Raw genomic sequence first — 57,671 nt, 5'->3', positions numbered from 1 at the left:
GAAGGACATTTTCAGCAGGGAAATTTGTGCTACGCGTACTATGCCAGAATAAACATCTTCATATTTCGCAACATTTGGTGATTAACATTTATGCAATTTATTCAAACTTTCTAAATTAATGCTGCATATCTGAGCGATTAATACCATGAACGTTAAAGCGCACAGCGGAAAATGCCAGCTTCAGCCATAAGTAGCGCAAAAAAAGTTTCAAGCAAATATAAAAAAAGGCAATGGAATATGTCACAGAATCGTTAACAGTCAGTGGGAAGTGGTGCACAATTTTTGCAGATAAAATGAAGGTCAAACGTGGGGTCGGAAAAACAAAAAATACGCCCTGCCAGCGCTTCGCCTGTAGGCCGGATAAGGCGCTTGCGCCGCATCCGGCAATGTCTGTTATAGCGTGATGTTTTGCCTGATGGCGCTTCGCCTGTAGGCCGGATAAGGCGCCTGCGCCGCATCCGGCAGTGTCTGTTATAGCGTGATGTTTTGCCTGATGGCGCTTCGCTTATCAGGCCTACAAAAGCCACAAATGCAAAAAACCCGCTCAGAGAGCGGGCTTTTCTAATTTGGTCGGTGATAGAGGATTCGAACCTCCGACCCCTTCGTCCCGAACGAAGTGCGCTACCAGGCTGCGCCAATCACCGAATGCGGGGCGCATCTTACTGCTCAGCTGCGCGCCCGTCAATCCCTTAGTATCAAAATGCCATTTGATCGGCGAGAAAGTCAGCAGCTCAGTTACTGGGCTGTCGCCTTATTCGCGTCCGGGATACGGCACCAGTTATTATTCTCGTTAATACCGCCATTTGGCGAGGTATAACCGAGGCAACCCAAAATGGTGTCGTACAGTTCCACATGACGACGCGGCACCTTCATATCAGCTTCTTGCTTAAGGTGTGCAAACGCCTTCGCATGGTCGGGGTCTTCCAGATATTTGTCAGACATCCACACCATCATAGGAACGCGGAACTGCTCAGGTGGCGCCATTTTACGCGGCGTACCGTGCAGATGCTCGCGCTCGTTAATCGACTCACCGTGATCGGCGGCGTAAAACACGATCGCTTTCTTATCGCGTAGCTGATCAAACACTTTGGTAATAAAGTGATCAACATAGGTTACCGAGTTATCGAATGAGTTGATCATCTCAGCTTTCGAGCAACCGCTATCAACATTGACACATTCCGGCTTCCACTGCGCATAATCACGGGTATAGCGCTGGGTGTAGTTAAAATGCGAGCCCTTGGTATGCAGAATAATCAGATGTTTGCCACCATCTTCATTATTTTGCAGAGACTGCTGCATCTCGGTAATCAACAGCATATCGTCAACGTTCTTGCCACGGTTGCGCGGCTCTGCGCCAATCTGCTCACGATAGGCGATGTTCTCCGCCATGGTGTTACTATAGAACCACATCTCGCTTTGCATCGCGTAAAGATCGGTCTTGAACCCTAACTGGCCGAGCACGGAGAAGACGTTTTGTTCTTTCAGAGTACGCTGCGGGTTTTCTTCTGCCCCACCCTCACGCACAAACATGCAACGCAGCGAAAGTTTGGTTGCCGTATCACAGGAATATCCACGGAAGGCGGCCAGATTTTTCTCCTGGGCGAGCCTTGGCGTGGTATTACGCTCATAGCCAAAAATCCCCATATGATCCCAGCGGGTCGTTTCGCCGATAATAAAGACCACATAGGTGTCGTCGAGGTTTTTGGGTGCAACATAGGTAAACTTCTTCGCCGGGTTCATCAACGATTTGTTGTCTGAGGATTCATCCACCTGTGCCCAGGCGTACAGACCCAGCGCGGAGAGCCAGTTTGACGGCAGATAGGAATTCGCCACTACCCCGCCATAGCTGGGTAAATCGATTCCCGTTGCTCGCTCAACGCTTCTCTGTTGCATGCTCAGCAGGCGAATCGGGACCCATACCATCAGACCAGCCAGTAAAACTACCGCCACGCTGCGCCATCTCATGCCAGGCGTACGGATCTGTTTCATCAGGGTATAGCGGCAGCGATTACTCCAAATCAGAACCAACGGTAAAATGCTGACCGAAACCAGCCACACGACAAAATGCCAGCCAACCACTTCTTTCGATAAATCAATATCCGTGGTCATTACGGAGGCAATAATACCGTAACCAATTACCACGTTCAGGAAGGTCATGTAATAGCTGGCACCGGCAGAACACAGCACCACTAACGTTGTCAGGACACGCCAGGCGCGCCGACCAAATAAAGAGAGAAGTCGTAGTAAAAAGAAGGTCACCAGCACAGTGCCGGCTAATTCAACAACCGCAGAGAGTCCTTTCCAGACGGTAAACTCGTGTGCATATCCGCTAAAGCGCCGGAAAAATACAGCACAGTTCATAAACAAACCGATATAGATTGCCAGCAGGAAACTGAGTTTCTGCTGCGTCATCGACTTAATATATCTCATGCAAACAAACCCTGGGAATCGGGATTAAAACACCCTGAGCAGTAGTCAAACAGACCAGGCAGGGGAAAATGCGACAACAGCAGAAGTGAAATGTCTACGGGCGCGGGTAAGTAGACCACAGGAGGGGGAAAAAGTGCTTATGGAGAATGCAAATGGCGCATATATTTTTGTAAATATATGCGCCAGGTATTAATCAGACTACTAATAGGTTTAGGCGTGCGCCTCGGTATATACGCTACGCTGTGGCTGGCGGATGGTGGTGGAGAGTGCCAGTGAGATGATTAACAGCGCAAAGATAACGCAGAAGGTCACATAGAAACCGCCGAACAGCGAGGCGATAATGGAACCACAAATGCTGCCGATACCGAAACCTAAGTAAATGACGCCGTAGTTTTTAGCAAGGTTATTCAAACCGAAGAACTCGCTCACCAGTGACGGGAACACGGTGATGGTACCGCCAAAGTTAAATGCTACACAGGCAATCGCCGCGAAGAAGGTCGCATCATTCAGCGGGGCGAACAGCAGTGCCGCCATACCGACCAGCGAAACGACCTGCCCAATGGTGATAACGCGAATACGAGAGATTTTGTCGGACAGAATCCCCAGAACCAGACGACCTGACAGGTTAGCGATAGAAATGACGGTAACCGCATTTGCCGCCGTTGCCACATCCATATGCGCCAGGCTTTGTGCAATATCTTTCGCCACGCCAATCACATATAGTCCACTCATACACGCCGTCAGGAACATCACTGCCAGCATCCAGTACTGCGGTTTACGCATGGACTGCGCCAGGGTGTAGTCATTCTCAACCACGCCATTTTTCGTTTTCACTTCCTGATTCGGCGCGTCTTTCATCAGCGTGGAGCCAAAGACGATCATCACCAGCACAATCGCGCCCCAAATCATGAAGGTTTTTTCCAGACCCACAGTGCTCAACAGTTGGCTGTCGATGAATTTAAAACCGAGGCTGCCAAGACCGTAAGAACCGATGGCAAAGGCGGAAATCAGCCCTTTACGCTCAGGGAACCATTTTACACAGTTGGAAAGTGTTAACAGGTAGCCTGCGCCATCCGCCAGACCGACCAATACACCGGCGCTCAGCCACAGCATAATCAGGCTGTCAGAGTGGGCGGTTAAGAAGAAGCCGACACCCAGTAAAATACCGGAGGCCATGGTGACGCGTTTCACGCCAAAACGTTCCTGCAGTTTCCCGGCGACGGAAGAAGAAATTGCCAGCCCGAGGCTCAGCAGGCCAAAGGAAAAGGCAACCTGACTCACCGGCGCATCAAGCTTAGAAGAGAGCGCACCGTTAAACAGGCTCCAGGTATAAACAGAACCTAAAGCAAATTGGGTAATGATGGTGCCGATCAGTGTCAGCCAGCGGGTACGCTGATAATCAGAAGTTTTCATGGCAGTCTTCCTGCATAAACAAAATGGGAAATTCTCTGCCAACAACCATACCGAAGCGCTTTTATGAGCAGGAGAAAACGGCATGAAATGCCGCCAGGACGGAATGAAATGCCTGGAATGCGGAATGAATGACGAGACAAAAAGTCGGGTTACTGAATTTTATCGCATGAGTTAGTACACGCTATCGCTGGAGTGCGTGTGATTGTTGATCTCAACATGTAATCAAGATGTTTATATGCTGATTACTTACGTTAAAATTTGGCGCTCACTCCCATGGTGTACATATAGTCGCTGTTGTTGGTACTGTTTTCCGCCTGCGAAAGCGCCGCGTAAGCCGCCATGTGCGGGTTCAACAGCATATCTGCACCGACGGTGACATCCACCCAGTTACCGTCCTGACCCGCTGCTGACATGCGGCTGAGACCCGACTGCGCCTTCCAGATATTCTCGCCAAACTGCTGGTTATAGCTGATTTGCGCCCACGGACGCACATCACCGAACTGCGAATTGACACGCCAACCCAACGAACTCACGCTGGCATGCCACAGCGGATCGTTCTGCGTTACCGACGTCGCGCTATCGCCAAATTCGTTGTAAGTAGATGTGGTTGAACCGTCATAATGCAGCGCGGCAACCGGACCAGTTGTCACCTGCCTTGAAAGCGGGAAGTTCCAGCCCATACTCATGCCGCTGGTCGCATCCATAGGCGTCTCATCCGCCAGATTCACCACGGGACCCGCCACGTTCTGAGTGGAACGAATACGTTCTTCCAGAATGTCGTTATAACGTGGTTGGTGATCGCTGTCCCATGTATAACGTTCAGCCGTATGCCCTGACATCGCATCAACGATATATTCTTGTTGCCAGCCATATGCTGTATTGATGGACAGCGCACAAACTACGACGCTCGCCAGAGTTAACCTTTGGCGACCACTACTGTTTCTTATAATCATCAACGCGACTCCAGAAAAGAGCCGAATTCGGCGATATTATTGTCATTGTGTGAAGGATATTGGGCCCATCAGGCCCTGTATTAAATATTGTCTTTTTAGCTGGCGCGTCAAGGCGGGCCGAATGAAATTTTTACGCCAGTAAAAACAGCGAGGAAGAATATGCAGCGTTGCGGATGGGTCAGCCAGGACCCACTTTACATTGCCTACCACGACAAGGAATGGGGCGTCCCCGAAACCGATGGTAAAAAGCTGTTCGAAATGATCTGCCTTGAGGGCCAGCAGGCCGGGTTATCGTGGATTACCGTGCTCAAGAAACGGGAAAACTATCGCCACGCCTTCCACCATTTTGACCCGGAAAAAGTGGCGGCCATGACCGAAGAGGATGTGGAAAGGCTGGTACTGGATGCCGGCATTATTCGTCATCGCGGAAAAATTCAGGCCATTATCGGCAACGCTCGCGCTTTTCTGACGATGGCGCAAAACGGAGAGTCGTTTAGCGAATTCGTCTGGTCATTTGTTGATAACCAACCGCAAGTGACTCACGCCGCCAATCTGAGCGATATTCCCACCTCCACGCCTGCGTCAGACGCGCTGTCTAAAGCGTTAAAAAAACGCGGATTTAAGTTTGTCGGCACCACCATTTGTTACTCCTTTATGCAGGCGTGCGGCCTGGTCAACGACCATGTCACCAGCTGCATCTGTTATCCGGGAGAACAACATGATTCGTGAATCCAAGGCTGAAGATCTGCCGTCAATTCTGGCGCTGTGGATGGAAAGCACAATCCATGCCCATCCATTTATCGAAGAGCGCTACTGGCGCGAAAGTGAATCCGTGGTGCGGGATGTTTATCTGCCAGCCGCGCAAACCTGGGTTTGGGAAGAAGAAGGCGAGCTCAAAGGCTTTGCCAGCGTGATTGACGACCGCTTTCTCGGCGCGCTGTTTGTCGCACCTGCCGCCATCAGAAGCGGGATCGGCAAAGCGCTGGTGCAGCATGTCCAGCAGCGCTTTTCGATACTCAGCCTTGAGGTATACCAGAAGAATCAATCAGCGGTGAACTTCTACCATGCGCTGGGTTTTCGTATTGAAGACGGCGCATGGCAGGAAGAGACTCACCACCCCACGTGGATTATGGGCTGGCAGGCGGATCAAACGCCGTAAGCGCCAACGTTGGTCCGCTATATTTTTCAAGCCACGCCAGCGCGGTGTTGCCCGCGCAGCCATTCCCCAGCTTCGAGCTGGGGAGATCTTTGGTCAGCACGTTGACGGCGCCATTTTTACAAATACCGTTCGCTGCGAGATCCAAATCAGGCCAGGCGCCTTCATGAATACAGATGACGCCGGGTTTAATACCCGCCGTCACCACCGCGCCCGCCAGAACTTGCCCGCGCTGGTTCCACACCCTGACCGTATCGCCATCCGCAATGCCGCGCGCGTGGGCGTCCTGCGGATGAATCGTTATCGGCTCACGATCCGCTACCGCGTACTGCTCACGTAGCGCACTGTAGTTAAGCTGACTATGCAAACGGTGCGCCGGGTGGGCGGAAAGCAGCTGTAGCTGGTCCGGTTCAGCGTTACCGAACCACTCATCCGGCTCCAGCCACATCGGGTGTCCCGCGCAGTCCGCGTAGCCGTAACCTGCAATCCTCGCGGAGTAGATTTCAATTTTGCCGCTGTCCGTTTTCAGCGGATGCGCCTGCGGGTCGCGGCGAAAATCCGCAAAACGGATAAACTGTGCGCTGGCGGCGTTTTCCGGCATTTCGATCAGGGCGTTGCGCTGCCAAAACTCGGCGAAAGGCGGCAATGTCACCTGCTGACTGGCCCCACGTTGCCCGGCAATATTGTAAAAAGTCTCCAGCCACGCCAGTTCGCTTTTACCTTCGGTGAACCGTTCATATCCGCCCTTTTCCCAGCGCTCACTCAGCTCGGCAAAGACATCAAAATCATTTCGCGCTTCGTCCTGCGGCGGTACGACCTGCTTCATCGGCACCAGGTGCTGGTTGCTGTAATCGCCAGTCATGGTCAAATCATTACGCTCAAAGGAGGTGGTTGCTGGCAGCACGATATCAGCATGCTTTGCTGCTGCGGTCCAGAAACACTCCGAGATGACCACCAGCTCCGGTTTTTGCCAGGCGCGAATTAAACGGTTAGTGTCCTGATGATGGGTGAAGTTAGCGCCACCCGCCCACCACAGCATACGGATGTCCGGGAAATGGCGGTCCATGCCGTTGTGCTGGTAAAAACCGCCGGGATTTTCCAGCGCTTCGACAATTCGCGCCACCGGGATTTTATCTACCGCGTCGGTGCCGCCTTTAACGCTGCCCTGCATTGAAGCCAGCACCGCAGCCCGGCGCGTTGGGTTGCCGCCGTTGGCAAAATGGTACGACAGCCCAAAACCGCCGCCTGGCGTCCCGATTTGTCCGAGCATGGCGGCCAGGGTGACAATCATCCAGTGTTTCTGCTCGCCATACTGTTGGCGCTGCATGCCCCATCCGGCCATCAGCATGGTGGTATTTTGGTGAAATATCGCTGCAAGTTCGCGTATCTTCGCTGCCGGAATACCACAAATCTCTGCCGCCCATTTTGCCGTTTTTGCAACATCGTCAGATTTACCCAGCAGATAGTCGGCAAAACGGTCATATCCGGTAGTACACCGGGAGAGAAAGTCCTCGTCATGCCAGCCGTTTTCCACCAGCGTATGCGCGATGCCCAGCATCAGCGCTACGTCGGTCCCCATATGCGGGGCAATCCATTCCATCTTATCGCCAAAGAAATCGACGCTTTCCGATCGCATCGGATCGATACAGATCAACCGTTTACCGCTGTCGCGCAATGCCTCAAAGTACGCGAGGCCCTGCTCATCGGACGCGTTCCAGGCAATCTTCAGGGTATTCAGCGGATTGGCGCTCCACAACACCACCACCTCGCTGTTCTCCAGCACCACCGGCCAGCTGGTTTGCTGCTGGTAAACTTCGTTCCCGCCCACCACGTACGGCATGATCGCTTGCGCAGCCCCCGTCGAGTAATCCCCCAGATGCCCGGTATAACCGCCCGCCAGCGCCATATAACGCTGTAACAGGGTCGCCGCTTTGTGTAACACGCCGTTGGAACGCCAGCCGTACGAACCGGCAAAAATTGAGGCCGGGCCGTAGCTGTCACGGATGCGTTTATGCTGCGTATGGATAAGATTCAGCGCGTCGTCCCAACTGACACGAACAAACTCATCCTGCCCACGTACGCCCTGTGGGTTTTCCGGCGAGGCGAGAAACCCTTTACGCACCATCGGAAAACGTACCCGCGTTTTACTGTGAACCTGGTCGCGCACCACGGTTTGCAAAGAGTTGGGATGAGCGGTGGGCAGCGCGCCACGCGAGGAGAAAACCGTCTCACCATCAGTGTCGACGAGGATTGGTCCCCAGTGGGCGGCGGTTAACACCGAGTAATGTGCGGGTGAATTAGCCAAGATGGCGCTCCTGAATGCGATGTGACGGATTATTTATTATGCCGTTCAATGTTACTTACAAATTTCAGAGTCTTCCCTGGAATTTTCTTCATGTTCACACGTCATAATCAACCGCCACGGTCGCTGTGGCAAAGAAGAAAAAGTCATTAAGGAATTAAGATGAAGAAACGTGTATTTGTTATTGCTGCCATCGTGAGCGGCGCCCTGGCGGTTTCTGGCTGCACAACAAACCCTTACACCGGCGAACGCGAAGCGGGTAAATCCGGCATTGGCGCAGGTATTGGCTCTCTGGTCGGCGCGGGCATTGGCGCACTCTCTTCTTCGAAGAAAGATCGCGGCAAAGGCGCACTGATTGGCGCAGCGGCTGGCGCGGCCGTTGGCGGTGGTATCGGCTATTACATGGACGTGCAGGAAGCGAAACTGCGCGAAAAAATGCAGGGAACGGGCGTCAGCGTGACGCGCAGTGGCGATAACATCATTCTGAACATGCCAAACAACGTCACCTTCGACAGCAGCAGTGCCAACCTGAAGCCTGCGGGTGCTAACACCCTGACCGGCGTGGCGATGGTACTGAAAGAGTACAATAAAACCGCCGTCAACGTGCTGGGCTTCACCGACAGCACCGGCAGCCAGGATCTGAATATGCGTCTGTCACAGCAGCGCGCAGACTCCGTAGCCAGCGCCTTGATCACTCAAGGGGTCGCAGCTAACCGCATCCGCACTCAGGGTATGGGCCCGGCAAATCCGATCGCCAGTAACAGCACAGCGGAAGGTAAAGCGCAAAACCGCCGCGTAGAAATTACCTTAAGCCCGATCCAGTAACGTTTTGTGCCGGATGGAAGCAGACCGTATCCATCCGGCATGAAGCACTTGCCATCGTTGATTTTCGCGTTAAGGTGTTGTCACCAAATTCAGGGAAATCAGCGATGAGCAAATCAACACGGGCAACCATCAGCGATGTGGCGAAAGCTGCAAAAACCGGCAAGACCAGCATTTCACGTTATCTCAACGGTGAAAAGCACCTGCTTTCCGACGCGCTGCTGGCCCGCATTGAACAAGCCATTGCCGATCTCGACTACCGTCCCAGCCTGATGGCAAGAGGCCTGAAACATGGTCGTACCCGCCTGATTGGCCTGATCATCGCCGATATTACTAATCCCTACTCCGTCAACGTGCTAAGTGGTATTGAAGCCGCCTGTCGCGATAAAGGCTTTACCCCGCTGGTGTGTAACACCAACAACGAAGTGGATCAGGAACTGCATTATCTCGACCTGCTGCGCAGCTACCAGGTCGAAGGGATTGTGGTCAACGCCGTCGGGATGCGCGAAGAGGGGCTGAACCGCCTGCAACAGTCTGCGCTGCCGATGGTGCTGATTGACCGTAAAATTCCCGATTTCGCCTGTGATATGGTCGGGCTGGATAACACCCAGGCGGCAACGGTTGCCACCGAGCATCTGGTAGAGCAAGGTTTTGAAGCCATCCTGTTCCTCAGCGAACCACTCGGCATGGTGAATACCCGCCGCGAACGCCTGAGCGCTTTTCGTGCCACGCTCACGCAATACCCCGGCGTGATCGCGCAAAATGCCGAAGTCCCGCTCACGGACAATACGCAACTGGACGACACCCTGCGCCAGTTTCACCAGCAGCATCGTGGAATGCGCAAAGCCGTTATCTCTGCCAACGGTGCCCTCACGCTACAAGTAGCCCGCGCCCTGAAACGCATTGGCCTCAACTGGGGGAGCGACATTGGCCTACTCGGTTTTGACGAGCTGGAATGGGCCGAGCTGGCGGGCGTTGGTATTACCACATTGAAACAACCCACCTGGCAGATTGGTTACACCGCCGTTGAGCAGGTTGTGCGCCGGATCGATGGCGGCTCTGCGGCCATTCAGGAGCAGGTCTTCTCCGGCGAGCTGATCGTGCGCGGCTCTACCTGCCGTTAAATTACCTTCGTGATGGTGATCATAAATTCGACATCATAGGCTTTTCTTTGGAACCGGTTCCATCTAGCGTTATAACAAGAACGCTAGTCTGGAGTTTCCATGAAAAGAAAAATTATGGTGGTCACCGCCGCTTATGGGCACGACCAGGTACGGGCCGCAGGCGGGCAAACGGCAATGCTGCCCATCATCGCTGAAGCCGGTGCTGACGGCGTCGAAATCCGCCGCGAGCTATTAACCGACGTTGAGCTGAAGACGCTGTCCACGATGGCCTCTGCGATCGAAATCTTCGGCCTGCTGGCCTGTTACTCTGCGCCTGAACCGTTGTTCCTTGAGGACGGTAGCCTCAACCCCCGTCTTCCAGAACTACTTGAGGAAGCGCAGGCCTTGCAGGCACTGTGGTTAAAAGTCTCCCTCGGCCATTTTTCCCATACCGAACAGTTCGACGTTCTACGCCAATGGCTGGACAACAGCGGAATGGAGCTGGTTGTCGAGAACGATCAGACCGACTGCGGACGCCTGCAGCCGATGCAGCGCTTTAACGAAGCCTGTCAGGCGCAAAACCTGCCGATATCTTTAACCTTCGATATGGGCAACTGGCTGTGGGTGGGCGACTCCCCGCAACTGGCGGCGCAGAACCTGGCGTCAACCGTTGGGTATATCCATGTCAAAGCCGCAGTTGCACATCGCGACAGCTACCGCGCCGTACCGCCAGATACCGCCGATCCGCGCTGGCTGGCGCTGCTAAAAACGCTGCCCAACGATGTCCCACGCGGCATTGAGTTCCCCCTGGAAGGGCAGGATTTGGCGGCGGTTACCCGCCGCTACGTCGAGCTGTTACGCGAGGAGTAACGCATGAAAAATTCACTGGATGTGGTCACTATTGGTGAAGCGATGGCGATGTTTGTCGCCACGCAAACCGGCGAACTGGCGGATGTGGAGCAGTTTATCAAGCGCGTTGCAGGCGCGGAGCTCAACGTGGCGACCGGTCTTGCCCGTCTGGGCCTGAAGGTCGGTTGGGTGAGCCGTGTAGGCAACGACAGTTTTGGACGTTTTATCGTTAAGTCGCTGGAAAAAGAAGGGATTGATGCGCAGGGAGTCACCCAGGACGGGCGTTACGCTACTGGCTTTCAGCTTAAATCTAAGGTCGAAAATGGAACCGATCCCATTGTGGAATATTTCCGTAAAGGTTCCGCTGCCAGCCACCTCAGCATTGAGGATTACCACGAGAACTATTTTGCCAGCGCACGTCACTTGCACCTGAGCGGCGTGGCAGCCGCGCTTTCTGCCAGTTCCTATGAACTTCTGGCGCATACCGCCCGCACGCTGAAAGCCCAAGGGAAAACCATCTCCTTTGACCCAAATTTGCGCCCGGTATTGTGGAAAAGCGAAGCCGAAATGGTGGAAAAACTGAACCGCCTGGCATTTCAGGCTGACTGGGTTTTACCTGGGTTAAAAGAGGGCATGATTTTAACCGGTCAGCAGACGCCTGAAGCCATCGCCGACTTTTATCTGCGCCATGGGGTGAAGGCTGTGATCGTCAAAACCGGGGCTGATGGCGCCTGGTACAAAACCGCCAGCGGCGAACAAGGCTGCGTGGCACCGGTAAAAGTCGACAACGTGGTCGATACGGTCGGCGCAGGCGATGGCTTTGCCGTGGGCGTTATTAGCGCCCTGCTGGAAGGCCACTCGGTGCATCAGGCGGTGACACGCGGCAATAAAATTGGCGCACTGGCCATTCAGGTTCAGGGCGACAGCGAAGGATTACCCACACGTGAACAATTAGGGGAATAAACTCCCGGCCAACTCTGTACCCTACATACAGAGGCGGCGTATCAGCATAACCAGAGGGCAGTCTATGAATAGCTCAACTAATGCAGCAAAACGCTGGTGGTACATCATGCCAATCGTGTTTATCACGTATAGCCTGGCGTACCTTGATCGCGCGAACTTCAGCTTCGCCTCCGCCGCCGGTATCAACGAAGACCTCGGCATTACCAAGGGGATCTCTTCCCTGCTGGGCGCGCTGTTTTTCCTCGGCTATTTCTTCTTTCAGATCCCGGGCGCAATTTACGCTGAACGACGCAGCGTACGAAAACTGATTTTTGTCTGTCTGATCCTCTGGGGCGCATGCGCGTCGTTAACCGGCATGGTCAGCAATATTCCAATGCTTGCCGCCATCCGCTTTATTCTTGGCGTCGTTGAAGCCGCCGTGATGCCGGCAATGCTGATTTATATCAGCAACTGGTTTACGAAATCTGAACGCTCGCGCGCAAACACTTTCCTGATCCTCGGTAATCCGGTCACCGTTCTGTGGATGTCCGTGGTTTCCGGTTACCTGATTCAGGCGCTGGGCTGGCGAGAAATGTTCATCATCGAGGGCTTCCCGGCCATCATCTGGGCGTTCTGCTGGTGGGTGCTGGTAAAAGACAAACCGTCTCAGGTCGGTTGGCTGTCAGAATCTGAAAAAGCCGCGCTTCAGGCACAACTGGAAAAAGAGCAGCAAGGCATCAAAGCCGTACGTAACTATAGCGAGGCTTTCCGCTCACGTAACGTCATCCTGCTGTGTATGCAGTATTTCGCCTGGAGTATTGGCGTCTATGGTTTTGTCCTGTGGCTGCCGTCGATTATCCGCAACGGCGGTGCAAATCTGGGGATGGTGGAAGTTGGTTGGCTGTCATCCGTACCGTATCTGGCGGCAACGGCGGCGATGATCCTCGTCTCCTGGGCGTCCGATAAGCTGCAAAACCGTAAGCTGTTTGTCTGGCCACTGTTATTAATAGCCGCTTTCGCGTTTATCGGCTCCTGGGCCGTAGGCGCAGACCACTTCTGGATTTCTTACACGCTGTTGGTTATTGCAGGCGCGGCAATGTATGCCCCCTATGGTCCCTTCTTCGCCATCATCCCGGAAATGCTGCCGCGCAACGTCGCCGGTGGGGCAATGGCGCTGATCAACAGTATGGGCGCGCTAGGTTCATTCTTTGGATCATGGTTTGTCGGCTACCTCAATGGCGCTACCGGCAGCCCGTCCGCCTCGTACATTTTTATGGGGGTAGCGCTTTTTGTCTCAGTGTGGCTAACTCTCATTGTTAAGCCTGCTAATAATCAACAGCTACCTATTGGCGCACGCCACGCTTAAATTTTAACTTACGGAGATTCGCATGAAGCCGTCCATTATTCTCTATAAAGCGTTACCTGACGATTTACTGCATCGCCTGGAAGAACATTTTACTGTGACTCAGGTGCCTAACCTGCGCCCGGAAACGGTCGCACAGCACGCCGACGCTTTTGCCAATGCAGAAGGTCTACTGGGCTCCAGTGAAGCCGTCAATACCGCTCTGCTGGAGAAAATGCCCAGGCTGCGTGCGACATCCACGATTTCCGTAGGCTATGACAACTTCGACGTCGATGCCCTCAACGCGCGTAAGGTGCTGTTGATGCACACGCCAACCGTGCTGACGGAAACCGTCGCCGATACGGTAATGGCGCTGGTGTTAAGCACCGCACGCCGCGTAGTGGAAGTTGCCGAACGGGTAAAGGTTGGCGAATGGACCAAAAGTATCGGACCGGACTGGTTTGGTACCGATGTACACCACAAAACGCTGGGGATTGTCGGTATGGGCCGCATTGGGCTGGCGCTGGCACAACGTGCGCATTTCGGCTTTAGCATGCCGATTCTCTATAATGCGCGCCGTCACCATCAGGAAGCAGAAGAACGCTTCAATGCACGTTACTGCGACCTCGATACGCTGTTGCAGGAGTCTGATTTTGTCTGCCTGATCCTGCCGTTAACCGACGAAACGCATCATCTGTTCAGCACCGAGCAGTTTGCAAAAATGAAGTCTTCCGCCATTTTTATTAACGCCGGACGTGGCCCGGTGGTCGATGAAAAAGCGTTGATTGCTGCCCTGCAAAAAGGCGAAATTCATGCCGCTGGCCTGGATGTATTTGAGCAAGAGCCATTATCGGTAGACTCACCGCTACTGTCACTGCCCAACGTGGTGGCCGTACCGCACATTGGTTCAGCCACACACGAAACGCGCTACAACATGGCGGCCTGTGCGGTGGATAACTTAATCGATGCGCTGCAAGGACGCGTTGAGAAGAACTGCGTAAACCCGCAGGTCGCATCATAAACAAAAGGCCGGGTAGCGCTTACGCTCACCCGGCCTTTCATGCATTACCGTATCTTAATTACTGAGCGGCATTCACCGCAGCAGTCCAGGCCTGATTAAATGCCTGATGCTGAGCAGCCAACGGGCCAATCAGCGTATTGTACTGACTTGCCTGCTGTGACGTTGGGAACTGGATACCGTTGGCGACAAAGCTCACCTGTGTATCCTGCTGCGCCACAAAATCACCAACCTGCACCAACTGCTGCGTGAAAATTTGCGCGGCAGGGATCAGCGGCTGTAAGGCCTCTGCTGGTGCAGTAACAACTTTGTTGTACACCTGATCAAAGACCGGCTTCAGATCTTCGCCCTGCTTCAGCGCGCCATGCGCAGCATCTGCCTGTAGTTTCGCATTCTGCAACTGTTGCCCTAATACACCTAGTGCACCATTTGCCTGACGCAGCGGCTCACGCTGAGTCACATAATCCTGAGGAACACGAATCGCATTTACGCTATCAACCACCGGGCGCAGACCGGAGTCCATCGCCTGATTAACCTGCTGCGAATAGCCATACAGAATCGCGTAATCGGACACAAACGGGCCAAACTGTTTTTTCTGATCGGCGGTCAGCGTTGGTAAACGCTCTCCGCTACGCATTGCAGTATTCTGCAGAAAATCGATAAACGCTTTGCGTTGATCGCCTTCTTTATCAAAACACCCACTCAGGCCAACTACCATTAAGAGCGCCAAAACAGGCGCAAACCAGCGAGAGCAGGACTTACCTGTCGCCATTTTAATACTCCTTTCACCCAAAAATGCGCACAACGACACCCGCGTGCCTGACGTTGACAAGGATAGTCCAGGTCAGCCCCGCAAGATACCCTTTCCGCGTAATCTTGTGGGGGAAAATAACCGTTCCCGCCACCGTTCGTTTTGCTAAACAATGCTGCATTTACCACTCGGCGTCATATTTTAGTCATCTTTACAATCGGAATCGATCGTTCGGAGATCCTGACCTTTATCAGTTCGTTAGCCAGCAATAGATTGTCACCTGCGATCCGCTGAAACGAATCCATCACGCAAACCTTAAATCCGGCTTCATTTTTTCCGACTACTCTTAATGAGCTTCGAAGAAATTCACGATCCCGCTGTGTGATTTGTAGGAGTTCTCAATGGAATACAAAGATCCTATGTTTGAACTGCTAAGCAGTCTGGAGCAGATTGTTTTTAAAGATGTATCGCAGACGGTCACTCTGCCGCAAAAAACCAACCCTTTCACCGAATTTGAACAGCTACGACGAGGGACAGGTTTAAAAACAGATGATTTTGCCCGAGTGATGGGCGTGACGGTCGCGATGGTTCATGAATGGGAGTCTAAACGCGTAAAGCCTTCCACTACCGAATTGAAGTTAATGCGCCTGATTCAGGCAGACCCTAGGTTAAGTAAGCAACTGATGGATTGAACTATTTTTCAATTTTGCTCAAGAACGGTCCTGTAACAGGGCCGTTCTCTTACGAAGGTTATCCACAAAAAAGAAAATAGTAGTTGCATCCACATGCGTAAAATGAGTTAATGCCCTCAACGGTTTGACGTACAGACCATTACAGCAGTTAGTAAGGCAAGTCCCTTCAAGAGTTATCGTTGATACCCTTCGTAGTGAGCATTTCCTTTACTGTTAAAAAATCTGTAAAGCACGCCATATCGCCGAAAGGCACACTTATTTTTTAAAAGGTAATACACTATGTCCGGTAAAATGACTGGTATCGTAAAATGGTTCAACGCTGACAAAGGTTTCGGCTTCATCACTCCTGACGATGGCTCTAAAGACGTGTTCGTACACTTCTCTGCTATCCAGAACGATGGCTACAAATCTCTGGACGAAGGTCAGAAAGTTTCCTTCACCATCGAAAGCGGCGCTAAAGGCCCGGCAGCTGGCAACGTAACCAGCCTGTAAGCTTAAAAAGCTCAAAATTCTGAATCCCTGCCAAACGGCGGGGATTTTTTTATCTGTATTTTGTAAGTCTCCCCTCCCCAACGCTTCTTTGCATTACTTTACCCGTCGTCCCTTTGACCTTTCCCTAAGGGCAAGCTTTATAGTGAGCCAGTCTATATTCCACAATTTTCACAAGGAATTGAAGCTATGTCGAAATCCTCACTGCTGCTGATTTTAGGTTTGCTCACCACTGGTACTGCTTTCGCGGCAACGCCGGAAGCTACTTTTCTGGCCGAACACGGGCTTAGCGGGAAATCCGTCGAACAAATCGTAGAGACGATTGATCAATCACCGCAGAGCCGCCCGCTGCCGTACTCAGCGTCCATCACCAGCACCGCGTTGAAGCTCTCTTCGGGCGATCAGGTTTATACCCTGCCGCTCGGTGACAAGTTCTATCTGTCGTTTGCCCCGTATGAATGGCAAACACATCCTTGTTTCAACCACAGCCTTTCTGGCTGCCAGGGCGAAATGCCGGAGAAGACATTCAATGTCAAAGTGACGGATAACAAGGGTGATGTGGTGGTACAAAAAGCGATGAAGAGCGGCCGAAATGGCTTTGTCGGGGTATGGCTACCGCGCAATATGGAAGGCACCATCGCAGTGAGCTACAACGGTAAAACGGCGGAGTATCCTATTAAGACGATGGAAGACAGCCAGACCTGTCTGACAAAATTGCAGTTGCGCTAACAACATAAAAAAATGCCGGATAAGGCGAAGCCACCATCCGGCATTTTCTAAGTCAGCGCAGGGCCATTACTGCAGCAGAGAAATATCAGCCACGCGCAGGAACAGCTCGCGCAGTTTTTCGAGCATAGACAGACGGTTAATACGCAGATCTTTATCTTCTACGTTGACCATCACTTTCTCGAAGAACGCATCAACCGGTTCACGCAGTTCCGCCAACTCAACCAGCGCTTCCTGGTAACGACCGGCAGCGAAGACAGGCTCCAGCTTATCGCGCAGCACAACCACCTGCATCGCCAGCGCAATTTCTTCCGGCTCTTTCAGCGTTGCCGCATTCACGCGGTCATTCAGCGTCTCTTCAGACTTCGCCAGGATGTTCGATACACGCTTGTTCGCGGCAGCCAACGCGGACGCGGCTTCCAGCGTACGGAAGTGCGAAACCGCCTTCATACGTGCGTCAAAATCAGCCGGACGAGTCGGACGACGTGCCAGTACGGCCTGAATGGTGTCGACGGTATAACCTTCGTCCTGATACCAGGCGCGGAAGCGACCGAGCATAAAGTCGATAACGTCATCCACCACGTTGGCGTTGGTCAGCTTGTCACCATACAGACGAACCGCTTCTTCGGTCAGCGTTTGCAGATCCAGATTCAGGTTCTTCTCAACGATAATACGCAGCACACCCAGCGCAGCACGACGCAGCGCAAACGGGTCTTTGTCGCCTTTCGGATGCTGACCGATACCGAAGATACCCGCCAGGGTGTCCATCTTGTCAGCAATCGCCACGGCACAAGCTACCGGGTTCGACGGCAGATCATCACCAGCAAAACGCGGCTGATACTGTTCGTTCAGCGCAACAGCTACATCTTCCGCTTCGCCATCGTGACGCGCATAGTGCATGCCCATCACACCCTGGGTGTCGGTGAATTCGAAGACCATGTTGGTCATCAGATCGCACTTGGACAGCAGGCCAGCACGCGTTGCGTGGTTAACATCAGCGCCAATCTGACCAGCAATCCAGCCCGCCAGCGCCTGAATACGATCAGTCTTGTCGCGCAGCGTACCCAGTTGCTGTTGGAACAGCACGGTTTGCAGACGCGGCAGATGGTCTTCCAGACGTTTTTTACGGTCGGTATTGAAGAAGAACTCGGCATCCGCCAGGCGCGGACGAACGACTTTCTCGTTACCGGAGATAATCTGGATCGGATCTTTCGATTCGATGTTGGCAACGAAGATAAAGTTCGGCAGCAGTTTGCCGTCGTTCGCGTATACCGGGAAGTACTTCTGGTCACCTTTCATGGTGTGTACCAGCGCTTCAGACGGAACAGCGAGGAATTTCTCTTCGAACTTCGCAGTCAGCACTACCGGCCATTCCACCAGCGAGGTAACTTCTTCCAGCAGGCTTTCGCTCAGGTCAGCGTTACCGCCAATCTTACGCGCCGCTTCTTCAGCATCGGCTTTGATTTTCGCTTTACGCTCAGCGTAATCCGCAATTACTTTGCCGCGCTCACGCAGGATTTCCGGGTACTGATCGGCAGAATCGATGGTGAATTCCGGCTCGCCCATAAAGCGGTGCCCGCGGATCACGCGATCGGACTGAATGCCCAGAATCGTTGCCGGAATCACTTTGTCGCCCAGCAGCAGGGTCACGGTGTGAACCGGACGCACGAAGTGGACATCAGACGCGCCCCAGCGCATCAGTTTCGGGATAGGCAGCTTCGCCAGTGACGTGGCGATCATGTTTGGCAGCAGCGTTTCTGCGCTTTCGCCTTTTACATGCGCACGGTACAGCAGCCATTCGCCTTTGTCGGTAGTCAGACGCTCAGCCTGATCAACCGTGATGCCGCAGCCACGTGCCCAACCTTCTGCCGCTTTGCTCGGTTTACCTTCAGCGTCAAACGCCTGGGCAATGGCCGGACCGCGTTTTTCAACTTCGCGATCGGGTTGAGATTCCGCCAGATTCGCGACTTTCAGCGCCAGACGACGCGGCGCGGCGAACCACTCAACGTTACCGTGCGCGATGCCAGCGTTATCCAGCTCCGCGGTAAAGTTTGCAGCAAAGGACTCAGCCAGGCTGCGCAGTGCTTTTGGTGGCAGCTCTTCAGTGCCGATTTCCACCAGAAAAGTTTTCTCAGACATGGCCGCCTCTTATTTGTCTTTGTTGCACATCGGGAAGCCAAGGGCTTCACGGGAAGCGTAGTAAGCTTCTGCCACTGCTTTGGTCAGGGTGCGAATGCGCAGGATATAGCGCTGACGCTCAGTGACGGAGATGGCTTTACGCGCATCCAGCAGGTTGAAGCTATGGGCGGCTTTCAGAATACGTTCATACGCAGGCAGCGGCAGCGGATTTTCCAGCGCCAGCAGCTGCTGCGCTTCTTTCTCGTACTGCTCGAAGCAGGTGAACAGGAAGTCCACGTCGGCGTATTCGAAGTTGTAGGTGGATTGCTCCACTTCGTTCTGATGGAACACGTCGCCGTAAGTGGTTTTACCCAGCGGGCCGTCGCTCCAGACCAGGTCGTAAACGCTGTCTACGCCCTGAATGTACATGGCCAGACGTTCCAGACCGTAAGTAATTTCCCCGGTTACTGGTTTACATTCCAGGCCACCAACCTGCTGGAAGTAGGTGAACTGCGTCACTTCCATGCCGTTCAGCCACACTTCCCAACCCAGACCCCAGGCACCCAGCGTCGGGTTTTCCCAGTTATCTTCCACGAAACGGATATCGTGAATGGTCGGGTCCATACCCAGTTCTTTCAGAGAACCCAGGTACAGCTCCTGAATGTTGTCCGGAGACGGCTTAATCACTACCTGGAACTGATAGTAGTGCTGTAAGCGGTTCGGGTTTTCGCCATAGCGGCCATCGGTCGGACGACGAGAAGGCTGCACATAAGCAGTCGCCATCGGCTCCGGCCCCAGCGCACGCAGGCAGGTCATTGGGTGAGATGTTCCCGCGCCGACTTCCATGTCCAATGGTTGAACGATGGTGCAGCCCTGGCGAGCCCAGTAATCCTGTAAGGTCAGGATCAAGCCCTGGAAGGTCCTGGTATCAAACTTTTGCATATTATTTCGTGCTGGATACGTGTGGATTTAAAGGAAGCGGTCAGTATACCCGCTGGCTGCAAGATATACAGTACGAAACGGGAAAAAGGGGGAACTTAGCGCATGGAAAGGTGCAAAAACTGCCCGTCTGCATCAAAAGAGCAGACAAAACTCTCTTTACGGAAGGTAGAACCACGCATCTCATAGCTGCCCTGGAATTGCTCCAGGCCGGAGATATCAATTTTCTGCGCGCCAGTGTTGTAGCGTTGCGCCGCCTCATTTTTGCACAATGACTCCATATCCAGCGAACGTGTGGCACTGACCTTAACCTTTTGCGCTTTCTGCGCAGGTGCAGACGATTGTGTGTCAGCGCACGCTACCAGCAAAAGGGCAGCGATCGCGGGAAAGAAATACTTCATCATCATTTTATTACCGCCTGGTTTGCTGGTCAGTCTTATTATTAGTGTCTGGAAACAGATCCTATTTTGAGAATCTCATCAGACCATCTCAAGCTTTAGCGTAAGAACTCGGATTATTCCAGTGAGCTACGTTCGCAAAATATCGGTCAGACTTTTTTTAATGGACACAGAGGAACTGATGCAGCCCAAAATTTTCTGGATTGATAACCTGCGCGGGATAGCCTGTTTAATGGTCGTGATGATCCACACCACAACCTGGTACATCACCAATGCGCAAAGCGTCAGCCCGTTGAATTGGGATCTGGCTAACGTGCTCAATTCAGCTTCTCGCGTCAGCGTTCCGCTGTTCTTTATGATTTCGGGCTATCTGTTTTTTGGTGAGCGTAGCGCCAAACCGCGCCATTTCCTGCGCATCGCGCTTTGCATTCTGTTTTACAGCAGCGTGGCGCTGGCCTATATCCTGCTGTTTACCTCGATCAACGCTGAGCTGTCGCTGAAGAACCTGCTGCAAAAGCCGGTGTTCTATCACCTGTGGTTTTTCTTCGCGATCGCCGTCATCTACCTGGTTTCTCCGCTGATACAGGTGAAAAATATCAGCGGCAAGATGCTACTGGCGCTCATGGTTGTCATTGGGGTGATTGCCAATCCCAACACCGTCTCGCAAAAAATCGGCGGCTTTGAGTGGCTCCCAGTCAACCTGTACATCAGTGGCGATACTTTCTATTACATCCTGTACGGCATGCTGGGCCGGGCGATTGGCATGATGGATACGCAAAAGCGTGCGCTCAGCTGGCTCTGTGCGGCATTATTCATTACCGCAGTATTTATTATTTCTCGTGGCACATTGCATGAACTGCGCTGGCGAGGCAATTTTGCCGACACCTGGTACCTCTACTGCGGCCCAGCGGTATTTATTTGCGCCGCCTCGCTCCTGACGCTGGTCAAAAATACGCTCAGCGCACGTACTCTGCCGCTACTGGGCCTTATTTCTCGCCATTCATTGGGCATTTATGGCTTTCATGCGCTGATCATTCACGCACTACGTACCAACGGAATTGAACTCAAAAACTGGCCACCGCTGGATATACTATGGATTTTCAGCGCCACGCTGGCGGGTAGCCTGCTGTTGTCCATACTCTTGCAGCGTATCGATACGCGCAGGTTGGTGAGTTAAGACTCACCCTTTTGTTCATTCGGCCCTGGACGCAGGAGTAAAACTTGTCCGGCCAAACACACGAAGAATGCTGCCGGGTATAACCCTATTTCGAAGGGCGCCAACGGGGCATTCCACACCCCCACCAGCAACAGCCCTGCCGTGATGAGCGCCACCATCTGACATACGGAAGCGAAGCGTTCATCGTTTTGATTGAGATTTACTGCGCGCTGATAGGCATACGTTACGAACATCCCCGTCATCAGCGCCCCCAAAAAATACCCCTTGCCGCTCAATAACGGGCATGCGCGCCATAAACCGATACTGTAAGTCAGTATGCCTGAGAGGAATAATATCCATGGCAACAGCCTGGTTGTCTTCATTGGGATCTCCTTATCCATCATGGATACAATATGAATAACCCGCTAAAGACAACACAGAAAAAAGCGACTACACAGGACTTTCAGAATACATCCATACGTGTAAATTATTATTTTCGTGGATATATATATGCGGCAAATTCCCCTCTGCTAGCCAGAGGGGAAAGTGGTCAGGACATCAGCGGTTGTAATTGCTGATAGATACGACGGAAAGTTTCTCGACGCTGTTGATAACGAGCATGACGCTCCGCGTCAGGATAATGCGCCTGCTCCAGCGTAAGCTGAGGCAGTAACTCTGATAACGACGTTTGCAGATTCATGGCAACTTGCGCCAGGCGCGCCGCGCCGAGTGCAGGACCAACGTCACCGCCGGTACGGTAATCCAGCTGCAATCCGCTGATGTCAGATAGCATCTGACGCCAGTATTCACTACGCGCCCCACCGCCGATCAGCGTAATGCTGGCGGGCTGAACGCCACAGGCATGTACCACGTCCATACCGTCAGCCAGCGCAAACCCCACACCTTCCAGCACCGCCTGTGCCAGTTCTGCCGGACCATGCTGATGCGTCAGACCGAAAAATACGCCCTTGGCCTGCGGATTGTTGTGCGGCGTACGCTCGCCGGACAAATAAGGTAAAAACCAGACCGGCTCCGCGTGTTCATCCGCCTGTTGCGCAGCGTCAATCAACGCAGGAACGCTCGCCAGTCCGGTTAATTTTGCCGCCCAGTCCAGACACGATGCCGCACTTAACATTACAGACATCAGATGCCATCGCTCAGGCAAAGCATGGCAAAAACTGTGAACCGCACTTTCCGGTTTGCTAAGGAAACCATCACTCACTGCAAAATAGACGCCGGATGTCCCCAGCGAAAGCATCGCCTGACCGGCATTCATCATGCCTACGCCAACCGCGCCCGCCGCGTTATCACCACCTCCGGCAACAACCGCAACCTCCTGCATTCCCCAGGCTTTAGCGACGTCTGGCAATAAGGTTCCGGTAATCTCGCTGCCTTCATAGAGCGCAGGCATATGTGCGCGAGTCAGTTTACAGGCAGCCAGCATGACATCGCTCCAGTCACGCTTCGCGACATCCAGCCACATTGTCCCTGCCGCATCAGACATATCGCTGGCAAAATCACCGGTCATGCGCAAACGCAGGTAATCTTTCGGCAGCAGGACTTTATCAATCTGGTTGAAAATCTCCGGCTCGTGGCGTTGCACCCACAGCAGTTTTGGCGCGGTAAAGCCAGGCATCATCAGGTTGCCGGTGATGGCACGAGACTGCGGAACCTGACTCTCCAGCATCTCGCACTCTTCAGCACAGCGACCGTCGTTCCATAAGATAGCCGGACGCAATACCTTCTGTTGTTCATCCAGTAGCGTCGCGCCGTGCATCTGCCCGGCAATCCCCAACGCTTTCACCTCGCGGAGTGAATGCTGCTGACCCAGTGCTTTTACCGCGCGATCCGTTGCCAGCCACCACTGCTCAGGGTCTTGTTCTGACCATAACGGGTGCGGGCGCGAGACGGTGAGTTTCTCCGTTTTTGAAGCCACCACATCGCCCTGCTCATTGAGCAGAATGGCCTTTACGCCTGATGTGCCAAGATCTATCCCGATATACATAAGGCATCGTTCCTTAAAGAAAGGCCCGGTAGCGCTAGCTGACCGGGCTTACGGACGTTCTCAGAGACCCGTTATTTGTCGAACAAATAATGGTTTACCAGATTTTCCAGCAATTCCTGATGACCGCTCTGGTGCACTGGCGCCAGATTGTGTTGTTCAGCGTACTGCGCAATTTCTGTCAGCGTCATCTGGCCTTTCAGAATTTGCTGGCCCAGCTCACCATTCCAACCGGCATAACGTTTAGCCACACGCTGATCCAGACCACCGTCTTCAATCATACGGGCCGCAATTTTCAGGGACAGCGCCATGGTATCCATCGCGCCAATATGACCATAGAACAGATCGTATTTATCGGTACTCTGACGACGTACTTTGGCATCAAAGTTCAGGCCGCCGGTAGTGAAGCCGCCCGCTTTCAGGATTTCGTACATCACCAGCGCATTCTCTTCTACGCTGTTCGGGAACTGGTCTGTATCCCAGCCCAGCTGTGCGTCGCCGCGGTTGGCATCGACAGAGCCAAACAGACCCAGCGCGATAGCAGTGGCGATTTCGTGATGGAACGAATGGCCTGCAAGCGTAGCGTGGTTGGCTTCGATATTCAGTTTGATCTCTTTTTCCAGACCGAACTGCTTGAGGAATCCGTACACGGTCGCCGCATCGTAGTCGTACTGGTGCTTGGTCGGTTCCTGCGGTTTCGGCTCGATAAGCAAAGTGCCCTGGAAACCGATTTTGTGTTTGTGTTCCACGACTAATTGCATGAAACGACCAATCTGCTCACGTTCCTGACGCAGATCGGTATTCAGCAGTGTTTCATAACCTTCACGGCCGCCCCACAGAACGTAGTTTTCACCACCTAACTTGTGCGTGGCATCCATGGCCGTAACCACCTGCGTGGCGGCCCAGCTGAACACTTCTGGATCTGGGTTTGTGGCCGCACCCGCACCGTAGCGTGGGTTAGTGAAGCAGTTTGCTGTACCCCACAGCAGCTTCACGCCGCTCTGTTCCTGTTTTGCCGCCAGCACATCAACCATCTGCGCAAAGTTGTTTTTGTACTCTTTCAAAGACGCGCCTTCCGGCGAAACATCCACGTCATGGAAGCAGTAGTAAGGCACGTTCAGCTTGTGGAAAAACTCAAATGCCACATCCGCTTTGCGTTTCGCCAGTGCCAGAGCTTCACCAGGCTGCTGCCATGGACGATCGAAAGCGCCCATACCGAACATATCCGCCCCGTTCCAGCAGAAGGTATGCCAGTAGCAGGCCGCAAAACGCAGATGATCTTCCATGCGCTTGCCCAATACGATTTCGTCAGGGTTGTAATGGCGAAATGCGAGCGGGTTGGTGGATTGAGTGCCTTCGAAACGAACACGATCGAGTTGGTCAAAATAAGCCGGCATAATAAGCTCCATAATCAGGTAATACGGCAAGTAAACTGCGATATGGCTATACTGGAATTTCCTGATTTATTGCTCAATTACGTTATTTCACACCGCCATTAAGAGAATACCCAAACGTGCGCTGGCTCCCAAAAAAACGCGCTAAATAAAGAAATAAAAAAGCGATCGCGATCGAAGGTTAGTCATTAAACAAAAAACCGTAATGCGCAGATAAAAAATGACAATTGTCATCCCGCGACCAGTATGTAAATTTTGCGTAGCCTCAGGCAATCAGGAATTTTGTCACGCTTCATCAAGCAGTCGTACCTGCGGTTTTGCTAGTATCGACAGGCCCACGTTAACCTTTCCAGGACAGGTTCTTATGTTTGATAAACGTCACCGCATCACTCTGCTATTTAATGCCAATAAAGCCTACGACCGCCAGGTGGTAGAAGGTGTGGGTGAATATTTACAGGCATCGCAATCCGAGTGGGATATATTCATTGAGGAAGATTTCCGCGCCCGTATCGATAATATTAAAGACTGGTTAGGCGACGGCGTTATTGCTGATTATGACGATGATGATATTGCGCAATTACTTGCCGATGTTGAAGTTCCCATCATCGGCGTTGGAGGCTCCTACCATCTGGAGCAAGATTATCCACCGGTACATTACATCGCCACCGACAACCATGCGTTGGTAGAAAGCGCTTTCCTGCACCTGAAGGAAAAAGGGGTTAACCGCTTTGCATTCTATGGTCTGCCATCGTCAAGCGGCAAACGCTGGGCCGCGGAACGTGAATATGCGTTTTGCCAGTTGGTTGCCAAAGAGAAGTACCGCGGCGTTGTCTATCAGGGGCTGGAAACCGCACCGGAAAACTGGCAGCACGCGCAAAATCGTCTGGCGGACTGGCTACAAACACTACCGCCGCAAACCGGTATTATCGCCGTTACCGATGCACGGGCACGACACGTCCTGCAAGTTTGCGAACACCTGCATATTCCGGTTCCGGAAAAGCTGTGTGTGATTGGGATCGACAACGAAGAACTGACCCGCTATCTGTCGCGGGTGGCGCTTTCATCCGTGGCTCAGGGAGCCAGGCAGATGGGGTATCAGGCCGCTAAGCTCTTACATCGTTTACTGGCAAATGAAGAGCTGCCGCTGCAACGTACACTGGTTCCTCCGGTGCGCGTCATTGAACGCCGCTCAACCGACTATCGTTCATTAACCGATCCGGCGGTGATTCAGGCGATGCACTTTATCCGCAACCATGCCTGTAAAGGTATTAAGGTTGAACAAGTGCTGGATTCAGTGGGGATTTCTCGTTCGAATCTGGAGAAGCGTTTTAAAGAAGAAGTTGGAGAGACTATCCACGCCGTGATTCATGCCGAAAAGCTGGAAAAAGCGCGCAGCCTGTTGATATCTACCACGCTTTCAATCAACGAAATCTCACAGATGTGCGGCTATCCGTCTCTGCAATACTTTTATTCGGTCTTTAAGAAAGAGTATGACACGACGCCCAAAGAGTATCGCGATGTGAACAGCGAAGTGTTGCTGTGAGGATTATTGCCGGATGCGGCGAAGCCGCCATCCGGCACACAGAATTACATATGCGCGGCGATTAAACGCTGGTTATCCTGATACATTGCGAACAGATAGTTGTTGTAGCTCTGTCCTTTAGTGGAATAACCCTTCAGCTTATGAATCATCGCGGTAGCGGTGACTTCCTGATCGGCTTTACGCAGCTGCGCACGTGACTTACGGAATGAAGAGTAAGCCGGATGCGTGTTCAGGTTGATGACGTAAGCATTCACCGACTCTTTCACAGATTCAAACTGTGAGTAGCCTTTCACCTTACCCGGGGCATTGTTACAACGACCTTTGCCACATTTCATGCCAAACAGGTTGTTGTTGCTACGCGCCAGCTTCGACGTACCCCAGCCACTTTCAGCCGCAGCCATGGTTGCCACCATACTGGTCGGGATAATGTCTACGCGCTCAAGCAGCGTATTCCATGGGATTTTACGCGTGTTGCCAGACCAGCTCACCTTGTAGCGCTTCGCGATGTCTTTCATACGCGTACGCTCAGTCGGTGACCAGCGGTTCTGGTACTGTTTTGAAATCAGCCAGTTACGATCCGCCGTAATGGCAGCATTTTGACTGGTAATATAAGGCATAACCGTCCGGAGAAACGCTTTTTTCCTTGGTGTTCCGGAAGGGTATTTTCGCAAATCAGGAAGTGAACTACTCTTTGCACTATTGCGAGAATACTCTTGTTTACTGCTTACCTGTGTATTACTTGTCTTGATTACCTGGGGCTTGTGACTCGTTGTCGCCGTGTGTGTCTTTGCCAGCACCTCACCCGAAAATGCAACGGTGAGTAACATAAGAATCATTGCCCCATATCGTCGAATGGGAGTCAATATCATTAGGTCTCCTGGTCGGATTTATACATTCCAACACCTTATATTTTTCACAAAAATGAGAGATGAATCTCAAATCATATCAAAAATAGCCGTCAAGAGCACCCAAAGGAATAGTCCAATTCTGAAACTATGTCACGCATTAACGGTTCAGGGTGCTATTAATTCGAAGAAAATGTGGAGGTTATCGCAAAATAAGTTCATTTTTTGCGCGCGATCGCTCACCCTCACTTCTCCTCCTGGCGGAATCGACTCAAAGGAGGAGTTTCCGGCCTGATTTCACTGGCAAACTGGCGAAAATCGCAGCACCAAGGACAGCATTATGAAACTTGCCGCCGTTGCGCTGGCGCTCATGCCCGGCATTGCCATCGCCTCATCATGGACTTCTCAGGGACTCCCCATCTTCGAAGCGGAAGGTACGGGTAAATTCGTCAGCCATGCAGCGTTGACGAAGGGTACGCGTCCTTTAATCCTAAATTTTGACCAACAGTGCTGGCAGCCTGCTGATGCGATAAAACTCAACCAGATGCTGTCGCTAAAACCGTGTGAAGGCGCCCCGCCGCAATGGCGCTTATTCAAAGACGGCGATTACACGCTGGAAGTGGATACCCGCTCCGGAACGCCAACGTTGATGCTCTCGGTAAAAAGCGCCGCAGACCCTGTCACGACCCAGATTCGCCAGTGCCCGAAATGGGATGGTTCGCCGTTAACACTGGATGTGAGCCAGACCTTTCCGGAAGGTGCCGTGGTGCGCGATTTCTACAGCCAGAAAACGGCAACGGTAAAAAATGGGACAATTACCCTACAGCCTGCCGCAGCCAGTAACGGACTGTTGCTGCTGGAACGGGCGGAAACCGATGCCCCGGCCGCTTTCGACTGGCATAACGCTACGGTGTATTTCGTCCTGACAGACCGCTTTGTAAATGGTGACCCAAGCAACGACCACAGCTACGGGCGTCGCAACGACGGCATGCAGGAAATTGGTACTTTCCACGGCGGCGATTTGCGCGGGCTCGCCAGCAAACTCGACTATCTACAACAGTTAGGCATCAACGCCCTGTGGATCAGCGCGCCGTTTGAGCAAATTCACGGCTGGGTCGGCGGTGGCACCAAAGGTGATTTCCCCCATTATGCTTACCACGGCTATTACACTCAGGACTGGACCACCCTCGACGCGAATATGGGTAATGAAGCTGACCTGCGTGCGCTGGTTGACGGCGCGCACCAGCGCGGCATTCGCATCCTGTTTGATGTCGTCATGAATCATACCGGCTACGCCACGCTGGCGGATATGCAGGAGTATCAGTTTGGGGCCCTGTACTTGTCGGGCGATGAACTGAAAAACACGCTCGGTGAACGCTGGACGGACTGGAAGCCAGCCGCCGGGCAAAGCTGGCACAGCTTTAATGATTACATCAACTTCAGCGATAAAGCAGGCTGGGAAAAATGGTGGGGGAAAAACTGGATCCGAACCGATATTGGCGATTACGACAATCCGGGTTTTGACGACCTGACCATGTCACTGGCTTTCCTGCCCGATCTGAAAACCGAATCCACCACGCCTTCCGGGCTGCCAAACTTTTATCTACACAAACCAGATACGCACGCTAAAGCTATTGCTGGTTACACGCCCCGAGATTATCTGACCCACTGGCTCAGCCAGTGGGTGCGTGATTACGGGATTGACGGGTTTCGGGTCGATACCGCCAAACACGTCGAACTTCCCGCCTGGCAGCAGTTAAAAACACAGGCCAGCGCGGCGCTGGTTGAATGGAAGAAAGCGAACCCGGATAAAGCGCTGGATGACAAACCTTTCTGGATGACCGGCGAGGCCTGGGGTCACGGCGTGATGCAAAGCGACTATTACCTTCACGGCTTTGATGCGATGATCAATTTCGACTATCAGGAGCAGGCGGCAAAGGCCGTCGATTGTCTGGCAAATATGGATGTCACCTGGCAACAAATGGCTGAAAAACTACAGGATTTCAACGTCCTGAGCTATCTTTCCTCGCACGATACGCGCCTGTTCCGCGAAGGTGGAGACAAAGCCGCCGAGCTATTGCTGCTGGCGCCAGGCGCGGTACAACTCTTTTACGGCGACGAGTCGGCCCGGCCCTTTGGACCAACAGGTTCAGACCCATTGCAGGGTACGCGCTCAGAAATGAACTGGCCGGATGTGGCCGGGAAATCTGCCGCCAGCGTCACTCATTGGCAGCGCATCAGTCAGTTCCGGGCCAGACATCCCGCCATCGGTGCTGGTAAACAGACCACGCTGACATTGAAGCAGGGATACGGATTTATCCGCGAGCATGGCGACGATAAGGTAATGGTGGTGTGGGCCGGTCAGCCCTGATCCCAACAGGCTTCTCGCTGTGCATACAGCGGGAAGCCCAACACAAAATAAAAAACCAGCCAGGCAAACATCTGTAGCACAAAACATCAATCCAGCCCGCTCCCCCTGATTTGCACCCTGCCATAGGTAGCGCTATGGTTAGCCACTTTACTACTCAGTTCGACAGACCCCCTGCTATGACATTCTCACTTTTTGGCGACAAATTTACCCGCCATTCAGGCATCACCCGCCTGATGGAGGACCTCAACGACGGTTTACGCACCCCAGGCGCCATCATGCTCGGCGGTGGTAATCCGGCGCAAATTCCAGAGATGCAAAATTACTTCCAGTCTCTGCTGACAGATATGCTGGCAAACGGCAAAGCCACTGATGCGCTTTGTAATTATGACGGTCCGCAAGGGAAAACCGAGCTACTGTCTGAACTGGCGAAACTGCTACGTGAGAAGCAGGGTTGGGATATCGAGCCACAAAATATTGCACTGACAAATGGCAGTCAGAGCGCGTTTTTCTACTTATTCAATTTGTTCGCCGGACGCCGCGCTGACGGAACAACGCAAAAAGTGTTATTCCCGTTAGCGCCGGAATACATTGGCTATGCAGATTCAGGGCTAGAAGAAGATCTCTTCGTCTCAGCACGTCCGAACATTGAGCTGCTACCGGAAGGCCAGTTTAAGTATCACGTTGATTTTGAACACCTGCACATCGGTGAAGAGACAGGGATGATCTGCGTATCGCGCCCCACTAACCCGACAGGCAACGTGATCACCGACGACGAGCTGATGAAGCTGGACCGGCTGGCCAACCAGCATGGGATCCCGCTGGTGATTGATAACGCCTATGGCGTACCATTCCCAGGCATTATCTTTAGCGAAGCACGCCCGTTGTGGAACCCCAACATTGTGTTGTGCATGAGCCTTTCCAAGCTGGGTCTGCCAGGTTCCCGCTGCGGTATCATTATCGCGAATGAAAAAATCATCACTGCGATTACCAATATGAACGGCATCATCAGCCTTGCACCTGGCGGGATGGGACCGGCGATGATGTGCGAGATGATTAAACGTAACGATCTGCTGCGTCTGTCCGAAACGGTTATCAAGCCGTTTTACTATCAGCGCGTTCAGGAGACGATTGCGATTATTCGCCGCTACTTGTCTGAAGATCGCTGCCTTATCCATAAACCTGAAGGCGCGATTTTCCTGTGGCTATGGTTCAAAGATTTACCGATCACCACAGAACTGTTGTATCAGCGCCTGAAAGCGCGCGGCGTACTGATGGTTCCTGGTGACTACTTCTTCCCGGGGCTGGATAAACCCTGGCCGCATACCCATCAGTGCATGCGGATGAACTACGTGCCAGAGCCGGAGAAAATCGAAGCTGGCGTGAAGATTCTGGCGGAAGAGATCGAACGCGCCTGGCTGGAAGGCTAACGCAAACCCGACCCAAGTGCGGGTCGGGCTCACTTCACAGCGGCTGTGAACGCAGGCGCTGTCGCTGAATGCTGACGGCATCAATACACTGCAACGCGCTGGTCGGGCAGGCCTCGACACACGCGGGCCCCGTCTCGCGATGCCAGCACAAATCGCATTTTATCGCCTGCACCCGCGACGAACGGGCAACGACATTCATTGCCCCAAACGGGCAGGCCAGCATACAGCTTTTACAACCAATACAACGTGCCTGTTCAACGAAGATATGCCCATGTTCACGACGAATGGCGTGAGTTGGACAAACATTCGCACAGGGAGCGTCTTCGCATTGATGGCAGGCGACCGCCGTGGTAAAGGCGTCGTCTTTGATGACCCGAATCCGCGGTATAAACGCAGAAGAAGAGACCGAAGCACAGTCCTGGTTTTGCTGATGCGCGACAACGCAGGCAACTTCGCAGGTACGACACCCAATACATTTTGCCGCATCCGCCATAATAAACGCGTTCATTGCCCCCTCCCTCTGCGTGAAAACCACAGAGTGCCAGAGAGACCGCCCCTGGCGCTTTGATCGGACAGGGGAAACGGTTAAATTTTGTCAGGTGACTGAATAACCTTAATCGCGAACGGTAAAACCCAGCTCATTTGAAATCGCCTGCGCGGTTTCCCGTAGCGGCTTGAGTAGATTTTTTTCCCCTATCTGCTTAAGTCGCGAGGTAGATAGTGAAATTGACACCGCGTACGGCACCCGACCATGAATATCAAACACCGGCACGGCAATACAGGAAACGCCCAATTCGTTCTCTTCCCGATCCATCGCCATACTGCTTTCGCGGATCTGCGCCAATTCGTCGTACATCGCTGGTAAACCGGTAATGGTATTGCGGGTCAGCGGCTGAATAAGATCCTGATGGCTCTCCCAGTAAGATTTCACATAATCCGCATGCCCAAACGCCATGTAAATTTTACCCATCGCGGAGCAATACAGTGGCATATGTTGACCGATATAAGCGCGAGTACGCAGCATGCCCGTCGTCGGTTCCAGCTTATAAATCAGAATCGCGTGGTCATCTTCACGGCTGGAGAAGTTGATTGTTTCACCAGTAGCAATATTCAACGCTTCGAGGTGCGGCGCGGCAACATGGATGATATTCAGTGACGACAGTGCCTTCTGCCCAACGGCGATAAATTTGGTGGTCAGCCTATAGCTACCCGCAGCAGGTGCAGGCGTGACATATCCGCAGGACTGCAGCCCTTGCAGGAGTCGATGCACAGTACTTTTGTTCAGCCCGGCCAGTTCAGACAGATGGGCCAGTGGGCACCCATTCGGATAGTTACTCAGAATCTCAATCAACATCAAACCACGGAACAGGCTCTGACTTCCGGCTGGCCTCTCTTTGTCTTGCGTCATTTCACTCTCTTTTGTGCCCATCGCTTCCGCTCCCCTTTTCGTCGCGCTCTGATGGTAGCGCAAAGTGTGTTTCAGTTCACGATCTGAACCGAAAAAACACAACTATTTGATTTTGATGATTTTAAAAAATAGACCACCCCGTTGATCTGTCAAAATTTGATCGCTATATTTGAAATCAGATTTCGCATAGTGAAATTTAGAGATAAAAAAGCGATCAAATTTAAACAAGGAAACAGGAATGAAAGTCACTTTTGAGCAGTTGAAAGATGCGTTCAATCGGGTACTGCTGGCACGCGGTATTGCCGTTGAAACCGCCGATGCCTGTGCCGAAATGTTTGCGCGCACTACCGAGTCCGGCGTTTATTCGCACGGTGTGAATCGTTTTCCTCGTTTTATTCAGCAATTGGATAACGGCGACATCATTCCTGAGGCCAAACCGCAACGCATTACCAGCCTGGGGGCGATTGAACAATGGGATGCTCAGCATTCGATCGGCAATCTGACGGCGAAAAAGATGATGGACAGAGCCATTGAGCTGGCCTCCGATCACGGTATTGGCCTGGTCGCACTGCGTAACGCCAACCACTGGATGCGCGGCGGCAGCTATGGCTGGCAGGCGGCGGAGAAAGGTTACATCGGTATCTGCTGGACTAACTCGATTGCCGTCATGCCGCCGTGGGGTTCGAAAGAGTGCCGCATTGGCACTAACCCGCTGATCGTCGCGATCCCCTCATCGCCAATCACCATGGTTGATATGTCTATGTCGATGTTCTCCTACGGCATGCTGGAAGTGAATCGCCTGGCCGGTCGCGAACTGCCGGTAGACGGTGGCTTTGATGATGAAGGCAATCTCACCAAAGAGCCGGGCGTTATCGAAAAAAACCGCCGCATATTGCCAATGGGTTACTGGAAAGGTTCGGGTCTGTCGATTGTGCTGGATATGATTGCCACCCTGCTTTCTGATGGCTCTTCCGTTGCGGAAGTCACCCAGGATAACAGCGATGAATATGGCGTTTCACAGATATTTATCGCCATTGAAGTGGATAAGCTGATCGATGGCGCCACCCGTGATGCCAAGCTACAGCGGATTATGGATTTCATCACCACCGCCGAACGCGCAGATGAAAACACGCCTGTCCGTCTGCCGGGCCACGAGTTTACGAAGCTACTGGAAGAAAATCGCCGGAACGGTATCACCGTTGACGACAGCGTCTGGGCAAAAATTCAGGCCCTGTAAGGAGCAACACCATGATCTTCGGACATATTGCTCAACCTAACCCATGCCATTTGCCTGCTGCGATTGAAAGGGCGCTCGACTTTCTGCGCACCACAGATTTTCGCAAACTGGAGCCGGGCGTGGTGGAGATCGACGGTAAAAATATCTTCGCGCAAATTATTGATTTAACCACGCGTGACGTTGCCGAAAATCGTCCTGAGGTGCATCGCCGCTATCTGGATATTCAGTTTCTGGCCTGGGGTGAAGAGAAAATCGGGATCGCCATTGATACCGGGAATAACCAAATCAGTGAATCGCTATTAGAACAGCGCGATATTATTTTTTATCACGCCAGCGAACATGAATCTTTTATTGAAATGATTCCGGGAAGTTACGCCATATTTTTCCCGCAGGATGTTCATCGTCCAGCATGTCATAAAACTGTCGCCACACCGATCCGCAAAATAGTCGTGAAGGTTGCTATTTCAGTTTTATAAAAGGAGCACAAAAAATGAAAGCTAACACTACCGGTTATATTATCGGTGCGTACCCCTGTGCACCCTCATTTCACCAAAAGAGTGAAGAGGAAGAGAAGGAATTCTGGCGACAACTCTCCGATACCCCGGATATTCGCGGACTGGAGCAGCCCTGTCTTGAACATCTGCACCCGTTAGGCGACGAATGGTTATTACGCCATACGCCGGGCGACTGGCAAATCGTGGTCACGGCCATTATGGAAACCATGCGCCGTCGCGGTATTAATGGTGGTTTCGGGCTAGCCTCCAGCGATGAAGAACAGCGTAAAGCCTGCGTGGCGTATTACCGTCATCTGCAGCAGAAAATCAACCATATCAATGCGGCCAACGGCGGAAAAGTGATTGCACTGGAGTTGCATGCTGCTCCGCTGGCGGGCAACCCGAACGTCGCTCAGGCCACCGACGCGTTTGCTCGTTCGCTGAAAGAAATTACCCGCTGGGACTGGTCCTGCGATCTGGTGTTGGAACATTGCGATGCCATGACAGGCCCCGCGCCACGCAAAGGATTTTTACCGTTAGACAACGTGCTGGACGCGATAGCCGGATATGACATCAGCGTGTGCATTAACTGGGCGCGCTCGGCCATTGAAGGGCGGAACCTCACCCTACCGCTGACCCACATGCAGCAGACCAAACGGGCTGGAAAACTGGGCGCACTGATGTTTTCCGGTACCACGCTTGCGGGGGAATACGGCGAGTGGCAGGACTTACACGCACCGTTTGCCCCTTTCTGTCCAGAAGGTCTAATGACCACAGAGCATGCCCACGAATTATTCGCCTGCGCAGGAGCAGACCCATTGCAATTTTCTGGCATTAAATTGCTGGAAATAAATGCCAGTGCAGATGTGAACCATCGTGTAGCGATATTGCGCGACGGTATCGCCGCATTAAATAAAGCAAAACTATAAAAATAAAATACTACTCTACGAGAATATTAATATGAACATGACCTCTCGCCCTACACTTCAAGACATACCCCGTCAGCGCTGGCTACGGATTATTCCACCTATTCTTATCGCCTGTATTATTTCTTATATGGACCGCGTCAATATCGCATTCGCGATGCCCGGCGGAATGGATGAAGAATTAGGTATTTCCGCCACCATGGCCGGTCTGGCCGGTGGTATTTTCTTTATCGGTTATCTGTTTTTACAGGTTCCCGGCGGAAAAATTGCCGTACACGGCAGCGGCAAGAAATTTATCGGCTGGTCGCTGGTTGCCTGGGCGGTTATTTCCGTTCTGACGGGATTAATCACGAATCAGTATCAACTGCTGGTTTTGCGTTTCTTACTCGGTGTTGCTGAAGGCGGCATGCTGCCGGTCGTGCTGACGATGATCAGCAACTGGTTCCCCGACGCCGAGCGCGGTCGCGCCAATGCGATTGTGATTATGTTTGTGCCGATTGCCGGGATCATTACCGCCCCGCTCTCGGGCTGGATCATCACCGTACTCGACTGGCGTTGGCTGTTTATCATTGAAGGTTTACTGTCTGTCGTCGTCCTGGTGCTGTGGGCCTATACCGTTTACGACCGTCCGCAGGAAGCACGCTGGATCTCTGAGGCGGAGAAAAATTACCTGGTAGAAACCCTGGCCGCCGAGCAAAAAGCTATTGCCGGAACAGAGGTCAAAAACGCCTCTCTGGGTGCAGTGCTTTCCGATAAAACCATGTGGCAGCTAATCGCGCTGAACTTCTTCTATCAGACCGGGATTTACGGTTACACCCTGTGGCTGCCGACCATCCTCAAAGAGTTGACTCACAGCAGCATGGGACAGGTCGGCATGCTCGCCATTCTGCCATACGTCGGCGCAATTGCCGGAATGTTCCTGTTCTCTTCACTCTCTGACCGCACCGGTAAACGCAAGTTGTTCGTCTGCCTACCGCTGATTGGCTTTGCCTTGTGCATGTTCCTCTCTGTGGCGCTGAAAAATAACGTCTGGCTGGCTTATGCCGCGCTGGTCGGCTGCGGATTCTTCCTGCAATCGGCTGCGGGCGTGTTCTGGACTATTCCAGCGCGTTTGTTCAGTGCGGAAATGGCCGGTGGCGCACGTGGGGTCATCAACGCTCTCGGCAACCTCGGTGGCTTCTGCGGCCCTTACGCGGTCGGCGTTCTCATCACCCTGTACAGCAAAGATGCGGGCGTTTATTGCCTGGCAATTTCACTGGCTCTGGCCGCGCTGATGGCCCTGTTGCTACCAGCAAAATGCGATGCAGGTGCCGCGCCGCTAAAGACGCTGAATCCACATAAACGTACAGCTTAAAACAATGCCCGGTGGCGCTTCGCTTACCGGGCAACCGTCGTAGGCTGGATAAGCGCAGCGCCATCCGGCAAAAATGAGATAACAAAGATGAGTAAGAAAGCGACCTTCTGGCTGGGTATTGATTGTGGCGGTACATATCTGAAAGCGGGTTTGTATGATGCCAAAGGTCATGAGCAGGGAATTAACCGGCAATCGCTGCAGACAATATCGCCATTTCCAGGTTACGCCGAACGCGATATGCACCAACTGTGGCAACAGTGCGTCGCGACCATCGCCGGGCTGTTAAAGCGCGCAGGCGTGTGCGGTGAGCAAATCAAAGGCGTCGGTATATCCGCTCAGGGCAAAGGTCTGTTCCTTCTCGATAAACAAGATAAGCCGCTAGGCAATGCCATTCTCTCTTCTGACCGACGCGCGATGGAAATCGTTCAGCGCTGGCAGCAGGATGGGATACCTGAGCAGCTCTACCCGATCACCCGCCAGACATTGTGGACCGGGCATCCGGCATCGCTCCTGCGCTGGGTGAAAGAGAACGCCCCCCAGCGCTACGCGCAAATTGGTAGCGTCATGATGGGTCATGACTACCTGCGCTGGTGCTTAACCGGCGCCAAAGGCTGTGAAGAGAGCAATATCTCCGAGTCGAACCTCTACAACATGACCACGGGTCAGTACGACCCGAGGCTGACTCAGTGGCTGGGCATCAGTGAAATCGACAATGCCCTGCCCCCCATCGTTGGTTCAGCAGAAATATGCGGGGAAATCACCGCTCAGACAGCCGCCATAACCGGTCTGGCGGCGGGTACCCCCGTCGTCGGCGGACTGTTTGATGTGGTTTCCACCGCACTCTGCGCCGGTATCGAAGATGAACGCACCCTCAACGCGGTGATGGGTACCTGGGCCGTCACCAGCGGGATCGCTCACGGCCTGCGCGACCACGAGCCCCATCCCTATGTCTATGGTCGCTATGTAAATGACGGGCAGTACATCGTTCATGAAGCCAGCCCGACTTCTTCAGGCAATCTGGAATGGTTTACCGCCCAGTGGGGCGAACTCTCTTTTGATGAGATTAATCAGGCCGTTGCCAGCTTACCGAAAGCCGGTAGCGAGCTTTTGTTTCTGCCCTTTTTGTACGGCAGCAACGCCGGACTGGAGATGACCAGCGGCTTTTATGGCATGCAGGCTATACACACTCGCTCCCACTTATTACAGGCCATCTACGAAGGCGTGGTTTTCAGCCATATGACCCACCTGAACCGCATGCGCGAACGTTTTACGCAGGCACATACCCTGCGCGTTACTGGAGGTCCGGCCCACTCCGACATCTGGATGCAAATGCTGGCGGACGTCAGCGGTTTACGTATCGAATTGCCACAGATTGAAGAGACCGGCTGCTTTGGCGCTGCGCTCGCCGCCCGCGTAGGCACCGGCGTTTATCACAATTTCAGTGACGCGCAGCGCAGCTTACAGCACCCGGTTCGCACACTGCTGCCAGACGCTACGGCGCATGCGAGCTACCAGCGTAAATACCGCCAATACCAGAATTTAATTACCGCACTACAGGGCTATCACGCCCGCATTAAGGAGCACGAATGATGAGTCGACCATTACTGCAACTGGCGCTCGACCACACCAACCTGCAGGCGGCCCAACACGATGTCGCACTGCTACAAGAAAGCGTTGATATCGTTGAGGCAGGGACGATTCTCTGCTTAACCGAAGGCCTGGCTGCCGTGAAAGCGCTGCGTACCCAGTGTCCAAATAAAATCATCGTTGCCGACTGGAAAGTAGCCGATGCGGGCGAAACCCTCGCACAGCAAGCGTTTGGCGCTGGCGCTAATTGGATGACTATCATCTGCGCTGCCCCACTGGCGACGGTAGAGAAAGGCCATGGCGTCGCGCAGTCCTGCGGCGGCGAAATTCAGATGGAACTGTTCGGCAACTGGACGCTGGATGATGCCCGTGACTGGTATCGCGTTGGGGTTCGCCAGGCAATTTACCATCGTGGCCGCGATGCTCAGGCCAGCGGACAACAATGGGGAGAAGCTGATCTGGCGCGCATGAAAGCGCTTTCCGATATCGGTCTGGAGTTGTCGATTACCGGCGGGATTACGCCCGCCGACCTGCCACTGTTTCGCGATATCAACGTCAAAGCCTTTATCGCCGGACGCGCGCTGGCTGGGGCGCAAAACCCAACGCAGGTTGCCGCTGAATTCCATACGCAAATCGATGCTATCTGGGGAGCACAGTATGCGTAATCATCCGTTAGGTATCTATGAAAAAGCGCTGGCGAAAGACCTCTCCTGGCCGGAGCGTCTGGTGCTGGCGAAAAGCTGTGGTTTTGATTTCGTCGAGATGTCAGTGGATGAAACCGATGAACGTCTGTCGCGTCTTGAGTGGAGTCCTGCTCAGCGTGCATCGCTGGTGAGCGCAATGTTAGAAACCGGCGTGGCAATCCCCTCAATGTGCCTGTCCGCCCACCGTCGGTTTCCCTTTGGCAGTCGCGATGAATCAGTCCGTGTTCGGGCACGCGACATCATGACCAAAGCCATTCGTCTGGCGCGCGATCTCGGTATTCGCACTATTCAACTGGCAGGTTACGACGTCTATTACGAGGAACATGACGAAGGTACGCAGCAGCGCTTTGCCGAAGGGCTGGCATGGGCAGTCGAACAAGCCGCCGCCGCGCAGGTCATGCTGGCGGTAGAAATCATGGATACCGCTTTTATGAACTCAATTAGCAAGTGGAAAAAGTGGGATGAAATGCTGTCATCGCCGTGGTTCACCGTCTATCCGGACGTGGGCAACCTCAGCGCATGGGGTAATGACGTCACTGCCGAATTGACGCTGGGCATCGACCGTATCGCCGCTATCCACCTGAAAGACACGCTGCCGGTAACCGAAACCCATCCGGGCCAGTTTCGCGATGTGCCCTTTGGCGAAGGGTGCGTGGACTTTGTTGGTATCTTCAAAACGCTGCATGAGCTGAACTATCGCGGGTCGTTTCTGATTGAAATGTGGACTGAAAAAGCAAAAGAGCCGGTACTGGAAATTATCCAGGCACGACGCTGGATAGAAGCACGTATGCAGGAAGGAGGATTTCCATGTTAGAACAACTGAAGGCCGAGGTGCTGGCGGCCAATCTGGCGCTTCCGGCTCATGGTTTAGTCACCTTTACCTGGGGTAACGTCAGCGCTGTGGATGAAACGCGTAAGCTGATGGTGATTAAGCCGTCCGGCGTGGAATATGACGTGATGACCGCCGACGATATGGTGGTGGTGGATATTGCCAGCGGCAACATGGTTGAAGGCAGTAAAAAACCCTCCTCAGACACGCCAACCCATCTGGCGCTGTACCGCCGCTACAATGAGATCGGTGGGATCGTCCATACTCACTCACGCCACGCGACGATCTGGTCGCAGGCGGGTCTTGATCTCCCGGCATGGGGCACCACGCATGCCGATTATTTCTATGGTTCTATTCCGTGTACCCGGCTGATGACCGTTGAGGAAATCAATGGCGAATATGAATATCAAACCGGTGAAGTGATCATTCAGACATTTGAGCAACGCGATCTCAATCCGCTGCAGGTTCCGGCAGTGTTAGTGCATTCACACGGTCCGTTTGCCTGGGGTAAAGATGCCGCAGATGCCGTACATAACGCAGTGGTACTCGAAGAATGCGCCTACATGGGGCTTTTCTCGCGCCAGTTAGCTCCGCAGTTGCCGGATATGCAGCCTGAGTTGCTGGATAAACACTATCTGCGTAAACACGGTGTGAATGCGTATTACGGGCAAAATTAACGTCCGGCGGCGCTGTGCTTGCACTGGTCTGTCATTTTGTAGGCCGGGTAAGCATAGCGCCACCCGGCGATCCTCATTTACGCCGAATTAATATGCTCTTTGCAGTAGCGCCGTTTCCACGCCGCAGGCGTCAGGCTGGTATGCTTACGAAAGATTTTGCGAAAGTAACCCACATCATTAAACCCACATTTAATCGCCACTTCGGTAAGTGACAGCGAGTCACTGATCAACAACTTTTCCGCTGCCCTTACCCGCTGGCGATGCAATGCTTCAGTTAGCGTCAGCCGGAAAGCGCTACGGAATACACGCCCCAGATAATCCGCATTGCAATGCAGCTCTTTCGCCAGAGTTGAAGCACTAATCGGCAGGTGGAACTGGGTGTGGATTATTTGTTGCGCTTTCCATGCCAGCGCATTACCGGGGCTATCTGCGGGTTGCTCGCTAGCCGCCGCGGAGATTTGCTGCAAAATCAGCAGTAGGATCAGTTCCAGCGCAACGCTGCGATGAATATTTTCCTGCTCGCGTAAGAACTGGCGAAACAGCGAAATAATATATTGTGGCTCGCTAACCCGCGCATGCTGAGGAATCGCAAGCAACGGTTCTGTAAGTGAAGCATCGTTTTCTGCTGTCACCTCAAAGTGTAGCCAGTAAAATTTCAAATCAGCCGGAAATTGCCCGACGCCAATATGCAAACGCTGCGGCCATAGCAGCAAACTTTCTCCAGCATTCACGCAAAAAACGGTCTGGCCTTCGCGAATCGTTAATGTCCCTTTTTCGACAAAGATGATTTCCCAGGATTGCAATTGCCGCGCCGGATGGCTTCCCACACCTCGGGAAATAAATAGCCCACCATTTTGCACTTTAATCGGAAGAGACATGGATAATTCGAGCATATATATTCAAATTCCCGCTTTTTACATTATTTAAACTGCTCTTTATTATTGATTATTCACGATAAACTTGCTTTTCGCTGGATCGAAATCACATTTTTATAATGAAGTCGGAATTGTCATCTTTTTATACTTTTCTCTTCCCTTGTTGACCCAAACATTTCGTGCAGAATAAATAACGTACTTTGCAAATTACAAACAAATAACCCGCAACGTAGCGGGATACTTTCTGAACATCCTCTCCGGGAGTTATTTATGACTTCGGCTCCGATTACGACATCTGATTTGGCACAGCGTGCCCAGGACGACAAATTATCCCTGCGTGAAAAAATAGGTTATGGGTTAGGCGATGCAGGCGGGACGGTAATTACCTGTCTGATCATGAACTTCCTGACATTTTTCTACACCGATGTCTTCGGGTTAACGCCCGCGCTGGTCGGCACATTGTTTATCGCCCTGCGCGTATTTGATGCCATTTCCGATCCGATAATGGGCATACTTGCCGACCGCACGCAAAGCCGCTGGGGGCGTTTTCGCCCATGGCAGCTGTGGGTGGCAATTCCCATTGGCATCATTGGCGTACTCACGTTTACCGTCCCTGACGCCAGCATGAGCGTAAAAATCGCCTGGGCATTCGGCACCTATCTACTGCTCTCTGTCGGCTATACCGCCATCAACGTACCGTATTGTGCGCTGATCAACACCATGACGACCCGCCATAACGAGGTGATCGCCTGTCAGTCCTGGCGCTTTGTGCTGTGCGGCGTGGCGGGATTCCTTGTCTCCGTTGGTCTGCCGTGGATGGTGGATATTCTGGGTCAGGGCAATGCCGCGCAGGGTTATCAGTTCGGCGTGGGCATCCTGTGCGCCATCGCTGTGGTGATGTTCCTGTGCTGCTTCTTCTGGGTTCGCGAGCGTGTGCCGCTGGCGATGATGGGGAAATTTACCCTGCGTGAACACATTGGTGGGTTACGCAAAAATGACCAGTTGCTGCTGATGCTGGTGATGTCTTTCCTGCTGATTAACGTCTTCAATATTCGTGGCGGCGGGTACATGTATTTCATTACCTACGTGCTGGAAGGCAGTACAGCTTACACGTCGCTGTTTTTCACCATGGTGACCTTTGCGTCCATCATCGGTTCAGTGGTTGTCAGCCCGCTGACCCGCCGTATAGATACCGTCAAACTCTATTACTACACCAACCTGGTGCTGGCAGCCCTGGCAGTGATGATGTGGTTCCTGCCGACCGGTCCGGCTTATCAAACATTATGGCTGGCGGTTATTCTCGGCAACGGCATTATTCTGGGCTTTACGCTGCCTCTGCACTTCTCGCTGATGGCCTTTGCCGACGATTACGGCGAGTGGAAAACCGGCGTGCGTTCTTCCGGCATGAATTTCGCCTTCAACCTGTTTTTCATCAAGCTGGCCTGGGCCTCAAGTGCGGGGATCATCAGCCTGTTATTTATTTTTGTCGCCTATCAGCCAGGCGCTGGTAACCAAACCGCCAGTTCGCTGCAAGGAATTACCGCGATGGAGACGCTGCTGCCCGCACTGTTCCACCTGCTGCTGGCGCTGTCTGTCCGCATCTGCAAACTCAATAATCCGATGATGTCGCGCATTGCCACCGATCTGCGTCAGCGTCATGTACAGCCTTAAGGAGCACGAAATGAACGTACTGGAAGTCGACCTGCATAAGCTCACCGTCAGCGATCCATTCCTCGGACAATACCAACAGTTGGTCCGTGATGTCGTGATCCCCTACCAATGGGATGCGCTCAATGACCGCATTGCAGAGGCGGAACCAAGTCATGCGATAGAGAACTTTCGTATCGCCGCAGGACTGCAGGATGGCGAATTTTACGGCATGGTTTTTCAGGATAGCGACGTAGCGAAATGGCTGGAGGCAGTCGCCTGGTCCCTGTGCCAGAAACCTGATGCGGAACTTGAGAAAACCGCAGATGAGGTCATCGAGTTGGTGGCCGCTGCGCAGTGTGAAGACGGCTATCTCAATACATACTTTACAGTGAAAGCCCCGGATGAACGCTGGACTAACCTCGCCGAGTGTCATGAGTTGTACTGTGCAGGTCATTTGATCGAAGCAGGCGTCGCGTTCTTTCAGGCGACGGGAAAACGTCGTCTTTTAGATGTCGTGTGCCGTCTGGCAGACCACATCGACAACATTTTCGGGCTCGGAGAGAATCAACTGCGCGGCTATCCGGGACACCCGGAAATTGAGCTGGCGTTAATGCGCTTATACGAAGTGACCCAGCAACCACGCTATATGGCGCTGGTAAATTACTTTGTGGAACAGCGCGGCGCGCAACCCCATTTCTATGACGAAGAGTACGAAAAGCGCGGCCAAACCTCTTACTGGCATACTTACGGCCCGGCATGGATGGTGAAGGATAAACCCTATAGCCAGGCTCATCAGCCCATTTCAGAACAGCAAACGGCGATCGGTCATGCAGTACGTTTTGTTTATCTGATGACCGGCGTGGCGCATCTGGCACGCTTGAGTCAGGACGAAGGCAAACGTCAGGATTGCCTGCGTCTGTGGAAAAACATGGCCCAGCGTCAGTTGTACATTACCGGCGGGATCGGTTCACAAAGCAGCGGCGAGGCGTTTAGCAGCGATTACGATCTGCCTAACGACTCCGTGTATGCGGAAAGCTGCGCCTCAATCGGTCTAATGATGTTCGCCCGCAGAATGCTGGAGATGGAGGCAGACAGCCAGTATGCCGACGTGATGGAGCGCGCCCTGTATAACACTGTATTGGGCGGGATGGCGCTCGATGGCAAGCACTTCTTCTATGTGAACCCGTTGGAAGTACATCCTAAATCATTAAAATTCAATCATATTTATGATCACGTGAAACCCGTTCGTCAGCGCTGGTTTGGCTGCGCCTGTTGCCCGCCGAATATCGCCCGCGTACTCACCTCTATTGGTCATTACATCTACACACCACGTCAGGACGCGCTATATATCAATATGTACGTGGGCAATAGCATGGAAGTCCCGGTGGCGGATGGCTCGCTCAAGCTGCGCATTAGCGGGGATTATCCATGGCATGAGCAGGTGAAAATCGCCATCGAATCACCGCAGTCGATATATCACACCCTGGCCCTGCGCCTGCCAGACTGGTGCACCGCGCCGCAGGTTTTACTGAATGGTCAGCCAGTTGAGCAGGATATTCGTAAAGGCTATTTGCACATCAGCCGAACCTGGCAGGAAGGCGATACGCTCAGTCTGACCCTGCCAATGCCGGTGCGTCGGGTATACGGAAATCCATTAGTGCGTCATGTTGCCGGTAAGGTCGCCATTCAGCGTGGACCGCTGGTGTATTGCCTGGAGCAGGCCGATAACGGTGAGGAATTGCATAACCTGCGGTTGCCAAAAGAGAGTGAGTTCAGAGTATTCGAGGGTAAGGGATTGTTCAGCCATAAAATGTTAATTCAGGCTGAAGGCGTGAAGCAAAGTAATGCCGATGCAGCACAACAATCGTTGTGGCACTACGATGTTTCCCCAGCTTCGCGCCAGGCGCATACATTGACGTTTATTCCGTGGTTTAGCTGGGCGAACCGTGGTGAAGGCGAAATGCGTATCTGGATAAACGAGCAGTAATAATAAGGCGGATGGCGGCGGTTAGCCCCCATCCGTCAATGTCTCATGAAAAGATTGCCCTCCTCCCTGAGGACAAACGGGTGAGAATCAGAAACGCCAGGTCAGACCGGACATAAAGGTGAAGCTGTCATCACGATCAACCATCGGACTATTTTTAATGTCATCCGGCAGTGCGCTATAGTTGGCGCTTGCCAGCAGCGTCAGGTTAGTGGTTAATGCGTATTTAGCGGACAGGCCAACATACGGTGTCCAGCTATCGCCTGGGGAATAGCTTGATAAACCACTACGACGGGACTCATTACCCGAAATGCCGTAGTAGTATTCATTGAATTTTTCGTCATAGTAGAGCACGCCAATTGATGGCGTCAGCGTCAGCTTGCCCATCGGCATTGGACGGAACAGTGAAACTTCCCCTACCCAGCCATTACTGTTGTCCAGCACATCCGCAGCGGCGGAGACTTTCACGCTACCCCATCTTTCATGGTGATACCACGCGGCACCCGCCATTGCAGTTGCGTCACGCTTATCCAGCGTTTTCATCGCGTGATCGTCATTGTCGCCGGGATCAAACTCCAGCGGCATATAAGAGGCAGTAATACTAAATTCATTACTTTCACTCTTAGACAAAATATAACCTAGCGTTGTTTGCCTAAAATAAAATGATTCACTTTCATAACTGACAAGCGGTACTGCATGAACATTATCATTATACTCGCGATAAGGTGATTCATTATATACAGCGCCAGCGCCAATAGAAAATTCTGCGGCAGTTGCACTCGCCATAAAAGAAAAGGCGAGCAGCGCCACAATATTGCGTTTAATTAACATGCCAACATTCCATTTTAAAATAAGCTACAAAGCGGGTGCATAATAATGCTTACAATTTCATCGGTGCAAGGTTCTTATTTATATAGTAATATATATAAAATTATATATATTGGGCTTGGCGATGAATAAATTACAACTTAAACACCGGGAACTGAAGATTATTTCGGTAATTGCTGCCAGTGAAAATATCAGCCATGCCGCTACTGTTCTCGGCATTGCTCAGGCCAACGTAAGTAAGTATCTTGCTGATTTTGAATCAAAAGTGGGGCTAAAGGTATTTGACCGCACCACCCGACAACTGACCCTCACGCCGTTTGGTATTGCGTTACTTCCTTACATCAATGACATGTTAGACAGAAATGAGCAGTTAAATAATTTCATTGCTGATTATAAGCACGAGAAACGTGGCAAAGTAACGGTATATGCACCAACCGGAATTATTGCTTACTTATCGCAACATGTTATTGCAAAAATAATGGATATTGGCGATATCAGTCTGGTGCTAAAAACCTATAACCTGGATCGCAAAGCATTTTATGAAGGCGTCGACTTTCCTGACGATTGTGATATTTTACTTTCCTATGCTCATCCTAAAGATGAATCACTGGTCGCCAGTTTTATCACTAAATATGCGGTTATTGCTTTTGCCAGTCGGGAATATCTCACCAAGAATCCTATTAGTAGTCCTGATGAATTAGTCAACCATTCTTGCATTCTAATTGATTCTATGATGATTGATGATGCCAACATTTGGCGATTCAATTCTGCTGAAGACAAAAAGATGCGTGACTATCGTGTGACGGGAAATTACATCTGCGACAATACACAATCCGCACTGGCGCTGGCACGTAATCATTTGGGGATTGTTTTTGCGCCAAATGAAAGTGTGCAAAGAGATTGTCGTTCCGAGATGCTGGTCCCGTGTTTCTCGGAGCAACATGAATGGTGGCTGGATTTAGTGGCGATTTTCCGCAAGCGTGAATACCAGCCCTGGCGAGTGCAGTATATTCTCGATGCAATGCTCGCGGAGATACGTCAGCAGCTTGCTCAGGCGATACGACAGCCTGAGTAAGCGAAATAGCCTGCGCTTAGTGGTCGAGATACAGGTAATGCACCCAACTGGTCATCCGCAGCAACACCTTGCGCATGACCGACACATGTTCGAAATGGTCAGAGTAAACGGCAACCTGGGCGTAAATCCCATCAGGTAATGCGTTCACATCCGCATTGTCATTCAGCTCAATCGTGGCGATTACCCCTTCCGAACCGGGCGTAGAGTTTAAAGATTGCAGTGCCCCGTTCGACTGGTATGTACCACCCGGTACTGCCGGACTAATGGCGGCCAGTTTACCGCTAAACACCTTACCCGGCAGGGCATTAAACACCACTTCCGCTTCATCGCCTGGTTCCAGTCGCAACAGCGAGTTTTGACGGAACTGGGCGATAATTTGTCGTTTCTGATCCGGGATGAATACCATGACCGGACGCATCGGCAGCGCGGCGGCATAGGTTCCTGGGCGCATCAGCACCTGAGTGACGTAACCATCGCTGGGCGCGCGAACCACGGTCTGGTCCAGGTTGAACTCTGCTTCCGCTAGCTGTGCTTTCAGGCTGGCAATTTGCGAATTCTCACCCAGTACCAGGCTGTCCAACTGGCTCTGAATTTGCTGTTGTTCTGCAACGGAGGATTTCACCGAGGCTTCCTGCGCCAGGTAGTTTTGGCGCGCCGCATCGATATCGCGTTCAGAAAAAGGATTCACCTTCGCCTGACTCCCCTGCGCATAGCGCTGGTAATCTTTTGCCAGTTTGTCACGCGTGGCCTTTGCCCGCTGCGTGTTGGCTTTCATTTCGTCTAACTGCGCAACCAGAGCCTGCTCTTTATGCTGTGCGGTGACAATATCAGCCTTCAGGCGATCGACCCGCGCCTGATAACGCCCTGGATTAAGCTTAAACAGAACCTCGCCTTTTTTGATTAGCGTATTCTTCTTATCCGTCACTTCTGTCACTACACCCGTTACCTGCGGCACCACGGGAATAGAAATTACCGCTTTTTGTGCCTTAAATGTATACGGATGGTTATAATTCATCAGTAATATAAGTCCGCAAACAATGAATATACCGCCTAATGCCGCGGTAGGAACTGTCCATTTATTTACAGGAATTTTAAAAATTTTAAATATTGACCATGCACACGCCACATAGGTCAGAACAATCAGTAAATCCATCGATATTACTCCGCCGGAGAGGTCTTGGCCTCACCCAGTTTCTTTTCCAGATCCGCAACCCTTGCCTGAAGCTGGATCAGGGAAGAATCCGCGCTCTGCATGCCCCACCCGCGTTCCGGGCGATAAAGCGTTGCCCAGATCCATAAAAAGGGCCAAATAACATGTAAGGTAAACAAACTAACCCAACCCGCAACATGTATTGCGTCGGCATGAGGATGGTTACGTTTCTTTGCAATTAGATAGGGAATATCATGCAGAATAATAATCCCGTAAAAAATGACCAGGAATACAAAAATAAGCACTCCTAATGCAAAATAATTAAGGAACATATTTGCCTCAGGGATTTAAATTAAGAAATTCGGATGCAATTTGATTTAAACAATAGAGTTGATAATAGTATTGGAATGACCAGATTGGATGCAATTATCTTATTTATATAACGATATATGGGTTTATATATACCCGTCGTCTTTTGAGCTGCTTCTTTGTTGGCTGCGTTCGTTCACCCCAGCCACTTACCTGAGGACATAACTTGATGCCCGGTACGCTAAACGCGACCGGGCAGTAGGTGACGTGAAATTAAAACAGCCCCAGTGGTTTATCAGAGTAGCTCACTAACAGGCATTTGGTTTGCTGATAATGCTCAAGCATCATCTTATGCGTCTCGCGCCCGATACCCGACTGCTTGTAGCCGCCGAACGCCGCATGTGCCGGGTAAGCATGGTAACAGTTGGTCCAAACTCGCCCCGCCTGAATCCCACGCCCCATTTTGTACGCCAGATTTCCGTTACGGCTCCAGACGCCAGCGCCAAGCCCATATTGGGTGTCATTAGCGATTTCCAGCGCTTCCTCCATGGTTTTAAACGTCGTGACAGCCAGCACCGGTCCGAAGATCTCCTCCTGGAAAACCCGCATGTTGTTCTTACCAAACAGAATGGTCGGTTCGAGGTAGTACCCCTCTTTTAACTCGCCATCCAGCTGCTTGCGCCGCCCGCCGGTGAGAACATCTGCCCCTTCTTTTTTACCAATGTCGATGTAATTCAGAATGGTTTCCAGTTGACCATGCGACACCTGCGCGCCCATTTGCGTCACGCTGTCTAACGGGTTGCCGCTACGGATACTTTCCACCCGACGAATAGCTCTTTCCATAAAACGTTCGTAAATGGATTCTTGTACCAGCGCCCGACTTGGGCAGGTACATACTTCGCCCTGGTTGAAGGCAAACAATGCAAAACCTTCCAGCGCTTTGTCAAAGAACGCATCTTCTTCATCCATCACGTCCGCGAAGAAGATATTGGGGGATTTCCCGCCCAGCTCCAGCGTAACAGGGATAATGTTCTGCGTGGCGTACTGCATGATCTGCTGCCCAACTTCCGTTGAGCCGGTAAACGCCACTTTTGCAATGCGTTTTGACGTCGCCAGATACTCACCGATTTCCCCACCCGCGCCGTTTACCACGTTCACCACGCCAGGCGGGAGCAGATCGCCGACAACTTCCATCAGCAACAACACGGACAGCGGCGTCAGGCGCGCAGGTTTAAGCACGACACAGTTACCGGCAGCCAGGGCAGGCGCCATCTTCCAGCTGGCCATCAACAGCGGGAAGTTCCACGGGATAATTTGCCCCACCACGCCAAGAGGTTCATGGAAGTGATACGCCACGGTATCGCTATCAACTTCGCTTATTCCCCCTTCCTGTGCACGAATACAGGACGCGAAATAGCGGAAATGGTCAATCGCCAGCGGCACATCTGCCGCGCTGGTTTCACGGATGGGTTTACCGTTATCCCAGGTTTCAGCCGTCGCCAGCAGCTCCAGATTTTGCTCCATACGATCGGCAATTTTGAACAAAATCGCCGCCCTGTCCTGCACGGAAGTCTGCGCCCATTTATCTTTTGCTTTGTGCGCGGCATCCAGTGCCAAATCGATGTCCTTTTTGCCGGAAGAGGCCACTTCGCACAGTAATTGCCCGGTTACCGGCGTCAGGTTTTGGTAATACTCACCGTCCACCGGTGCGACCCAGTCACCGCCGATAAAGTTATCGTATCGGGCTTTTAACTTCAGATGGTAACCATACTCGCCGGGATAAATACGTGTTGAAGGGGGGTTATTGGTCATGACCGTCTCCTTGCTGTAGGGGTACTACAAGGGTAGACGGGACTGGCGAATTATTCGCCAGCCTTTTACTGCTTTACGACAGGTATCACGAATTACATGGCAGCACGATAAATCGCCATGATTTCTTCATGTGTCGCCTGAATCGGGTTAGTGAAACCACAGGCATCTTTCAGAGCATTAGTCGCCAGAACGGCAAAATCTTCTTCTTTCACGTTCAGCTCACGCAGCCCAGCCGGAATATTCACTTTCTGCGCCAGTTCGCGGATCGCCGCGATGCAGGCTTCCGCCCCTTGCTCTTCGCTCAGTCCAGCCACGTTAGCGCCCATCGCAGCCGCGCAATCACGCAGACGAGAGGCAGCAACTTTGCTGTTGAAAACCTGCACATGCGGCAGCAGCACGGCGTTACATACACCGTGTGGCAGATCGTAGAAGCCACCCAACTGGTGCGCCATGGCGTGCACGTAACCCAAAGAGGCGTTGTTAAATGCCATACCTGCAAGGAACTGCGCATAAGCCATGGCTTCACGCGCCTGAGCATCGCCGCCCTCTTCAACGGCAACCGGCAGGTTTTCCGCAATCATGGTGACCGCTTTCAGCGCACACGCATCGGTAATGGGGGTCGCAGCAATAGAAACATAGGCTTCGATAGCGTGAGTCAGCGCATCCATACCGGTAGCCGCCGTCAGAGACTTCGGCATACCGACCATCAGCGAGGAGTCATTGACCGACAGCAGCGGAGTGACGTGCTTGTCGACAATCGCCATTTTAATGTGGCGTACTTCATCGGTAATGATGCAGAAACGGGTCATTTCAGATGCCGTACCCGCCGTGGTGTTGATGGCGATCATCGGCAGCTGCGGTTTTGCAGAGCGGTCTACACCTTCGTAGTCACGAATATCGCCACCATTAGCCGCCACCAGCGCAATGCCCTTCGCACAATCGTGAGGAGAGCCGCCGCCGAGAGAAATAACGCTATCACAGTCATTTTCTTTCAGCATTTTCAGGCCAGCAGCAACGTTACTGGTCGTGGGGTTAGGATGCGTACCATCGTAAATTACGCTGGAAATATCATGTTCCTGTAGCGCTTTTTGAATATCGCCAGCCATACCTAATTTCGTCAGCATGGCATCCGTAACAATCAGCGTACGGCGAAAACCATATTCCGCCATTGTATTCATTGCGTCTTTTAATGCGTCAGCGCCGATTACATTCACGGAAGGAATAAAAAATGTTGAAGCAGCCATTGTACGATCCTTAATTACTCTAAAGAGGTAGGAAGCATACGAGTGAAATTTCCAACAAAATATGATCGTGGTTGTTATTTTAATAACACTTACAATTAAAAAGCACATTAGGTTCATAATCTAATGTGCTTATTTCAATCAACATCTATTTTGTATTAATTCATTTAATCCATGAATTAATTGTTTCATTATTTTTCAGGGAACAGCAAGGCATCGCGTAATAAATGATCATTTCCCCGACGGCGAGTAAAACCAATGCGGTCAAAATATTCCAGAATTTGGATAGCCAATTTGCGCCCGACGTTAAGCCTGTCGCGAAAATCGGCGGCACATGTCGATCCCCTTTCCAGATCCAGTTCGCGGATCATATTGGCAAAGGCCACAATCCGATCGTTACGGTAATAACGATCTTTCACGATCGCGGTAATGATGCCTTGCTGTGCCGCTTGTCGTAACGCCACACGCATCATCTGTTCATCCGTTCCCGTCTGTTTTGCCAAATCGCGCACCCACCACGGCTCATCGCCAAAAAGTGGTTCTACTTTTTGCCAGATTGCCAACTGCTCATCGCTGAAACCCGCCTTATGTTCCGGCAAATGCAACCAGCCATGATGGCTATGGATCGCGCCACTCTCGCGCATCTTTTCAATTAGCAGCAATACCAGCGCTTCGTCTTCCATCGGCAAAGCCATACGGCGCAGGCGCTCGCGCCCGGGTCCTGGTTCATCACGGTGCTGCTCATGGTAGGTCGCCAGCGTATCGAGAACTTTTCGCTGCCAACGCGCGGCAACGGGGGCATTCAACAGACTGTATCCCGCCTGAATAAAACCATGTTGCTCAATCAACGGGCGCATCCCGTTGCCGTTGAGCTGACGCGCCCATGCGAAATCAGGAATATTCACCGCCCCACGCGTCAAATGCAGCTCCAGGGCGTCACCGTCAGTCTGCGCGTTTTCCAGCGCCGACAGCCACTGCAAATATTCCGGCTTACGCTTTCCGCGTCGCGGCGGATTAAGCGTCACAACACGTGCACCTGCCAGCGTTGTACGGGCAGAAATATCACGCAGCACCAGACGGTCGTTATCGGCAAGCCAGAGTGGTGTATCAAACACCAGCTCAGCTAGTGTCCCTTCAAGCAGAGAGATACGCCCGGTAACATGGCTAGCCGCGTGGTGAATATGCAACGGTTGCCACTGCATCAGCGGCGCGGCATGTTCTAAAGAAACAATCACGCGGGTAAAAGCCTCTGGCGGCGCATCGGAAAGCAGCCAATCGCCGCGGTTTAGTTCTTCTTTTTGCGCATCACCGGCAATATTCAGCGCAATACGTTGTCCCGCTTGCGCGCGGTCGGTGGCCTGATTTTGTGCATGCAGGCTACGTACGCGCATCGGTTTGTTGACGCCCGTGAGCCACAGCGTGTCACCGACATTCACTTCACCGCTGAGCGCCGTCCCGGTCACCACCAGCCCTGCGCCTTTGACCGTAAAGGCGCGGTCAATCGCCAGGCGGAAGCTGTGATCGCGGGCATGCTCGCGCGACGTTAATTGCAACAAATGGTCACGCAGTTCCTCTATGCCACGGCCTTCATTGGCCGCAGTGACGAAAAGCACCGACTCCGCGAAACCATAATTCCCCAGCGTGGCCTGAATCTCCGCACGTACCTCTTCAATTCTTGCTTCGTCTACGCGGTCGGCTTTCGTGAGTGCCACGGTGATCTGCGGATTGCCCGTCAGCTGCAGAATTTGCAAATGCTCACGGGTTTGCGCCATTACGCCATCATCACACGCCACCACCAGCAACGCGTGATCGATGCCGCCGACCCCCGCCAGCATGTTGGACAGAAACTTTTCGTGTCCAGGAACGTCGATAAACCCCAGCACCCGCCCATCCGGCTGCGGCCAGTAGGCATAGCCGAGATCGATGGTCATGCCGCGCTTTTTTTCTTCCGGCAGACGGTCGGCATTCACACCGGTAATCGCCTGTAATAACGTTGTTTTTCCGTGGTCAACGTGTCCGGCGGTTGCAATAATCATTTCAGCATCATCTCCATAAACCGGGTCTCGTCTTCAAGGCAGCGCAGATCCAGCCATAAGCGGCCATCATAAATTCGCCCAATAACCGGCACGGGCAGCGTACGCCAACGGGCTGCCAACGCTTCGAGGCGGCTCCCGCGCCCGTCATGTGGGGTAAAGGTTAGCGCCGCGCTGGGCAGCCTATCAACAGGTAGTGAGCCGCTGCCAATCTGCGACAAGCAAGGCATCACATTCAGGGCGAACTCATCACCGTAATGCTCTGCAAGCTGTGCCTGTAATAGCTGTGCCTGCGCGTGGATCGCTTCTTGTGAGCGGGTGAGCTGGCGCAACGTCGGCAACTTCTCCGCCAGCGCTTCCGGGTGCAGATAGAGCCGTAGCGTCGCTTCCAGCGCAGCCAGTGTCATTTTATCTGCCCGTAATGCGCGTTTCAGCGGATGGCTCTGCAAACGAGCGATCATCTCTTTTTTACCGACAATTATCCCAGCCTGCGGCCCGCCCAGCAGTTTATCGCCGGAGAAACTCACCAGACTGACGCCAGCGGCAATCAGTTGCTGCGGCATCGGCTCCTGCGGCAATCCATACTGGCTGAGATCGACCAGCGAACCACTGCCCAGATCCGCCACCACCGGTACATCCAGCTCCTGGCCAATTACGGCCAGCTCCGCCTCATCCACCGACTTTGTGAAGCCTTCAATGCTGTAATTACTGGTATGCACTTTCATCAGCAGACCGGTGTTTTCATTCACCGCCTGGCGGTAATCTTTCGCATGGGTCCGGTTGGTGGTCCCCACCTCGCGTAGAATGCATCCGGCCTGACACATGACGTCCGGAATACGAAACGCGCCGCCAATTTCCACCAGCTCGCCGCGAGACACAACCACCTCTTTGCCGTTCGCCGTGGCGGCCAGCATCAGCAGAACAGCTGCCGCATTGTTATTGACGATACAGGCGTCTTCCGCCCCCGTCAGACGGCAGAGTAAATCCGCCAGGGCCCGATCCCGATGTCCCCGCCCGGCATCATCCAGACTGTATTCCAGCGTCACCGGCGTGCGCATCGCCTGTACCACCGCTTCAATTGCTTCTTCGGCCTGCGACGCGCGCCCAAGGTTGGTATGCAGCACCGTTCCGGTCAGGTTAATCACCGGGCGTAGCGCGCTTTGCGATTCTCGTTCCAGCCGGGCGCTGGCTTCTTGTGCCCAGTCCTCACACCATGCCGGGAGCGCGTGCGTGTCGCGAATAGCTTCTCTGGCTTCGTCGAGCATGTGACGCAGCAGGTCAACCACCCGGGTATGGCCGTGAGATTCACGTAGGGCTGGGAAGGCGCTATCGCGCAATAAACGATCGATAGCAGGAAGCTGGCTGTAGAGTGAACGCATGTCGGTTGTCATGAAAGGGCCTGGCTGTTGGTGGCCCTCTCCACCGTGGAGAGGGATATCGATATAGGAAGGATTGTACCGTGACTTTGCTCAGGCGGACATAATACGCATCAAGCCTTTGGCGGTTCTGTACGGGCAAAACTCTCGCGTTGAAAGAGCGTTTCCACCAGTTTGACCAGACGGGGGCGATCAACACACCAGCCGGGCGCAACCCGACGGAAATTGAGATAACCGACGGCGCAGGCAATCGCAATGGTTGCCAGGTTAACCGTATCCGTTTTCAGCGTACCTTCCGCCAGATAGCCTTCCAGCACATCCAGACTACGGGTGATCTTCTCACGCTGACGTAACAATTCAGTTTCTGACTGCTGCGCGGCAGGGCGAGCCTGTTCGCGCACCGAAACTAAACCGGCATCCATAATGCCGTCTGCCAACGCTTCCAACTGGCGTACCTTCAGCGCGGCCAGCGGATCACGCGGCAGCATGGCTGGTGCAATATCCAGTAGCTCTATATATTCCGCGATGATAGGAGAATCAAACCAATACTCGCCCGCATCGGTGACCAACGCGGGTACTTTACCTAACGGGTTATAGCGCGCCACGCCGCTATCCGCGTTATAGGGGAGTTCATTCACAAATTCGAAGGTGATGCCCTTTTCCAGTAACAGAATAGAAATTTTACGCACAAAAGGGCTGGTATAGCTGCCAATGAGTTTCATGCCGGGTCCTTTTTGCCAACAAAAAAGCGGTGCCCAACGATAGTGGGACACCGCTTAGTATGGCTCAGGTCACTGAAAATGGCAGGTGATGGCAGTCTCAATGATCCAAATAAAGGTAATGCATCCAGCTGGTCATGCGCAGCAGCACTTTACGCATCACCGACACGTGGGCGAAATGATCGGAATAGACTGCAACCTGGGCATAGATACCGTCCGGCAGCGCCTCCACATCGGCATTCGGATCCAGTTCAATGGTTGCCAATACGCCATCGGTCCCCGGCACCACCGTTAAGGACTGTAATGCCCCCTGCGCCTGATAAGAACCTCCCGGCACAACGGGAAGGATACTGGTTAGTTTGCCGCTGAACACCTGGCCTGGCAGCGCGTTGAATACCACTTCGGCTTCATCGCCCGGCTCAAGACGCAGCAGTGAGTTCTGGCGAAATTGCGCCACGATTAGCCGTTTTTGTTCAGGAATAAATACCATAACTGGTCGCAGAGGCAACGCGGCGGCGTAAGTCCCCGGGCGAATGAGCACCTGCGTCACGTAACCGTTGCTGGGCGCACGCACAACGGTCTGCTCAAGATTATATTTGGCTTCGGCAAGCTGGGCGCGCAGGGAGGCGACCTGGGATTGCTCACCGTTGACCATACTGTCTAACTGGCTCTGAATCTGCGTCTGTTCCGCTACTGAGCCTTTGACCAGCGCATCCTGTGCCAGATAGTTTTGCCGGGCGTTATCGATATCGCTTTCAGAGAACGGGTTAACCTTCGCCTGACTGCCTTTCAAATAGCGTTGATAATCTTTATACAGGCGGTCACGTTCCGCAGACACGCGGGTGGTATTGGCGACCGCTTCCGACAACTGTGCTTTCAGGTTGTCGATGTTGTGCGTAGCGGTAACCAGATCAGCCTGCAGCCTGTCGACACGCGCCTGATACCGTACCGGATCGAGCTTAAACAGCACATCGCCTTTTTTAATTAGCTGATTATTTTTATCCGTTACCTCACTAACAATTCCTGTGACTTGCGGAGTGACCGGAATTGAAATAACCGCTTTTTGCGCCGTAAAGGTATACGGGTGGTTATAGTTCATTAATAAAATCAATCCCGCAACAATGAACACCCCACCTAATGCAGCGGTAGCAAGCGTCCATTGGTTTACCGGAATACGGAATATTTTAAAGATGGCCCAGGCAAAGGCCACATAGGTCAGGACTATCAACAAATCCATGATTAAATCTCCGGAAAGGTGGAGTTATCGGTTTTTTTCTCCCCATCCAGTCTTTTTTCCAACTGGGTGATTCGCGCTGCCAGCGCGGCAATCTCAGGGTCTGACTCCTTTCCGGTCGGTGTGATGTGTGACTGCATTCCCCATCCCTTTTCAGGCTGGTAGAGCGTGGCCCAGATCCACAGGAACGGCCAAATAACATGAAGAGTGAACAAGCTCACCCATCCTGCAGTATGGATGGCATCGGCATGGGGATGGTTGCGCTTCTTAGCCATGTTATAGGGGATATCGTGGATAGCGATGATTCCATAAAACAGAACCAGAAATACGAAAATCAGCACGCCCAACGCGAAATAATTTAGAAACATACCTGCCTCGAATTCGGTGATGCTGCCAACTTACTGATTTAGTGTATGATGGTGTTTTTGAGGTGCTCCAGTGGCTTCTGTTTCTATCAGCTGTCCCTCCTGTTCAGCTACTGACGGGGTGGTGCGTAACGGCAAAAGCACCGCCGGACATCAGCGCTATCTCTGCTCTCACTGCCGTAAAACATGGCAACTGCAGTTCACTTACACCGCTTCTCAACCCGGTACGCACCAGAAAATCATTGATATGGCCATGAATGGCGTTGGATGCCGGGCAACAGCCCGCATTATGGGCGTTGGCCTCAACACGATTTTACGTCACTTAAAAAACTCAGGCCGCAGTCGGTAACCTCGCGCATACAGCCGGGCAGTGACGTCATCGTCTGCGCGGAAATGGACGAACAGTGGGGATACGTCGGGGCTAAATCGCGCCAGCGCTGGCTGTTTTACGCGTATGACAGTCTCCGGAAGACGGTTGTTGCGCACGTATTCGGTGAACGCACTATGGCGACGCTGGGGCGTCTTATGAGCCTGCTGTCACCCTTTGACGTGGTGATATGGATGACGGATGGCTGGCCGCTGTATGAATCCCGCCTGAAGGGAAAGCTGCACGTAATCAGCAA

51 protein-coding genes, 1 tRNA gene and 1 pseudogene are annotated in these 57,671 nt (G+C 52.7%); 27 read left to right on the top strand and 26 right to left on the bottom strand.

Annotated elements, in window-relative coordinates:
* Positions 1–567 precede the first annotated feature (567 nt).
* The 4 genes from OGY33_RS00985 to OGY33_RS00970 form a co-directional block, all read right to left on the bottom strand.
* A tRNA-Pro gene (locus OGY33_RS00985) sits at positions 568–644 on the bottom strand.
* A gap of 91 nt (positions 645–735) precedes the next feature.
* Positions 736–2,430 (bottom strand): kdo(2)-lipid A phosphoethanolamine 7''-transferase, encoded by a 1,695-nt coding sequence (eptB, locus tag OGY33_RS00980; RefSeq protein WP_032945323.1) that lies wholly within the window; start codon positions 2,428–2,430, stop codon positions 736–738.
* A 210-nt stretch (positions 2,431–2,640) separates the two neighbouring features.
* Positions 2,641–3,843: an L-lactate MFS transporter gene (locus OGY33_RS00975; RefSeq protein WP_020996062.1), complete on the bottom strand. Its 1,203-nt coding sequence runs from the start codon at positions 3,841–3,843 to the stop codon at positions 2,641–2,643.
* A 251-nt stretch (positions 3,844–4,094) separates the two neighbouring features.
* Positions 4,095–4,796 (bottom strand): autotransporter outer membrane beta-barrel domain-containing protein, encoded by a 702-nt coding sequence (locus OGY33_RS00970; RefSeq protein ID WP_003827405.1) that lies wholly within the window; start codon positions 4,794–4,796, stop codon positions 4,095–4,097.
* Between the two features lie 159 nt (positions 4,797–4,955).
* On the opposite strand from OGY33_RS00970, the gene tag reads away from it, so the two are divergent.
* Together tag and OGY33_RS00960 are read left to right on the top strand one after the other, a co-directional pair.
* Complete coding sequence (tag, locus tag OGY33_RS00965; protein ID WP_103014702.1) at positions 4,956–5,525, top strand: DNA-3-methyladenine glycosylase I; 570 nt, start codon at positions 4,956–4,958, stop codon at positions 5,523–5,525.
* Positions 5,515–5,955, top strand: a complete 441-nt coding sequence (locus OGY33_RS00960) for an N-acetyltransferase (protein ID WP_003827401.1) — start codon at positions 5,515–5,517, stop codon at positions 5,953–5,955. Before tag ends, OGY33_RS00960 begins: the two co-directional genes overlap by 11 nt.
* Here the strand turns inward: OGY33_RS00960 and OGY33_RS00955 are convergent.
* Entirely contained in the window at positions 5,924–8,257 is a 2,334-nt protein-coding gene (locus OGY33_RS00955) for a molybdopterin guanine dinucleotide-containing S/N-oxide reductase (RefSeq protein ID WP_048215333.1), read from the bottom strand. The genes OGY33_RS00960 and OGY33_RS00955 overlap by 32 nt on opposite strands.
* A 159-nt stretch (positions 8,258–8,416) precedes the next feature.
* Between OGY33_RS00955 and OGY33_RS00950 the strand changes: the two genes are divergently transcribed.
* The 6 genes from OGY33_RS00950 (at position 8,417) to ghrB (ending at position 14,333) form a co-directional block, all read left to right on the top strand.
* A complete protein-coding gene (locus OGY33_RS00950; protein WP_003827397.1) occupies positions 8,417–9,079 on the top strand; it encodes an OmpA family lipoprotein in 663 nt (220 codons plus the stop codon).
* A gap of 104 nt (positions 9,080–9,183) precedes the next feature.
* A complete protein-coding gene (locus OGY33_RS00945) occupies positions 9,184–10,200 on the top strand; it encodes a LacI family DNA-binding transcriptional regulator (protein WP_103014700.1) in 1,017 nt (338 codons plus the stop codon).
* A gap of 99 nt (positions 10,201–10,299) precedes the next feature.
* Complete coding sequence (locus tag OGY33_RS00940; RefSeq protein WP_079934331.1) at positions 10,300–11,049, top strand: sugar phosphate isomerase/epimerase family protein; 750 nt, start codon at positions 10,300–10,302, stop codon at positions 11,047–11,049.
* Positions 11,050–11,052: 3 nt separating this feature from the next.
* On the top strand, positions 11,053–11,991 hold the full coding sequence (locus OGY33_RS00935; protein WP_048215329.1) for a sugar kinase: 939 nt from the start codon (positions 11,053–11,055) through the stop codon (positions 11,989–11,991).
* A gap of 64 nt (positions 11,992–12,055) precedes the next feature.
* Positions 12,056–13,336, top strand: a complete 1,281-nt coding sequence (locus tag OGY33_RS00930) for an MFS transporter (protein ID WP_003827389.1) — start codon at positions 12,056–12,058, stop codon at positions 13,334–13,336.
* A 22-nt stretch (positions 13,337–13,358) separates the two neighbouring features.
* Positions 13,359–14,333 (top strand): glyoxylate/hydroxypyruvate reductase GhrB, encoded by a 975-nt coding sequence (gene ghrB / locus OGY33_RS00925; RefSeq protein ID WP_048227295.1) that lies wholly within the window; start codon positions 13,359–13,361, stop codon positions 14,331–14,333.
* A gap of 58 nt (positions 14,334–14,391) precedes the next feature.
* On the opposite strand, the gene OGY33_RS00920 is transcribed toward ghrB, so the two are convergent.
* Positions 14,392–15,102, bottom strand: a complete 711-nt coding sequence (locus tag OGY33_RS00920; RefSeq protein WP_003827386.1) for a DUF3053 domain-containing protein — start codon at positions 15,100–15,102, stop codon at positions 14,392–14,394.
* A 380-nt stretch (positions 15,103–15,482) separates the two neighbouring features.
* Between OGY33_RS00920 and OGY33_RS00915 the strand changes: the two genes are divergently transcribed.
* The 3 genes from OGY33_RS00915 (at position 15,483) to cueP (ending at position 16,991) form a co-directional block, all read left to right on the top strand.
* Positions 15,483–15,773 (top strand): HTH-type transcriptional regulator, encoded by a 291-nt coding sequence (locus OGY33_RS00915; protein ID WP_003827383.1) that lies wholly within the window; start codon positions 15,483–15,485, stop codon positions 15,771–15,773.
* Between the two features lie 279 nt (positions 15,774–16,052).
* Positions 16,053–16,265 (top strand): transcription antiterminator/RNA stability regulator CspE, encoded by a 213-nt coding sequence (cspE, locus tag OGY33_RS00910; protein WP_000014594.1) that lies wholly within the window; start codon positions 16,053–16,055, stop codon positions 16,263–16,265.
* A 186-nt stretch (positions 16,266–16,451) separates the two neighbouring features.
* Positions 16,452–16,991 (top strand): copper-binding periplasmic metallochaperone CueP, encoded by a 540-nt coding sequence (gene cueP, locus OGY33_RS00905; protein WP_032945331.1) that lies wholly within the window; start codon positions 16,452–16,454, stop codon positions 16,989–16,991.
* Between the two features lie 66 nt (positions 16,992–17,057).
* On the opposite strand, the gene glyS is transcribed toward cueP, so the two are convergent.
* The 3 genes from glyS to OGY33_RS00890 all read right to left on the bottom strand — a co-directional run bounded on the left by glyS (position 17,058) and on the right by OGY33_RS00890 (position 20,452).
* The gene (gene glyS, locus OGY33_RS00900) at positions 17,058–19,127 is read right to left on the bottom strand and encodes a glycine--tRNA ligase subunit beta (RefSeq protein WP_008786433.1); all 2,070 of its coding nucleotides are present in this window, start codon (positions 19,125–19,127) and stop codon (positions 17,058–17,060) included.
* A gap of 9 nt (positions 19,128–19,136) precedes the next feature.
* Complete coding sequence (glyQ, locus tag OGY33_RS00895) at positions 19,137–20,048, bottom strand: glycine--tRNA ligase subunit alpha (protein ID WP_001168551.1); 912 nt, start codon at positions 20,046–20,048, stop codon at positions 19,137–19,139.
* A 95-nt stretch (positions 20,049–20,143) separates the two neighbouring features.
* Positions 20,144–20,452, bottom strand: coding sequence for a YsaB family lipoprotein (locus OGY33_RS00890; protein WP_020996059.1), 309 nt, complete (start codon positions 20,450–20,452; stop codon positions 20,144–20,146).
* A gap of 172 nt (positions 20,453–20,624) precedes the next feature.
* On the opposite strand from OGY33_RS00890, the gene OGY33_RS00885 reads away from it, so the two are divergent.
* Positions 20,625–21,620 (top strand): acyltransferase, encoded by a 996-nt coding sequence (locus OGY33_RS00885; RefSeq protein WP_048216379.1) that lies wholly within the window; start codon positions 20,625–20,627, stop codon positions 21,618–21,620.
* On the opposite strand, the gene yiaB is transcribed toward OGY33_RS00885, so the two are convergent.
* The 3 genes from yiaB to xylA form a co-directional block, all read right to left on the bottom strand.
* Positions 21,617–21,982: an inner membrane protein YiaB gene (gene yiaB / locus OGY33_RS00880; RefSeq protein WP_048215326.1), complete on the bottom strand. Its 366-nt coding sequence runs from the start codon at positions 21,980–21,982 to the stop codon at positions 21,617–21,619. The two genes, OGY33_RS00885 and yiaB, sit on opposite strands and share 4 nt — an antisense overlap.
* 167 nt (positions 21,983–22,149) lie before the next feature.
* Positions 22,150–23,604: a xylulokinase gene (gene xylB, locus OGY33_RS00875; RefSeq protein WP_191238030.1), complete on the bottom strand. Its 1,455-nt coding sequence runs from the start codon at positions 23,602–23,604 to the stop codon at positions 22,150–22,152.
* Positions 23,605–23,675: 71 nt separating this feature from the next.
* A complete protein-coding gene (gene xylA / locus OGY33_RS00870) occupies positions 23,676–24,998 on the bottom strand; it encodes a xylose isomerase (protein ID WP_048236992.1) in 1,323 nt (440 codons plus the stop codon).
* A 361-nt stretch (positions 24,999–25,359) separates the two neighbouring features.
* Between xylA and xylR the strand changes: the two genes are divergently transcribed.
* Entirely contained in the window at positions 25,360–26,538 is a 1,179-nt protein-coding gene (xylR, locus tag OGY33_RS00865) for a D-xylose utilization transcriptional activator XylR (protein WP_003827365.1), read from the top strand.
* Between the two features lie 44 nt (positions 26,539–26,582).
* Here the strand turns inward: xylR and OGY33_RS00860 are convergent, their stop codons facing one another.
* Entirely contained in the window at positions 26,583–27,407 is an 825-nt protein-coding gene (locus OGY33_RS00860; protein ID WP_008786441.1) for a protein bax, read from the bottom strand.
* A 316-nt stretch (positions 27,408–27,723) separates the two neighbouring features.
* On the opposite strand from OGY33_RS00860, the gene malS reads away from it, so the two are divergent.
* Both malS and avtA read left to right on the top strand, forming a co-directional pair.
* Complete coding sequence (gene malS, locus OGY33_RS00855; RefSeq protein ID WP_191238029.1) at positions 27,724–29,754, top strand: alpha-amylase; 2,031 nt, start codon at positions 27,724–27,726, stop codon at positions 29,752–29,754.
* Positions 29,755–29,930: 176 nt separating this feature from the next.
* Positions 29,931–31,181 carry a valine--pyruvate transaminase gene (gene avtA, locus OGY33_RS00850; protein WP_003837697.1) on the top strand — a complete coding sequence of 417 codons (1,251 nt, stop codon included), beginning with the start codon at positions 29,931–29,933 and terminating at the stop codon, positions 31,179–31,181.
* 34 nt (positions 31,182–31,215) lie between these two features.
* Here avtA and OGY33_RS00845 read toward each other — a convergent pair whose 3' ends face one another.
* Positions 31,216–31,689 carry a 4Fe-4S dicluster domain-containing protein gene (locus OGY33_RS00845; RefSeq protein WP_048215323.1) on the bottom strand — a complete coding sequence of 158 codons (474 nt, stop codon included), beginning with the start codon at positions 31,687–31,689 and terminating at the stop codon, positions 31,216–31,218.
* 105 nt (positions 31,690–31,794) lie between these two features.
* Complete coding sequence (gene yiaJ, locus OGY33_RS00840; RefSeq protein ID WP_003827359.1) at positions 31,795–32,610, bottom strand: IclR family transcriptional regulator YiaJ; 816 nt, start codon at positions 32,608–32,610, stop codon at positions 31,795–31,797.
* Between the two features lie 217 nt (positions 32,611–32,827).
* Here yiaJ and yiaK point away from each other — a divergent pair, with 217 nt between their 5' ends.
* The 8 genes from yiaK to araD all read left to right on the top strand — a co-directional run bounded on the left by yiaK (position 32,828) and on the right by araD (position 40,397).
* Positions 32,828–33,826, top strand: coding sequence for a 3-dehydro-L-gulonate 2-dehydrogenase (gene yiaK, locus OGY33_RS00835; RefSeq protein WP_286570949.1), 999 nt, complete (start codon positions 32,828–32,830; stop codon positions 33,824–33,826).
* Between the two features lie 11 nt (positions 33,827–33,837).
* Positions 33,838–34,302 carry a YhcH/YjgK/YiaL family protein gene (locus tag OGY33_RS00830; RefSeq protein ID WP_103014694.1) on the top strand — a complete coding sequence of 155 codons (465 nt, stop codon included), beginning with the start codon at positions 33,838–33,840 and terminating at the stop codon, positions 34,300–34,302.
* Positions 34,303–34,316: 14 nt separating this feature from the next.
* Complete coding sequence (locus OGY33_RS00825) at positions 34,317–35,249, top strand: DUF4862 family protein (RefSeq protein ID WP_191238028.1); 933 nt, start codon at positions 34,317–34,319, stop codon at positions 35,247–35,249.
* Between the two features lie 31 nt (positions 35,250–35,280).
* On the top strand, positions 35,281–36,600 hold the full coding sequence (locus OGY33_RS00820; protein ID WP_128611254.1) for an MFS transporter: 1,320 nt from the start codon (positions 35,281–35,283) through the stop codon (positions 36,598–36,600).
* A gap of 87 nt (positions 36,601–36,687) precedes the next feature.
* Positions 36,688–38,190: an FGGY-family carbohydrate kinase gene (locus OGY33_RS00815; protein ID WP_191238027.1), complete on the top strand. Its 1,503-nt coding sequence runs from the start codon at positions 36,688–36,690 to the stop codon at positions 38,188–38,190.
* Positions 38,190–38,852 carry a 3-keto-L-gulonate-6-phosphate decarboxylase UlaD gene (gene ulaD, locus OGY33_RS00810; protein WP_048227376.1) on the top strand — a complete coding sequence of 221 codons (663 nt, stop codon included), beginning with the start codon at positions 38,190–38,192 and terminating at the stop codon, positions 38,850–38,852. Before OGY33_RS00815 ends, ulaD begins: the two co-directional genes overlap by 1 nt.
* Complete coding sequence (locus tag OGY33_RS00805) at positions 38,845–39,705, top strand: L-ribulose-5-phosphate 3-epimerase (protein ID WP_048227306.1); 861 nt, start codon at positions 38,845–38,847, stop codon at positions 39,703–39,705. The genes ulaD and OGY33_RS00805 overlap by 8 nt, the downstream gene beginning before the upstream one ends.
* Positions 39,699–40,397: an L-ribulose-5-phosphate 4-epimerase gene (gene araD, locus OGY33_RS00800; protein ID WP_191238026.1), complete on the top strand. Its 699-nt coding sequence runs from the start codon at positions 39,699–39,701 to the stop codon at positions 40,395–40,397. Before OGY33_RS00805 ends, araD begins: the two co-directional genes overlap by 7 nt.
* Positions 40,398–40,474: 77 nt before the next feature.
* Here araD and OGY33_RS00795 read toward each other — a convergent pair whose 3' ends face one another.
* Positions 40,475–41,290: a helix-turn-helix domain-containing protein gene (locus OGY33_RS00795; RefSeq protein WP_191238025.1), complete on the bottom strand. Its 816-nt coding sequence runs from the start codon at positions 41,288–41,290 to the stop codon at positions 40,475–40,477.
* Positions 41,291–41,542: 252 nt separating this feature from the next.
* Between OGY33_RS00795 and OGY33_RS00790 the strand changes: the two genes are divergently transcribed.
* Both OGY33_RS00790 and OGY33_RS00785 read left to right on the top strand, forming a co-directional pair.
* A complete protein-coding gene (locus tag OGY33_RS00790; RefSeq protein ID WP_191238024.1) occupies positions 41,543–42,943 on the top strand; it encodes an MFS transporter in 1,401 nt (466 codons plus the stop codon).
* 10 nt (positions 42,944–42,953) lie between these two features.
* Positions 42,954–44,909, top strand: coding sequence for a glycoside hydrolase family 127 protein (locus OGY33_RS00785; protein ID WP_191238023.1), 1,956 nt, complete (start codon positions 42,954–42,956; stop codon positions 44,907–44,909).
* Between the two features lie 87 nt (positions 44,910–44,996).
* Here OGY33_RS00785 and OGY33_RS00780 read toward each other — a convergent pair whose 3' ends face one another.
* Positions 44,997–45,737, bottom strand: coding sequence for a MipA/OmpV family protein (locus OGY33_RS00780; RefSeq protein ID WP_191238022.1), 741 nt, complete (start codon positions 45,735–45,737; stop codon positions 44,997–44,999).
* Positions 45,738–45,858: 121 nt separating this feature from the next.
* Between OGY33_RS00780 and OGY33_RS00775 the strand changes: the two genes are divergently transcribed.
* The gene (locus OGY33_RS00775) at positions 45,859–46,809 is read left to right on the top strand and encodes a LysR family transcriptional regulator (protein WP_128316439.1); all 951 of its coding nucleotides are present in this window, start codon (positions 45,859–45,861) and stop codon (positions 46,807–46,809) included.
* 16 nt (positions 46,810–46,825) lie between these two features.
* Here the strand turns inward: OGY33_RS00775 and OGY33_RS00770 are convergent, their stop codons facing one another.
* The 9 genes from OGY33_RS00770 to OGY33_RS00730 form a co-directional block, all read right to left on the bottom strand.
* On the bottom strand, positions 46,826–47,962 hold the full coding sequence (locus OGY33_RS00770) for an HlyD family secretion protein (protein WP_003827345.1): 1,137 nt from the start codon (positions 47,960–47,962) through the stop codon (positions 46,826–46,828).
* A gap of 5 nt (positions 47,963–47,967) precedes the next feature.
* A complete protein-coding gene (locus OGY33_RS00765) occupies positions 47,968–48,291 on the bottom strand; it encodes a DUF3302 domain-containing protein (RefSeq protein WP_003024200.1) in 324 nt (107 codons plus the stop codon).
* A gap of 250 nt (positions 48,292–48,541) precedes the next feature.
* Entirely contained in the window at positions 48,542–50,080 is a 1,539-nt protein-coding gene (gene aldB / locus OGY33_RS00760; RefSeq protein ID WP_191238021.1) for an aldehyde dehydrogenase AldB, read from the bottom strand.
* A gap of 92 nt (positions 50,081–50,172) precedes the next feature.
* Positions 50,173–51,324: an L-threonine dehydrogenase gene (gene yiaY / locus OGY33_RS00755; RefSeq protein WP_191238020.1), complete on the bottom strand. Its 1,152-nt coding sequence runs from the start codon at positions 51,322–51,324 to the stop codon at positions 50,173–50,175.
* Between the two features lie 188 nt (positions 51,325–51,512).
* Entirely contained in the window at positions 51,513–53,357 is a 1,845-nt protein-coding gene (selB, locus tag OGY33_RS00750; RefSeq protein ID WP_191238019.1) for a selenocysteine-specific translation elongation factor, read from the bottom strand.
* A complete protein-coding gene (gene selA / locus OGY33_RS00745) occupies positions 53,354–54,745 on the bottom strand; it encodes an L-seryl-tRNA(Sec) selenium transferase (RefSeq protein ID WP_071446113.1) in 1,392 nt (463 codons plus the stop codon). The genes selB and selA overlap by 4 nt, the downstream gene beginning before the upstream one ends.
* Before the next feature lie 98 nt (positions 54,746–54,843).
* Complete coding sequence (locus tag OGY33_RS00740; RefSeq protein WP_191238018.1) at positions 54,844–55,452, bottom strand: glutathione S-transferase; 609 nt, start codon at positions 55,450–55,452, stop codon at positions 54,844–54,846.
* 97 nt (positions 55,453–55,549) lie between these two features.
* A complete protein-coding gene (locus OGY33_RS00735; protein ID WP_048215314.1) occupies positions 55,550–56,686 on the bottom strand; it encodes an HlyD family secretion protein in 1,137 nt (378 codons plus the stop codon).
* Between the two features lie 2 nt (positions 56,687–56,688).
* On the bottom strand, positions 56,689–57,051 hold the full coding sequence (locus OGY33_RS00730; protein WP_003827338.1) for a DUF3302 domain-containing protein: 363 nt from the start codon (positions 57,049–57,051) through the stop codon (positions 56,689–56,691).
* A gap of 70 nt (positions 57,052–57,121) precedes the next feature.
* Here OGY33_RS00730 and OGY33_RS00725 point away from each other — a divergent pair.
* Positions 57,122–57,671, top strand: a pseudogene (locus OGY33_RS00725) (IS1-like element IS1A family transposase); the annotation flags it as partial.

The sequence above is a fragment of the Citrobacter sp. Cpo032 genome (assembly GCF_030332975.1).
Classification (GTDB): Bacteria; Pseudomonadota; Gammaproteobacteria; order Enterobacterales; family Enterobacteriaceae; genus Citrobacter; species Citrobacter portucalensis.
This window is presented reverse-complemented; position numbering and strand designations above follow the sequence as displayed.

Excerpts from the sequence above, each read along its gene's own strand:
- OGY33_RS00785 (WP_191238023.1), top strand. The coding sequence starts at position 42,954 with ATGAACGTACTGGAAGTCGACCTGCATAAGCTCACCGTCAGCGATCCA.
- OGY33_RS00885 (WP_048216379.1), top strand. The coding sequence starts at position 20,625 with ATGCAGCCCAAAATTTTCTGGATTGATAACCTGCGCGGGATAGCCTGT.
- OGY33_RS00740 (WP_191238018.1), bottom strand. The coding sequence starts at position 55,452 with ATGAAACTCATTGGCAGCTATACCAGCCCTTTTGTGCGTAAAATTTCT.
- OGY33_RS00790 (WP_191238024.1), top strand. The coding sequence starts at position 41,543 with ATGACTTCGGCTCCGATTACGACATCTGATTTGGCACAGCGTGCCCAG.
- OGY33_RS00960 (WP_003827401.1), top strand. The coding sequence starts at position 5,515 with ATGATTCGTGAATCCAAGGCTGAAGATCTGCCGTCAATTCTGGCGCTG.
- OGY33_RS00930 (WP_003827389.1), top strand. The coding sequence starts at position 12,056 with ATGAATAGCTCAACTAATGCAGCAAAACGCTGGTGGTACATCATGCCA.
- aldB (WP_191238021.1), bottom strand. The coding sequence starts at position 50,080 with ATGACCAATAACCCCCCTTCAACACGTATTTATCCCGGCGAGTATGGT.
- avtA (WP_003837697.1), top strand. The coding sequence starts at position 29,931 with ATGACATTCTCACTTTTTGGCGACAAATTTACCCGCCATTCAGGCATC.
- araD (WP_191238026.1), top strand. The coding sequence starts at position 39,699 with ATGTTAGAACAACTGAAGGCCGAGGTGCTGGCGGCCAATCTGGCGCTT.
- ulaD (WP_048227376.1), top strand. The coding sequence starts at position 38,190 with ATGAGTCGACCATTACTGCAACTGGCGCTCGACCACACCAACCTGCAG.
- yiaB (WP_048215326.1), bottom strand. The coding sequence starts at position 21,982 with ATGAAGACAACCAGGCTGTTGCCATGGATATTATTCCTCTCAGGCATA.
- OGY33_RS00940 (WP_079934331.1), top strand. The coding sequence starts at position 10,300 with ATGAAAAGAAAAATTATGGTGGTCACCGCCGCTTATGGGCACGACCAG.
- OGY33_RS00935 (WP_048215329.1), top strand. The coding sequence starts at position 11,053 with ATGAAAAATTCACTGGATGTGGTCACTATTGGTGAAGCGATGGCGATG.
- OGY33_RS00795 (WP_191238025.1), bottom strand. The coding sequence starts at position 41,290 with ATGCTCGAATTATCCATGTCTCTTCCGATTAAAGTGCAAAATGGTGGG.
- OGY33_RS00805 (WP_048227306.1), top strand. The coding sequence starts at position 38,845 with ATGCGTAATCATCCGTTAGGTATCTATGAAAAAGCGCTGGCGAAAGAC.
- yiaJ (WP_003827359.1), bottom strand. The coding sequence starts at position 32,610 with ATGGGCACAAAAGAGAGTGAAATGACGCAAGACAAAGAGAGGCCAGCC.
- OGY33_RS00970 (WP_003827405.1), bottom strand. The coding sequence starts at position 4,796 with ATGATTATAAGAAACAGTAGTGGTCGCCAAAGGTTAACTCTGGCGAGC.
- glyS (WP_008786433.1), bottom strand. The coding sequence starts at position 19,127 with ATGTCTGAGAAAACTTTTCTGGTGGAAATCGGCACTGAAGAGCTGCCA.
- OGY33_RS00860 (WP_008786441.1), bottom strand. The coding sequence starts at position 27,407 with ATGATATTGACTCCCATTCGACGATATGGGGCAATGATTCTTATGTTA.
- OGY33_RS00945 (WP_103014700.1), top strand. The coding sequence starts at position 9,184 with ATGAGCAAATCAACACGGGCAACCATCAGCGATGTGGCGAAAGCTGCA.
- OGY33_RS00765 (WP_003024200.1), bottom strand. The coding sequence starts at position 48,291 with ATGTTCCTTAATTATTTTGCATTAGGAGTGCTTATTTTTGTATTCCTG.
- OGY33_RS00775 (WP_128316439.1), top strand. The coding sequence starts at position 45,859 with ATGAATAAATTACAACTTAAACACCGGGAACTGAAGATTATTTCGGTA.
- selB (WP_191238019.1), bottom strand. The coding sequence starts at position 53,357 with ATGATTATTGCAACCGCCGGACACGTTGACCACGGAAAAACAACGTTA.
- xylR (WP_003827365.1), top strand. The coding sequence starts at position 25,360 with ATGTTTGATAAACGTCACCGCATCACTCTGCTATTTAATGCCAATAAA.
- OGY33_RS00830 (WP_103014694.1), top strand. The coding sequence starts at position 33,838 with ATGATCTTCGGACATATTGCTCAACCTAACCCATGCCATTTGCCTGCT.
- OGY33_RS00975 (WP_020996062.1), bottom strand. The coding sequence starts at position 3,843 with ATGAAAACTTCTGATTATCAGCGTACCCGCTGGCTGACACTGATCGGC.
- OGY33_RS00730 (WP_003827338.1), bottom strand. The coding sequence starts at position 57,051 with ATGTTTCTAAATTATTTCGCGTTGGGCGTGCTGATTTTCGTATTTCTG.
- cueP (WP_032945331.1), top strand. The coding sequence starts at position 16,452 with ATGTCGAAATCCTCACTGCTGCTGATTTTAGGTTTGCTCACCACTGGT.
- yiaK (WP_286570949.1), top strand. The coding sequence starts at position 32,828 with ATGAAAGTCACTTTTGAGCAGTTGAAAGATGCGTTCAATCGGGTACTG.
- malS (WP_191238029.1), top strand. The coding sequence starts at position 27,724 with ATGAAACTTGCCGCCGTTGCGCTGGCGCTCATGCCCGGCATTGCCATC.
- OGY33_RS00735 (WP_048215314.1), bottom strand. The coding sequence starts at position 56,686 with ATGGATTTGTTGATAGTCCTGACCTATGTGGCCTTTGCCTGGGCCATC.
- ghrB (WP_048227295.1), top strand. The coding sequence starts at position 13,359 with ATGAAGCCGTCCATTATTCTCTATAAAGCGTTACCTGACGATTTACTG.
- eptB (WP_032945323.1), bottom strand. The coding sequence starts at position 2,430 with ATGAGATATATTAAGTCGATGACGCAGCAGAAACTCAGTTTCCTGCTG.
- OGY33_RS00825 (WP_191238028.1), top strand. The coding sequence starts at position 34,317 with ATGAAAGCTAACACTACCGGTTATATTATCGGTGCGTACCCCTGTGCA.
- OGY33_RS00770 (WP_003827345.1), bottom strand. The coding sequence starts at position 47,962 with ATGGATTTACTGATTGTTCTGACCTATGTGGCGTGTGCATGGTCAATA.
- selA (WP_071446113.1), bottom strand. The coding sequence starts at position 54,745 with ATGACAACCGACATGCGTTCACTCTACAGCCAGCTTCCTGCTATCGAT.
- OGY33_RS00890 (WP_020996059.1), bottom strand. The coding sequence starts at position 20,452 with ATGATGATGAAGTATTTCTTTCCCGCGATCGCTGCCCTTTTGCTGGTA.
- OGY33_RS00920 (WP_003827386.1), bottom strand. The coding sequence starts at position 15,102 with ATGGCGACAGGTAAGTCCTGCTCTCGCTGGTTTGCGCCTGTTTTGGCG.
- OGY33_RS00845 (WP_048215323.1), bottom strand. The coding sequence starts at position 31,689 with ATGAACGCGTTTATTATGGCGGATGCGGCAAAATGTATTGGGTGTCGT.
- tag (WP_103014702.1), top strand. The coding sequence starts at position 4,956 with ATGCAGCGTTGCGGATGGGTCAGCCAGGACCCACTTTACATTGCCTAC.
- xylB (WP_191238030.1), bottom strand. The coding sequence starts at position 23,604 with ATGTATATCGGGATAGATCTTGGCACATCAGGCGTAAAGGCCATTCTG.
- OGY33_RS00780 (WP_191238022.1), bottom strand. The coding sequence starts at position 45,737 with ATGTTAATTAAACGCAATATTGTGGCGCTGCTCGCCTTTTCTTTTATG.
- cspE (WP_000014594.1), top strand. The coding sequence starts at position 16,053 with ATGTCCGGTAAAATGACTGGTATCGTAAAATGGTTCAACGCTGACAAA.
- glyQ (WP_001168551.1), bottom strand. The coding sequence starts at position 20,048 with ATGCAAAAGTTTGATACCAGGACCTTCCAGGGCTTGATCCTGACCTTA.
- OGY33_RS00820 (WP_128611254.1), top strand. The coding sequence starts at position 35,281 with ATGAACATGACCTCTCGCCCTACACTTCAAGACATACCCCGTCAGCGC.
- xylA (WP_048236992.1), bottom strand. The coding sequence starts at position 24,998 with ATGCCGGCTTATTTTGACCAACTCGATCGTGTTCGTTTCGAAGGCACT.
- OGY33_RS00815 (WP_191238027.1), top strand. The coding sequence starts at position 36,688 with ATGAGTAAGAAAGCGACCTTCTGGCTGGGTATTGATTGTGGCGGTACA.
- OGY33_RS00950 (WP_003827397.1), top strand. The coding sequence starts at position 8,417 with ATGAAGAAACGTGTATTTGTTATTGCTGCCATCGTGAGCGGCGCCCTG.
- yiaY (WP_191238020.1), bottom strand. The coding sequence starts at position 51,324 with ATGGCTGCTTCAACATTTTTTATTCCTTCCGTGAATGTAATCGGCGCT.
- OGY33_RS00915 (WP_003827383.1), top strand. The coding sequence starts at position 15,483 with ATGGAATACAAAGATCCTATGTTTGAACTGCTAAGCAGTCTGGAGCAG.